The following is a 53406-nucleotide window of genomic DNA, read 5'->3' as shown; positions in this document are numbered from 1 at the left end:
CTTGCAAACTTCGTTTTAGGCCGTCCTTTGTGGAAAGTGTTCTGTCCACGACCATCTTCTAACGAAACTCCTTTTTGAGACTTCTTAACCCAAACGAGCACCTGACATTTACTACGTATATTCAATTGCTTCGCTACTTCTCGAGAACTTACCCCTGACTCATAAAGTCGAATGGCTTCGTTTTTTAATTGTTCCGTGTATTGGATGAATACTTGTCCCTTTTTTGCCATGAAAAATCCCCTCCGGTTGCAGCTTTCAAGTCCATTGTATACCAGTGGACTTTTCTTCACTGTCAACCATAAGGGGATAATATCAAAATCGCGGGCTTTTTGAATATCGGATCAAGTTCTTGTCATTTGGCAATGTCAAGAACATTGACCGATTACCGAACGGACTAGGATAGAAAGGATGGTATTAAGCTAAATCAGCTACATCCGGGAATGTTCCTTCAAAATGGTCTATGATGACTTTCCCATCGAGATATTTCTCAGTCTTGAAGCAATTCTTGGGCAGGGGCATAGATTAATCTAAAGTCGTTTTTTCATGAAAGGATGATTATGATGCACTTTGGTCCATACAAGGCAATTACCCATACATCAATCATTCGAGAGGATATCACAACAGGTCTAAGCTATGAAGCCCTTGTAGTAGCATTTGAGCGGGAATTGGGACGATGGGATCCTGTAATCCAAAATACACTTGTCAAAGAAAAAGCGTCTTGGGAGAAGGTGGAGAAAGCTTTTCAACAAATGGCAGGTCCACATGGGTTTGCGATTTTTTTTCATGTGGATCAAGGTCAATTAATGTCACTTAAAAATGGTATCAAAAAATGTCGTATGTATTTAATTGGCAACGGAGTCTTTGCTGAACCCATACTTGCCATTGATATTCGAGCCAGCTTATACGTTCCTTTCCGAGTATGTCTTTATGATAACGGTAACCCGAATGGCGCAATTATTGGATATGATCGTCCGTCATCTTTTCTGGCAGCGCTGAATCCTGCCCTATACCCATATGGTCTTTTTCTTGATTCCAAATTGGATTCTATTGTCCAGAGCATTCTAAACAATCGAAAATAATCCGGAAACAAAGGGAAGTCGCATTGGCGCCGACGGATTTTAAATGGGCTGAATGTTGTCAGCGCTACTTGAAAGCCGGGACTCTTTCCTTGAACGCTGCTGTCATCTTTTATGGATTGCCGATTCAGAAGGAAGAGCTGTCCTATTAATCGAATGTCCGGTTCTGGGCCACTATGGCGAGTTAGATCCGGTGATTACCGACAAAGTTCCGCAGTTTGAAGCGGCAATGAAAGAGCTCGGCAAAAAGAGCCAATCGCATTCGAATGTCGGAAAACCGGATCACTCCGAGGCTTTTTATTCTGTAGTACAAATAAAAAAGCACAGTGCCACAGAAGTTGGCAACCATGCTTTAAAAAGGTGACTGTATGAGCTAGAAATATTGTGCAAAGAATGCGTTAAGTGTGCCCCTACTCCAAGGCTCTTTTCATTTCAAATATCATATTATAGACAATAGGCACTTACTGTACTATATAGGCATTGTTAGATACCAAAACCACCAAAACCACAGCAAGCGCAAGCGACAATAACTAACAAGATGAACAATACAAGAATAGTACTAGTGTTTGTAAACAAACCTCCACGTAAATCGCTCATGTCAACACCTCCCTATTTTTGAGTACACGTTATGTTATGGAGGATGATCTCACTTTGTTTGGATGATTGTTACTGGTGATTCCACTATATTGGAATCAAGATAATCATCTCTGATCCTCGCTATAGAAATTAAGAATACAACGGATCGCAACGCGAGTATGACGATAACGGCCTTCCTTCTTGGACGCCATCAATTCTTATATTACATAAATTGATTGTATAGATAATAAGCCGTAAACCTTTGATAATTAAGGGTTTACGGCTTTTTGTTTGAATACAATAGAAGCTCATATCACTATACACATTTTTTACACATGATTTCTGCATTAAATAACCCGCATAACCAGTGATCTATTTATTAGTCAACTATCGTATCCGTTAATGTAACAAAAAATTATTACAGCAGTGATAGTTCAAAATTTGATTTACATGCCGATGAACATATTTCTGCTGAAGGGACCCCAGTTCTCACCCCTATAACCTGTCATTCCCTCTAAATTAACAAAACAAGGGAGTACCGTATACATGACACCTGACATAGCATTAACCCTAAATGTTATGTTGAATCTCATATTCGAATTGTCGGCAGGTGTAATCATTCCCATATCAGGACGTATTGCGTTTGATGCCATAAGTGCGTCGCTCATTCCCACGGTTGCAATACCAGTGGGACGCTCCATGTTACTCCTAATCCAGTAATTAGAAACATTCGTTGCTGATGCTAAATCAGTCGGCTGGTCATAATTAATTGAAATTTGATTTGGAGCAATTTGTTTAGCCTCCAGAAGAATGGGATGAGGTATCATCTGGCGGTCGGTTTGATAAGTAATCATTATTTACCTCCACAATACAATGAAATAGTCAAATGACTATATATAGTATAGTATTTGACTTGTTTATGTTCCCAGTAAACAGTTCAGCGTTTGGTTGACTAATCTACCCGTTACTTCAATGAAAACAGGGAGCAGCTACCGCAGTAATCTGCTCCCTGGCTATTCAACAAACGTGTCCCGTTAGTTGAATAAACAAAGGTATTGATTCATGCCAGAACGTAGAAAGACCCACAAACGATGGTTTGCAGGGTCACTCCTCTTTCGTCGACTATTTCTCTTCGATTGGCGTATAAATCTCTAGCTCACTTTCAGGTGAAGTCGGATTAAATCTTTCGTCCATCAACTCCACTACCCAACCTTTACTATGTTTGTAGCCATTTTCATCAATCCAACGGTTAAGAGAACCATAAGCATCACCTATTTTCCAAATCTCACCTTTGTGCGTATAGACAGCATAAGTGCACACAGGAGTGGTCTGGCTTACCATTCCTTGTGGAATAGAACCAATCTCTGTGACTTGAGCGGTTGTATAGTAGGCTCCAAGGTTATCGGGTGCATATTACCTGGTTCGTATAGAGCCAATTTTTCACCAGTTCGATTTTGGATTTCCTCCATACGACTTATTAAAGAGTCAAATGATTGCGGAATTACGGTTGGGTATTCTGAATACTTCGCTTCATGCCTTGTTCCAACTGCTAAGAATCCTCTTTTGACCACTCTACACGTGTTATCTTTAACACCTAGTTCGCTCATTTCGTTTCTCCTTTCGGTTTCTGAATCGTATAAAAATAACATTTCGATTAATATCCACATTTTCCCTGCTAAAGCACATTTGATTCTCCAAAAAACTTGCGTTACTTGTGGTACGGTTCACCACGCTGTCTGTAACGGCAATTTTTAGGGCCATCCTTGTGCAGGATGACCATTTCTTTGATCTCGCTTGTTCAACTATCGTTCTAGAGGAAATTATACAAATATAACGAATAGGTACAATGGTAATAAATTCAAGCTAAAGGAGCTGTGAATTTTGGATTTTAAAGATGCGGCCAGAAAAGGGAAATTTGAATTAACGTTCCCAGTACGTCTAGTATCTGATGTTAAAAAGTCTCAGGAATGGTTTCGCGATGTGTTGAAATGTAACGACATTAGCGGATATGGCCATGCAACAAGGGAAGGCATGGGAATGATTTTATTACAGGCTGCTTCACCGGAGGATATTCGTCCAAACTCTGTGCCGAAGAAGCACACCGATTACCCTACAGAATGGGATGGCCCGGATTATGGTTGGGATTCGTTGATTTACGTGGAGTGGGAAAATCTAGATTACATTGTCGAGGAAGTTCGCAGCAACGGTGGTAACATTGCGATTGAACCTTTTGAGCACTCGCATGGAGGTCATACTTACAAGAAAGCTCATTTGTCTGACCTGGACGGATACAACTTGGTTTTAAGCGCGAGGCGTCCTCAGACAGAAGAACAAATTAATCACGATAAACAATTTATATTTAAAAAGACGTATCAAGTACGCCTTGTCTCCGATTTGAAGAAGTCAATGGAATGGTACAGCAACGTATTAGGATGCGATGAGGTGAACAACTGGGGGTACGCAAGACGCGGCGAAATGGAAGTGATTTTACAGCAGGCAGTATCACCGCATGATGTACGACCCAATGCCCTCTCCGCAAAAATTATAGGTATTCCCGATACGTGGGAAGGTCCGGATGAACCCTGGGATACTTTCGTTCATACGCCATGGGAAGATGTGGCTCTTATCGTTGATGAGGTACGAGGAAAAGGCGGCACGATTGGAATGGAACCAATTGAAAGTTCAGGGGGTGGCTGGGACTTTGTAAATGCTCAAATTTTAGATCCAGATGGGTATAGCATTATTCTTGGAGGAATGAGAAGTAGTAATAACTCATAAGTAATGTTGCATTACATCTTGATTAGTTTGTTGCAAGTAAAACGTTGGAAGATCGCTGCCCGATATGGTGTGGCGATCTTCTTGATTTTTGCAACTAATCTGCATTAAACTTCACGTTAGCTTAAAACCGCTTCAAGCAATTTTTGGTATATATCCACGTGTGGGATTATATCCAGTATGACATACGTGACGACTCCATTAAGCTATACTAGGAGTGCTTATATACCAATATGACACTTGGGGTTTGTTTCACATGTTCTGTGACGAGAAAACCGAAAATTGTATCAGTTGCGTCTGTTCCACCGAGCTGACAGCACTGACAGATTTGACACTTTTCTCTCCACGATAAGCCCAAAGATAACAAAACCCATCTAAACCAAGCAATTCAATTAAAAAAACTTGCCCTTATTTAGGGTACGGTTCACCGAGTATGATCTTCAACTAAACTGCCCGTTAGTTGAGCGAAGAGCTGAGCTAATTAAAACTCCTTCCTTTCGGCAATTTTTTTTAAATCTGGAATCAGAGAAGGAGGAAGTTATACCCAGGGTCGAAGATTACTGGTAAAATAACTGAGAGTAGGCAACGATCAACGAAAAAACTCTACGATTTACAGAAAGCGAGGGAATGGGCATGCTTTACGAGTTGCGCATTTATACCATGCATGAGGGGAGAATGGAAGCGATTCAGCAACGTTTCAGCCAGCATACACTTAGTATTTTCGAGCGGTTGGAAATAAAGGTGTACGATTTCTGGATCGATCAGACGGGGCTTCCGAAGTTGTATTACGTGATGGAATATAAGGATATGGAGGAACGGCAACGGCTGTGGGGTGCGTTTCGACAAGACCCGGAATGGCTCGAGGTGAAACGCAAATCCGAGGAAAGCGGGCCCATAGTGGAGAAGCTTGAGGAAATATTTATGAATCGGGCCGATTTTTTTATACGATAGCGCGTTTGGCACTTGCCCCTCAACGGGATAATACAGGAATGGAGCTTACAGCCTAGCCGACGGGCTCCGTATTTGATTTAGGGAGTCGTCTCAGCCGTTATTGCTACTGCCGCACATGAGGCGATTATTACACTATCGTGTCCCGTTAGCTTAATGATTTTACTCTTACATTCTTGGTCAACTATCAGCAACGCTTGTAAATTAAACGGAGAAATCTTCAAGAATTTCAACTACCTCAATTTCTCCATTAATCAAAAGCTCAGGAAGTTCATTTTTAACATTTCCCTTCCAATATGCCCTAGCCTGTTCGATTTTTAAGAAGAAGGGAACCCCATCTTCTTTCGGTAAAAGGTTTCCATCGCCCTCAAAGAAACTCCCTACAACCCTCAGTTTAACAAGTTGTAAAACTATTCGATTGTATGATTCAAATATATCTTTCCATTTCAATGCGTCTTCATAGCTTTTAGCAGCGTATAAACAGGACAATCTTGAAGGGTATTCAGGATAGTCTTGTAGTCTTACCATTTCAACTATAACTTCTCTAATAGCTCTAATTGTCTGCCCTATATAACTAATCGCTACTTCGGCATTTTCTTTGTTCATCTTCAAACCTTCATCTGTGTAATGATTGTATAGAATCTGAATAAAGTCTTCGCCTTTGGAATTCAAACGTTCCTTCTCAAAAAAGAAGTGATACAGGGTATTTTTTTTGGTTGTCATCAAAGTATATCACCTGTCCCAGAGACATTTTTTTCTTAGTAACAATGTGATATACATACAATTCGTTATCTACCATGGCTTCTCCCACATTTCTATAGATATTAACTTATTTTACCATATCGAAACCAGCCCAACTACTACGCTAAACTACCCGTTAGCGAAACGCGGCTGCCGATCTATTGCCAGCTGCCGCGATTTAGTTATTTATTAAACTATAGTGTCCTTGGCGAGAGCCTTGACTTAATGGACGCTAACCGTAGCGCCTGTAATTGTAGATTAAAAAGGGCAGTGTTAGTAAGAAGGCAATGAAGGGAAAGGCGATGAATGCAATCTTGATGGGGAACAGTTGGGTTTCCAAGGGGACCTCCTTTTTCCTTGAGATACGAAATTATACAAGTAGTATTGCTTCTTATTCATTGTCTTATGAGAAAGCTGTAGATATGGAAAAGTAGACGAAATCAAAATCGTATTTCCATTCATTTTTTTAGTCAAATTCTACGTACTATCCCCTTCCTAAAAGGATACTCTCAACTTCTTAAACGCTAGCTCAGTCATTAGATCATCAACATCCCGGCAACAAAAAAAGCTGCCCCTAAGTCATCAAAATGACTGAGGAACAGCTTGATTAGATAAGCAAATTATTCTTTATTGTACATATCGTACAGCATGACTGCCCCTTCAGCTCTAGTCAAAGTAGCTATTGGATGAACAGAGACGCCGTCTCCTTTAACAATGCCACTATGGACAAGTGCAGCTATACGACCTAGTGCGTATGAAGCAATTTCTCCTTTATCGACAAAACGATTCAGATCAGAAGCAGATCCGTCAACGATCGGTTTGACAGCGACCTTCATCGCCTTATGAAGCAGTACAAGCGCATCTTGCCTGGATATCGGCTGCAACGGGTTGAATTTGCCATCTCCCGTGCCGGTAGCGATTCCTAGCTTCTTGGCAATTGCTACTTCCTTATAATAATAGGCGGAAGCAGGAATATCGGAGAAGTTCGTCTCGATACCATCAGCCTTCAGCTCAAGCGCCCGCACGAGAAGCGCAACAAAATCAGCTCTCGTTATCGTTTCTTTCGGGGCAAATGCGTTTTCTGATGTTCCGTTGATGATTCCTTTGGATGCCATTACTTCAATTTGTTTTTTCGCCCATGATAAGCCACCGATGTCATTGAATGTTTTGTGGACGAAAACTACCGCATATTTACTGAAGTGGTTCGTCATAAACGTAACCATACCTGTTACCGGATCATATTTGCCACTAGGTACCGACACGGCTTTACCTGTGCTGTCGATGTACCATACAACAATATGCTCTGGATCGGCTAATTCTTCCGCCGTAGGCTTATAAGCGATCGATACTTTCACCGGAGCTTTCGGATTGCTCCAAGCAACCGTTTTCCCATCGATTTTGACGCTAAGCTCGATAACTGGATGATTACCGATTTGCGTCTTCACAGCAGGATCCAATGATGATATATCCCCAGCAGCTATAGACAGCGCAATGCTATTCACACCCGTCAAATCCATGGAATTCAGCATAGTAGCTGGAGCACTAATTGTTCCGAATTCTGTGGAAAGCTCAATCCTCGTCTTGACATCATTCGAGGCAATTGCCTCTTTCGGAAGCTCGATGACATAGGATTTTGCACCATCTGCTTTCCGAACGTCAATTTTGATGACTTTGACGCCAGCTGAATCTGTTGAAGCCGTTTCAACTGCCTTATTCCAGTCCGTAATGACAACGGCTGCTTTCGCTTCACCAGTTGCTGCATCTACCTTCGTCACAACCAAGTTGATTGAGCCTTTTTCTACAATCACTGTAGGTGGCGTTACCGGAGAGTAGTATGGATACGGATTTTCTGGATCTGGCTTTACTGGATCAGGCTTTACCGTAATTGTACTTGACGCGGTAAGATGATTGCCTTCCCCCGCCGTTACCGTGATGATGGCCGTTCCTACACCAATCGCAGTAACATTTCCATTCCCATCGACGGTAGCAACACGCTCGTCACTGCTACTCCATTGAACCGGAGTATTGACCGCATCTGCTGGTGTAAATACCGCTTTCAGCTTCACCGTTGCATGAATAAGAAGTTCTGCTGATGGCGGGTTCACCGTTACACCAGTTGCCACAGTATTGTTTACCGTCAATACTATCGGTTCTGTCGCATCCTTCTCATTGTACAGTTCAAATTCGGAGATGGCGTAGCGGTCTGTATCATCCAAGTTCGCAGCCCAAAGAGATATATAAATACCTTTTAATCCGTTATATTCATGTCCTTCGTGCTCGTAAATTTCCTTGTAATCAGGCAAATCGATCGTTACCCGTTCATAAGTATCCGGGCTGTCCGTTTCCCACGTTAGGTAGACGCTAGATTTGGTCTCTTGCCATTCCTCCCCATCTTCTGTCGTCGAAATATCCAGCACCTTCAATCCTTGATGTTGTGCTTTATTAACGACCAAAGTTAGTTTATTGAAATCTTTGAGATTATCACTATTCCACTGCAACATAAGCCGATGCGGAGGATCAAATTCACCTTTTCCGTTTAATATTGGCATGCTTGCACTTTGGAAATACGTATTATCGTCACCATCGATCATCTTAAGCGGTGAATGCTCGCTCTTGTTGTCGTAATCGGTGGCACTCCAATCACGTCCATGATTGTTGTATGTTGCATTGACCACCGTCGCTTCAAGTGCAATATTCTTATTGCGTTTCACCGTAATGGTGTACGTCTTGATTGTTACTCCGTCTTTAGCAGTAACGACGATATGGATTTTGCTGTTACCCATCGGTACCTTGGCCGTAACCCATTGACTTGCAGTAACTGCAATGTCGTTGATCTTCATCGTACTGTCAGCTTTACTCATCGTAGGTTTCAATGTTAGGGTGTCCGCGCCCTGAGCGATGTTAATCGTATACTCGGTTTTACTGCTATTAAAATCAATATTCGTACTACCGTCGTTCACCAGCAGCGCTGACAACGACGCATCACTGTCTGGACTCGTCACCTTAATCGTACTTGAAGAAGTAAGAATGCCGCCTTCCCCTGCTGTTGCCGTTATGATCGCCGTTCCCACGCTAATGGCGGTAACCATGCCGATTCCGTTAACGGTTGCAACACGCTCGTCACTGCTGCTCCACTGAACGGAATTGTTGGTCGCATTTACCGGTTCAAACACAGCGGTCAGCTTCGTCGTTCCGTGAATAAGGAGTTCGGCAGACGGCGGGTTCACCTTCACCCCAATTGCCGGAATATCAGATACCGACAATTCTACTGGTTCCGTCGCATCCTTATCATTGTAGAGTTCCATCTCGGATATGGCATAACGTTTGTCTTCATTCAAATTGGCTTTCCACAGCAGTATATAAATGCCTCTTATACCTTTGTAATCAGGCCCATAGAACGCTTTATAATCAGCCAAATCAATCGTAATACGTTCGTACTCATCCTCGCTATCGGTCTGCCAAGTTAATTTGCTCGAATTTAACTCATCCCAAGTTTCTCCGTCCTCGGTTGTCGTAATGTCCAGAACCGTTAATCCTTGCCGCTGTGCTTTGTTGACAACGAGTACAAGTTTATTGAAGTCCTGAAGATTATTCTCATCCCATTCCAGCAAAATCTTATGAGCCGGATTAAATTCACCTTTTGGGTTTAACTCTTCTATTCTCGCGCTTTGGAAATACGTTTCGACTTTGCCATCAATCATCGCAGACGGTAAATTCGCACCCTCCGTGTAATCATTCGTATCAATATTCCAATTCGTACCGTGTTCCGTAAAAGTCGCACGAGCGGCTTTCGCTTCAAGCGCAACGTTCTTGTTGCGTTTCACCGTAACGGTATACGTTTTTGACGTGATTCCGTCAACCGCTTTCGTAACGAATACGATCTTGCTGTTGCCCAGTGGAACTTTGGCTGTAATCAATTGGCCGCTGTTCACCTTCGTACCATTTACTTCTATTGTTCCTTTGCTGTTCTTCAACCGAGGCTGCAGCGTCATTGTATCCACGCTTGCATTAAGGGTGAATGTATAATCCAACTTATTGCTGTTAAAAGAAAGATCCGCGCTTCCTCCATTGACGATTAACTCCGACATCGATGCTTCACTAGATGCATCGAGCACCGTAATGGAGCTAGTCCCTGTGAAGCTCCCGTCAACGGTCGTAGCCGTAATCGTAGCCTTACCTGGCGCAACAGCAGTTACATTACCCGTCTGATCCACACTTGCAATTGTCTCGTCGCTGCTTGACCACACATACGCTTTATTCGTTGCATAATCCGGGATAATGGATGCTGTCAGTTTCACTGAATCCTCGCTATAAAGCGTAACATCCGCAGGACTTACCGTGATCCCTGTGACCGGTATCGCCATTGATGACACCGTAACCTCAATCCTAGCCATTTTGTTACCATCGACAGTTGTAGCTGTTATGAAAGCTTTCCCTCCAGCTACAGCCGTAATATTGCCGTTTGCATCAACTCTCGCGATGCTCTCGTTGGAGGAACTCCACTCCACGCCCTTTTCCGTCGCGCTAGCAGGTGACACAACCGGGCTTAGAGCGCTAGTCTCGCCTGGATTGAGCTCTAACTTACTAGGTAGGCTGGCTGACTCCAAAGCTACGTAACTAGAGTTGACCTTCGTTTTGTCTAACTGGAACAAATCCGCCACGCCGCCATTCAGCGTTACGTTCAGCTGATAACGGTTACCTCCGAGAGATTTAAGCGAAACCGCCTCCAGCTTGCCTGTTTCTCTGCTCACTCTTTTAATAGCATCTGGCGTATATTTAGCCAAATTCAGCTCAACCGTTATGGTTTGTTTCGTCTCAGCGCCTGATCCGTGCTGCTGATCCGGCAGGAGTCCGTTTCCTGTCGTCAATCCGTTCATAACCATAAAGTATTCCCTATCCGTTGATCCGAAGAATGATTGCGTATCCGGAAGCGGATCAAAAAATCCGATAAGTGCATCGCCATTTAGTCCGTTATTTTCTGTGCCGTTATTTTTGACAGTCATGTTTCTTAAGTAAGGGTGCGTAAGCCTGTTAAATTTATTAAGTACAGGTGTTTCTTTCGGTGTTTTATTGTTTACAACTGCCCCGCTTGCATCCTTATATTGACCAGGTACCGTAAATACATCCGTACTGTTCAATCTCACCAGATGCGGTCCTAGGTTTTTAATTTGGCGGGCCATTTCTGCATACTGATAATATTGCGGCGTAGGCTTCCTATCTTTATCAAAGAATAAGAAATACCTGCTATCATATTCCCAGCGGAACATACTCAGCCATTTCCCACCCAGCGTTAGTGTTGCAAATGGTATACCGTACACTTGTGACTCTGTAATAATATACGGACCAACATCAGCTGGTTCCTTGCCTGTCTTGAAGCCTAGCAAATATTGACCAAAAGCAATCGGGCTTTGGCCTGTTCTATCGTAGCCTCCCAAGGCGATCGTTCGTTGATCATTAATATTGTTAAGTACGGTTGTGAACAGATTTTTATCCGTACCTCCCATCGAAAACGTATAATCATCAAAAGTGAGCAAATCAGGTTCTGCCGTTTTAATGTACGTTTCGAAGCTATCTCTCTGCCACTGACGTGACTGCTGATTGCTATGGGCAAGTACATTCGGATATAACTGATGACTCAGCTTGAACCAATCCGTGAATGTCTTCAAAACATCCTCGCTATATGTTTCTTCATCCCCAAAGCAGAGCGTAATTAAGTTGTTTAAATTCGCTGCTTGATCCGGGGTGAGAAACCCATTCTTATCGGCATCTTTGGGCCCTCCATCTTTGGGACCTCCGTCCAGACCTTTAACAAGTGCCCATTGCGTATCCGGTAAAGCTTTATGGAAACTTTTGTTGTAAAGAGGCCATTCGTAATAAGTAGCCGTTGTAAAATTACTTCCTTTCCATTCCTCTGGCGTTGCGAATGGTCTGCCCATTTCCTCTGTAGGCATCCATGTCTGCATTTGCAGTCCTCTATCAATCAATATCCGACTTGCGCGAGACAGCGTCTTGGGTGGAACCACCTTGACGGTCCGCACTTTAGTTGCGCTATCTCCCCGACTGCTCGACACCGTATATTTAATGGTATATATACCACCCTTACTCGTGTCGACATTGCCTGTCGTTTGGATGCTAGCTGTAAGGTCGCCGTCTACAGCATCAGTCGCTGTTGCTCCGGCTTCAACATATGCCTCATTGGTAGACAGCGTCATATCTGCGCTGCCACTGAGTGTAATCGCCGGCCAGACCAGTCCTGGCGCTTGCTGCATTTGCTTATCCGTCAATGCCCGGTCATACACTTGAACCTCGTCGATATATCCAGGCCACGCATTAGAAGAATCCGGGAATGTATCCGCACCAAGTCGGATTTCCCCTGTATTCGAGTCCATCTGTGTATTGTCTGTCGTCATGTCCAAGGCGCCATTGACGTACAACTTCACCGTTCCGCTTTCACGCACAAGCGCGACATGGTACCACTTTTTCGGTTCGATTGGAGTTGCTCCAATTGTGGCTACTCCGCCGAGTGATGATTCCATACGACCATCGGGTCTGCGCTTCAGCAAGGTTGTGTTACTTCCCCCTTGCTGCTGTACCAGCACCACGTTCCGATTCGTATACGTAGAGTCGAAATTAACAAGCATGCTCAGAGAGAAATCGCTGCCTGTGTTGATTAAGTTATGATTCGGTATCGTAGCATAGCTGTCATATCCGTTAAGTAGCAGACCTTTACCGAATTTACCGCTTCCCTGTGCAGCCTTTGATACTACAATATCATTGTTCCTGAAGGTGTCAGGCGTTACACCTCCAACCATACTCTCAAACTTCCATTCCCCTACTAATCCTAAATCAGCAGGAGCCGTATTGGCTTCATCCGCTAATACAACGCCATTCGGTACAACAAGGCAGAGCAATAGAGATATAACTGTCATCATGCTTATCCACTTTTTGTTTCTTAAGCACAACATCTCGTTCCTCCTCAGATATGAGTTAAGCGCTTAACCTAACATAATAAAAAAAAGTCCTTATCTTATGCACCAAAATGCATTATAGGACAACCTTTGCTTGAAACTGAACATGCAGCCTCTTTTCCTCACCTCTCCCTGAAGTTTGTTTGAATGCCCCTTCTAACAATGGAAAGGGAGAGTATTCCTGAATCGATCAAATCTTGTTCATTCCCTTCTAATGGTTTAATTTGATTTATACTTTTATATTTTCTAAAGACCAATGATAGTTAATGATTCTGAATGTTTTAGATTAAATTCTTGTAAAATATCGATAACCTCTTGAAAACCCTCTGGGTCCTCTTCCCTTAATTTATTAGTATCAAGGAAATTGACTTTTTTTGATGTTCCGCGAGAATTTGCAGATACTTTCGACAAGAATTCATTTACACTTCCTTCAAAATAACAGTTACCAAAGACAAGTTTATCCAGTTGTCTAGTAACCACGGTTTGCATTTCCCATGCAACATGTTTGTTCCCTTCTGGATCATAAAAATAAAACTCCAATCCGCAATCCTAATGCTAATGTTTTATATTTGACATCGGAAAAATTCACTAATGAATTTATCAATGCGATTATGAATAACCGCGGTGAAGCTTTTAGAAGTATGTATCGAAATATTGATGTTCTATTGATTGATGACATTCAATTCATTGCTGGTAAAGAACAAACACAAGAAGAATTCTTCCACACATTTAATTCTCTTCTAGAGGAAGGCAAAGCTATTATTATCTCAAGTGATAGGAAGCCTAAAGAAATTCAAACACTAGAAGAAAGATTACGATCACGCTTCGAATGGGGTCTCATAACAGATATTCAGCCTCCAGACCTTGAAACGAGAATTGCAATTTTGTTAAAAAAAGCTAAGGCAGAGAATATTCACATTCCTCATGAAGCAATGGTATACATTGCAAGCAATATCAACACAAATGTTCGTGAGTTAGAAGGTGCTCTCATTCGTGTTGTTGCATTTTCTACCCTAGTTAGCCAGGAAATTAGCGTTGAATTAGCAGTAGATGCTTTAAAAGATATTATTCCCTCCTGACCCCACAAGTTGTGACAATCCCTAAGATCCAGCAATATGTAGCAGAATATTATGGGTTGCGACCTGAAGTATTTAAGGAGCGCAAGCGAACAAAAGCTGTGGCCTTTCCGAGGCAGGTTGCAATGTACCTCTCCAGAGAACTCACAGATTCCTCATTACCGAAAATTGGGGAAGCATTTGGAGGACGTGATCATTTAAAATGGAGGAAGCATTAAAAAGCCCCTCCATTTACTGAACAAAATAATTAGTCCTTTTTTTGAGTCAACTCAATGATCTTTAATAGGAGCGTGAGCAATGCAAGGATCTCCAGAAAGCTCATGCTATCTCCTCCGATCCTGATAAGATGACTCTTCATCCGGACCTCCCTCTCCCATGAGGAGTATTCTGTTCTGTATAAGGTTATTCAGGCTTATCAGAAATTAGAATACGAGCTCATCCAGATAAACCTAACTGGCTCATTAGCCCATTAGATTAGAAAACTGCAGTCGGTCATACTGGCGCGGCTACCGTAGTGTCTTTATTGAGATAAAGTGTCCCGTTAGTGTAACATGATATCGTTCTTTAAATCGTGATAACCTTTTTATATGAAAGCCACAGAAAACGGTATTTAATTATTACCTTCTGAATAAGTTCATCATTGTCAATTGTAATAGCATATATCTTATCGTCTTCAGTAGAAGTTCCCTTATTTACTTTATCTAATTGTTTTTGCGGATCTGTATTGGTTTGAAGTCCTATTGATTTCAGATCTCTAAAATTGTACTTACTTTCTTCTTGCCCCTCGAAATTTCTCGAAATGATAAATCCCTTCAACGAATTGCTCACCTGAATCATTACTTTTGTTGGCTCATTATTGTTGTTAACAAGGACTTCATTAATACTAATCTTAGCAAGACTACTTTTATTCCCGACTTCCACTAATAAAACACGTTTTTCAAACGATGATCCGATAACTGCCACTACCAAGGGTGAGTTATTTATTAAATAAATAGAATAAACGATAAAGGAAACGAAAATTACAATTAGAAAAGAAATTATTACTTTAATCGATAATTTGATATCACTCACCTCCATATTAAACTTTACCATATATATGGTTAAATACCGTATTGATGTTTATTGTTCTAACTAAGAGTCCACTGAACTAATCTGCCCGTTAGCGTAACGAAAAAAGCAACCGAATCGATAATCGGCTGCCTTCTTGTTGCGATTGAACTATCGTGTCCCGTTAGCTTAATAAAATGATTTGCTCTAGTAATTCATAGGAAGCATAAAAACCGAGGATTCTGGTTATTACCCAGCAGTTACTCGGTTTTTATATAATGAATATGATCGACAAGAAGTATCCATAGCCGTCCTCATTTACATAAAATAATATGTTCTCGTCACCGATAGTTGCCGATTATATGCGCTTGAGCAGATTAATCTCGACTTGCTTCGTAAATCTTCAGCGCCAAATAAGCTGGCCTTGTGCGCGTATCCGTAAAGTGGTCCCCATCGCCAACGATCAGACGGAACAGACCAAGTCGTGTTGACATGTGGGGATTCCAACCGTAGCCCTCTCCTTGAGGCAATACATTATCTTGATAGAAATATACATAGCTTTTGGGGGTTGGCAGCGCGTAGAACGCTTTAAGATCCAGTTTCTCGAAAAGTGGTTTAGCTGGTTCAGGAGAGACACTTTTATAGAATAGTTTGGCATCCTCCGTGGAGGCTGTATTTACGAACAAAGCCCTAAAAAGCTCAAACGGAAGCATAATCGTATCGTCTTTCGACATGGTTCTGAGCTGTTCAAAACCTTGTCTCGTTTGAGGCGGCAACTCGTCAGCAAGCGATTCTCCATCTTTCAATACGAACGCATCCCAGAAGACCAGACGCTTGATACGGTCAGGCACCTGTTCCGCAACTTTTTGGATAACTGTGCCACCGAAGCTGTGCCCAACGAGAATAATGTCGTGCAAGTTCAACTGTTTTATATAATCAACGACTGATTTCGTAATCATTGCATGCGTGACTTTTTTATTTGGATCTGATCCGTGGCCTGCATATTCTGGAGTATATACTGTGTGCCCTTGACTGCGCAATTCAGCAGCTACGCCGTCCCAGAAGTGTGCATCCGCCCAGGAGCCATGCACAAGTACGAAAGTAAGTAGCTGAGGCGGAGAATACCGGTAGCTTCCTTTCGATTCTATGGGATAATGCCACCAAGGCCATCCAGTGTCAGAATAGGGGTTGTAATACTGCCCCTGGGGCACGAACCGGTAATAAGGATTTGGAATTGGATAATTCCCCGATTGATAAGGAAACACAAACAACATCCTCTCCTAGACGACATATTTGAGTTTATGACTCTAGCATCTAAAAGATTCACGCTCCCGTGGACAGTTTTAGCTCCTAGGCTCTAGAATACTCATTCTCAACGGATAAAGGAAAAAAGTAAACCTCAGCAGCTACTCACCTACGACCCTTTCGTTAACTTCTATGCATGATGTATTCGCGAAGTGATTGATCTATCCTCCCTGCTCAACACAATTTAAGATTTTCCCCCGGCTTCAGACAAGGCTTCATCCGTACAAGCGGCGCAATTTAAAAGCCAAGATATATATGGGTTTTCGTTGGAATAATAAACCCAATTGGTGGTGATTATAAATGCATATTACATGGGGGGTGCAAATTATGACTTTACACAGTGAAGACATACAAATGAACATCTATCAATGCGGAGATGAAGCCGCAAAACTATTACCTGTATCGTTTGATGAATGGGAAGATCGGGCACGAAAACAACTTGCTGCTGCACCTTTTGGATACGTTTATGGCGCCGCAGGATCTGGGGATACACATCAAGGTAATGTTGAGGCCTTTCAAAAATACCGTTTAAGACCAAGGGTTTGCTGTGATACTACTAAGCGTGATCTGTCGATATCGATCTTTGGATGCAAATTTCCTGTTCCCTTCCTCCTTGCGCCAATTGGAGTAAATACGATTCTTCATCCTGACGGCGAACTAGCTCCTGCGAGGGCTGCAGCGAAGTCAGGAGTTCCATATATTCTTAGCAATGTATCAAGCATTTCTTTGGAAGAGGTTGCCAAAGAGATGGGTGAATCCGTAAGATGGTTTCAGCTCTACCCCCCTAAGGATCACGAACTTACGAAAAGTTTTCTTCAACGTGCAGATGTTGCAGGATTTTCTGCAATCGTCGTAACAGTGGATTCACACTGCTTGGATGGCGCGAGACAGATTTACGTAATGCCTATCTGCCGTTCCTTACTGGACAAGGTATGGGTAATTATTTTACGGACCCTGTATTTTGCTCGAAGCTTAAAGAGGCACCGGAAAAGAATGTTAAAGACGCTGCCCTTAAAGCATTGGAAGAAGGCAATAACACTTGTTTCACATGGAAAGAATTAGACTTTATACGTGAACATACTCGATTACCTTTACTTATTAAAGGAATTACTCATTCAGACGATGCAATTATGGCTTTAGAACATGGTGTAGATGGTATTATCGTATCTAACCATGGAGGGCGTCAGCTCGATGGAGCAGTATCTACGCTAGACTCCCTACCTTCGATATGTGAATCCATACAAAATAATCCCCGTTTTAATGGATAGCGGTATTCGTCGTGGGGCTGATATCCTTAAAGCAATTGCTCTTGGCGCCTCTGCCGTTCTTATAGGTCGCCCATATGCATATGCTATGGCCGTTGCAGGGGAAATAGGAGTTCAGGAAGTTATTAATCATCTCATTGCCGAGACCGAGCTGCAATTAGCCATATCTGGAAGAAGTTCCATTCAAGATGTGGATAAAACCCTTATCATAAAAGTAAAATGATCAAAAATATCCTAGAAGCCTAGCCTCTCAAATCATTCCCTATCTTCCTATTATCCTCTTTCTCTCTTTCACTCCCGCTCTTAATCAACATGTCTAATCCATCCGCTGCATCCGCTTGTAAGTTAGGAAGTAAATGCGAATAGGTATCCAATGTGATGACAACAGATGAGTGTCCTAGGCGTTCGGAGACAATCTTAGGATGTACGCCTTGCTGAAGCAATAGACTTGCATGGGTATGCCGGAGGTCGTGGAAGGTGATTCGTGGTAATTCCAATCGTTCTATAAACTTATTCCATACTTTCATAATGGATCGTGTGCTTGCTGGTGTTCCTTTGGATGAGCAGATTACCAGATCATTCTTCTGATAATCTTCTCCTTCCTTTACCATTTCCATGACAATAAGTTTGCGTTGCTCCTTAAGTCGAGCTACGGTTTCCGTTGAGATCGCAACGGACCGAATACTTTTCTTACTCTTCAATGTATGGTTTATTGTTTTGCCATCACGAGCGAGCGACTGCTGAACGTGAATAGTCTTATTGTCAAAATCAATGTCAGCCCAGCGTAATCCAAGTAACTCGCCCTGGCGCATCCCTGTCATGAGTGCAAGGTACATTGCAATGGAATACCGACTCCCGTCGTGAGTCGCTTCAAGAAATCGATTGATTGTCTCCAAATCCCATACCTTAAGCTCTCTTCTTTCACCTTTAGGCTTACTTACCACACTAGCCACATTCCGTCTAACAAGTTCCATCCGGAACGCTTGGTTTAAGGCGGTGTTGATGACGGAGAAGATCCGCTTGACCGTATTCTCCGCTAATCCTTTGCTTCGGAGTAATGAAATGAAGTTCTGTATATCCATCGAACATAATTTATCGATTGGATGATGTCCCAAATCCGGAATAATGTGAATTCTTAAGTACGATTCATACAATTCACGCGTTACTGCATTTAGATCCTGTTTATTATCCAGCCAGCTGTTCATATACTCAGCGACCGTTATTTTTTTCCCTTTAACAAATTCACCACGTTCGAGGTCTGCTTTGGCTTTAACCATTGCAGCATCAGCTTCTTTCTTCGTGCGAAATCCCCGCTTCTTTATTCTTTCCCGTTTCCCGTTAATAATCTCGCCCGTATAAAACTGAAAGAACCAAGGATTTTTCTTTGCTTTCTCATCTTTATGGACAGGCATATTTCATCCTCCCCCTGCCTACACTTTTAATAAAGACAGATTAACACCAAATTAGTGCCAAATCAATAAAAATTATCTTCAAAAATGACAAAGAACCCTTATAAATAAAGGGTTCTTCGCTTTTGTCAAACACCCTTCAATAGTGTCACCCCTCCTTGCTCGGGATTTTATGGTGTAACAAGGTTAAGGGATACAGTCAAATCATACTATGAAGGGGGCAAACTAATGGTGCGGTCATCGTAGAAAAATGGGCAGTACAGCGTCTAGACCATCGTATTCCCTTAACGACGTACAGATGGAGTCGTTGGCACATTCATATCTTGATTATAATAAGTCCCTGTGTTGTTCGTCATATTGCCACGATACATTTTTGGAGTGACCGTGCCCGTGCCTGGTCCAGCAGCGCGTTCTGGGAAGAGGCGATTAACCATGGTCGTAAATTCATTCGCAAGCCCTGAAATCGGATGTCCTGCACGAACTTGATCCGCATAACCGTTCACACGGGATACGAAGTCAGCGTTGGCAGAGACGTATACATTTTTGGTTTGAGGCACAGCCTGCTTCACCGCATGCGCAATGTGCTTCTTCATGTCATCCGTTACACGATCTCCAGATGTTGCACCAGATGTTGCACCAGGTGTTGCACCAGGTGTTGCATACGGTCTGACATGCGTCGATTGACGATGCGTCGTGGGATTCATCCCCATATCTGAACTCATATGGTGTACGATGCCACTTGTGTTACCTGTACTTCTGGTTCCATAGGTACCAGTACCATAGCCATCATTTGTAGCGATATGGGTACCCTTGCCAACACCTTTTGCCGACGTCGATTTCAAGACAACAGCTACATAAGCGTCATTACCCATCATGACGACATTCGCAGAACGAACCCCTGGAATTTTGGTGACGTGATCAGCAGCGATCTTACTTAACTCCATCTTGTTGGCTTTGTTCGTGCCATAAGGATGGACTCCTTTCGTGCCATATCGACCATCCACCCCAGTTCCATAAGTCCCATAGCGACCATCCATCCCGGTGCTATAAGTCCCATAGCGGCCATCTAGACCATACGTGTTCCCCGTATTTAATGGGTTCAAATTGTTCCGGGTTGTCGAGTTCGGCACAATTTGATTACTCGTATAACCTAAGCTGTTCGTCTTCACCTTTGACGGATTGGTACATCCTGTCAATCCCATAGAACTAACCATGATTACAGCCGCGCTTAGACAGATCAGAGTCGTTTTTGAGCTTCGCATAACCATCCTCCATCCAATTTGTAATGGCCTTGACATGTCATATCATGCATCGGTGGAGGATAAGCTATACCCTCAGGAATTTGGCAGTGAAGGAACGAAATAACCCTACAAAGTTATACCATTCAAAATGAAAAAGCCGTTCGGCCAAATGACCAAACGGCTAATCAACTATCTTATAGGATGGATCCAAAAAATCCTGAAGACACAATACCAAGCACAATCACATAACTTCCTATGGCATAGACCAGCAATTCTGCTCTCTTCTGCATGGATTCAATTGCATAAATTTCTAGTGCGGCGATAACAATAAAAATAAGATTTAGAATCAACGTAACACTGGCAAGCAGGAACCCAATCTGACCTAACAAAAGACCAATGATGGCGGCAACGATGTAACCTGCTCCGAATAACCATTGTATACCACCTAAGTATGTAATTAAATCACGCCAAGCATACTTACGACTTCCTAGCCAATTACCAAATACCCAGATCGATCCGGTTAGGAGCCCTTGCGAAATAATGGCTAAAACAATCATGCGGAAGAACATACTCGTATAGACGCTAAATCCGATTCCTCCCCCGCCTGTGAGGCTCGCTAATGGATTCAAGAACGCGCCGAATATCGAGGATACCGACACCGTCGTCCATAGCGCAAATCCAACGATAGAAGCAACGATTCCGAGGACTCCATACAACCATTGCGACCCCGTTGATAAAGCTAGCCCTTGGAATGGGCTACGAATCAATTGCACCACAATCTGCATGTCGAACGACGACCCCGACGGCCTTGGCGACCCCGAGTTCGGATTTAAATGCGGTTCAGACATAAAATGCCCTCCTTAGATAATGTATTGGAAATTTACCATTATATTAACTGATTACGGAACATATTGGAACCATTTCCCACAATAATTCTGCCTTTGGTCATGACATCCTGACATCCTTCTATAATTAATGTAAAAAAACCCTTATCAACGAAATGATAAGAGCTCCTCTTATAGTTGCCTTATGATTACATGGATTCCAGCATTAATATATCTTCCCACTTCAAATACAGTCGAGTAATATCTTGCTCCGTAACATCATGCCCCAGTTGAACCTCGATGAATTCAAGTTCTGTAATAGCCTTCATTGCATGTCCTATACCCGCGTCAATCTGAATGGTGTCGCACGCTTTGATGCTTTTTAACTGATCGCCGATCATCACGAGAGCTTCACCGCGAATGATCGTCCATAGCTCTTTGCGATGGTCATGGACATGATAACTCAAATTTTTTCCCGCTGCGATTTGTATCCTTCGCGTAATGACTTCCAATCCGTTCTCGGCTTGAATAAAATCAATAATCCGATACCATCCCCATCTGCGTTCGACATACATTGGCTGACTCTCGAACTCGTGTACGATTCCTTTAACTTGAGAGCTTGCTTCCTTCGAGCTGACAAGGATGCCGTCGGGACTCGCCGCTACGATGACATCTGACAGGCCAATCAATGCCACGGGGATATCCAATTCATTCACGATATGATTATTGGAGAATAGATGTGGATCTTTAATAACTCCTTTCCCAACCACCGAATTCTCAATTTCATCCGTCAGCGTGTCCCATGTGCCAAGATCTTTCCAGAATCCATCAAAAGGCAGGACGATGATCTTACGTGTATGTTCAACAACTTCATAATCGAAGCTGTTCGTAGTCAGCTGCTTATACAAGGCAAGAAAAGCGTGATAGTCGGTTGGAAGCCCCTTCTTCTCGAGTATAGACAGAATAAAACTCAATCGAAATGAGAATACGCCGCAGTTCCACAGGGCATTCTCTTGCAAGAGCTTTTTCGCCAAGGTTTCATTCGGTTTTTCTTTGAAATGATTGACCCGCATATACCGCTGGCCTTCATTAAGATGCGGAACAATATATCCATAAGTCTCTGCCGGATATGTTGGCCTTACACCGATCAGCGCCAGATCAGCAGAGGTGTCATTCAGAACCTGCTCCATATCTTTGATTCTATCGAAAAAAGAAGCATCGACAAAAGGATCGACAGGCATCACCGTCATGACTTCGTTCATATCCATATGGAGCTCAGAACGCATATATAAGGCTGATAGAACGATTGCCGCGAAAGTATCTCGCCGTTCCGGTTCCACCACGATGTTAACATGGTCTTGGATTTGATTGACTACAATTTCTCTCTGCGCGCTGCTCGTTGCTATCATGGCATGTTCAGCTAATCCTGCGTCTTGAATTTGCCTCCAGACCCGCTGGATCATCGACTCATATTGTCCTTTGTTGTTCACAAGCACTTTAAGAAATTGTTTGGACCTCGCATCATTGCTTAACGGCCACAACCGTTTTCCAGACCCCCCAGACAACAAGACTAATCGCATTCCTTCCCCTCCAGTACGCATGCTGCCACTCAAAATACTCCATGTGACACCATATTCGATAGAACGCCAAAGAGTAAGGGTGATTCAACCAAAAGTTTCACCCAACAATGACTTGAAGAATACGAGCAAAAAAGAAGGTTTGGTGTACTTCACGGCGTTTGCCAGAGGGCATAGGCACTTGTCCGTTATGTTATTCACTCTCTCTTACTATGCTTCACTCGCCACCAATCTAGGGTCTGCAACAATCCTTCATGAAACGGAATGGAAGGCGTCCAATCCGTCGCTGCATGGATCTTATCAGCACATCCCACAAAGAATGGTACGTTGGATGTCCGCAGCTTGTTGGCATCCCTCTTGACTTCAAATGTGACCTTGGATTGCAAAATTAAATACGACAATATATCTTCGATCTTCCTAGAAACACCTGAGCATACATTATAAAAACCATTGGGTACTTCATGCTCAAGCAGCTGAATATAGGCATGAATGACATCGTCAATGTATAAAAAATCTCTCTGTACCGTTATATCACCGACCTTAACAAAGGGAGCACATCGATTCTGCTCAATCGCGACAATTTGCGATATAAAATCACTTATAACAAAACCTGGCCCCTGTCCTGGACCAAAGTGATTAAATGGACGCACATGAACAAGCTCTAATTGATTTTTCTGAGCCATCTGTAATGCAAGTTGTCCTGCTGTAAATTTGCTCACAGCATATGGATTTTGCGGCGAACAGGGTGAATCCTCCGTCAAAGGTACGCCCATGAGTGCGCTGATTCCATATTCTTCGCTTGAACCGATCGATATGATTCTTGCTTGCTGCGCCGCATGGCATACAGCATCGATCACATTCATCGTACCTATCACATTCGTCTGAATGGTGTGCACGGGATTGCTCCATGATAGTTCGACAAGGGTCTGTCCTGCCAGATGCACGATGCATGCAGGCTTAAACTGACGCAACACCTCGACCAGAGTGTCCGGCTCCAACACATTCATATAGCGGCAAATAACGGGAGCATCGAACGTAACCTCTGCTCGATGAACACCCGCCACAACCTCATGGTCACGTTCTACTAGAGCCCGAACTAATCGCCTACCAACAAATCCGCTAGCTCCTGTTACAAGGATTCTCATAATTTCGATTTGACCCGAGCAAGGTCTGCCTCCACCATCATCTCAATTAATTGCTGGAGACTTGTTTCTGCTTCCCAACCCAATTTCCCCTTCGCCTTCGCCGGATTGCCAAGCAGAAGATCAACTTCCGCTGGACGATACAATTTCGGATCAATAACGATATAATCTTCGTAGTTTAATCCTACTGCGTTAAATGCAATGCTGCACATATCCCGCACGGTTGTCGTCTTCCCGGTTGCAACAACATAATCATCAGCTTCAGATTGCTGCAGCATCTTCCACATGGCTTTCACATAATCCCCAGCGAATCCCCAATCGCGTTTCGAATCAATATTGCCAAGCCGAAGCTCCTTTTGCTGTCCAAGTTTAATTCGTGCCGCACCATCCGTTACTTTACGTGTTACAAATTCAATACCGCGAAGTGGTGACTCATGATTGAACAGAATACCGCTGCATGCAAAAATGTGAAAACTCTCACGGTAATTAACCGTAATCCAATGACCATATAATTTTGCGACACCGTAAGGACTGCGAGGATAAAAAGGAGTTTGTTCGGATTGATGTGCCTCTTGGACTAAGCCGAACATTTCACTAGAGGAGGCTTGATAGAATTTTATGGAAGGATCTGTTAATCGGATCGCCTCCAATATATGAAGTGCTCCTAAAGCTGTCACTTGCGTCGTTATAATCGGCTGTTCCCAAGACGTGCCGACAAAACTTTGAGCTCCTAAATTATATATTTCACATGGTTTTACATACTGAACAGCTCGGATGAGCGAAGACGCATCTATTAAGTCTCCCTCGATCAATTCAATCTCCTTATGAATGTCCAAGTACTCAAGCCGCCATAGCGTGTTCGTGCTTCTTCGTGCGATAAGACCACAGACACGATAGCCTTGCTTAAGTAAAAACTGTGCTAGATATGCACCATCCTGCCCTGTAATCCCTGTAATAAGCGCAGTTTTCATCGTTCACCTCTCAACACTATGAATTTCTTTTCTCCAATACCATCCGCATGCATCGATTTGAATAAGGGGCTCCGTTATTTGATATTGTTCTCTGAAATCACTCACAGCTGCTTCACACATATGCAGACAATAATCATCAATAATAATGAATCCGCCTGGAGAAACTTTATGATATAAACTCGTTAAGCTATCCATTGTCGATTCATACAAGTCACCATCAAGCCGTAAAACTGCAAGTTTTTTTATTGGGGCCGTAGGCAAAGTATCTTTAAACCACCCTTTTAAAAAGCTCACTTGTTCATCCAGTAAATCATACTTTCGAAAATTCTCTTGTACTTGCTCAAGCGTTATCTTCAAAAAATTTATTGTGCTTAGATCCATTCCTTTATCTTGCGGATACTTCTCATCGTTTGGAGCGGGCAAACCTTCAAAAGAATCAGCTACCCATACCTGACGATCCGTAATCTCATGCGCCTTCAACAGACCCCGCATAAAAATGCAAGAACCGCCTCGCCACACACCGGTTTCAATAAAATCTCCCTCCACACCGTCTCTCAATACCGTTTCTACACACATTTGTAAGTTCTCCATCCGCAGGCGACCGATCATACTATGACCGATTTGCGGCCAATCCAATCCTTGGAATCGCAGTTCTTTATTAGGCGTTATCTTTTGCACAATTTCCAAACCCTGTTGATGCACGGCTTCAATAATCGATTGATGAATATCCCCATAAACAGGCAAATATTGCTCGTGTTCAAGCCAGATCTCGAATAGAATCGTTTTTTTGAGCAACTCTACGTAAAGTTCTTTTTGAGCGTTATTGATCATATTCACTTTACCCCTCGCTATAATGAACTCCTTCAAAAATGGTATTCCAAATCTCATCGCTTTTCTCGTCCCATTGGTCAGGAGCCTGAATGACGCAAACCTTCGCAAGCGGCCAATCGCACTCGATTAATGCAGCATCGGGGATTGGATTAACCAGAAGGACGCAAAAATCATGCTTAACGATCATAGACAGCACCGACTCCAATTCAACAGCCTCCTCATAGGTCCCTCCGAGACGAAAAAAGAATATGAAATTGCTTGTATTCATTTTTGCTAGAAACCTCTGTATGCGACGGTTCAGCGTATCCTTAAATTCCGGATACTTACGTAAGATGCCTTCCGTTTGCTCCGAGACTAGAAAATCATGCGCAGACTCAATCCCATATGACCGATCTTGGACTAAATAGTTAAATCCATTAAATAGCTCGCCTTCGATCGACATGTTCGGAAGTTCCATAAAATTCGCAAAGTGGTTCCGAAGCAATGAGCTCACTCCTGACAGCGAATGAGAGTACATCCAATCGATGACTCCCGAATAAGGCCTTAATTGATAACGTTCAAGTCTTTGGGCCGGATAACAGTTGTACCCTAGACTATATACTGCATCATACGTACGTTTAATCTCTGCCAGCTTCACCGCAACGCCACCTTTCGATTTTATTGATTAAAAGGCGTACCATAGGTTTCTTCCGCCATTTTGCCTCCCCACTTCATTTCATAATATCGCTCATACAACGGCCAAGTCGTATTCACAATAAATCCGAGATTCGAATCGGATTTCACGGTAGAACTAACGTGATGCATGACGGGAAGCCCTGTAAAAATTTCATCGTAACCGGCAAGGCGAAGTCTGCGGTGGTAATCGATATCGGAAAAATAGCTGCTGAAAGTAGTATCCCAGGAACCAGCAGCTCTTACGGCTTCCATATTATAAGCGGCCAACGCATCGAAATTGGTCAACGCAAGCCCCCATTTGTGCCCGCTTACTTGCAGGCCATGAAGGATCTCCAAAAATCTCTCTGGCGTCCCAGCATTCGCTTCCGCATCATTATGCATGTACAGAACCGCGTCGCAGTTCCGCTCGCTCGCTAATCGCTGGAAATAATTCATCGACTGCGTGAAGCTAAGCGGAACCGGAGGTTCATGAACAGACACTAGATTCGATACACTTGCTTGTCGCAGTTCCCGTTCGGAAGAATTGTCAATGACTACGGTATGGTCCCAATATGGCTGAATGCTGTGGACTGCTCGGATCAGCAAATCCGGACGATTGACATACGGTATTCCAACGAGGTAACGCATCGTCCTATACTCCTTTCTTTAGACCATTTTCAATTGATGATTGATCTTCATCGCGGTTTCGTCCCAACTCCATTTTCTTACGATACCGTTAGCAATCTCTTCACTTCGTTGCCTTGCATGTTCACGATTTTCGTATACATGGCGCATTAAATAAGCCATATGATCGAAATCCGGTTCCGCCCAATTGAAGTTCGTATAGTAAGGGCATTTGCTGATGGCAGGTACTAACGATTTGACTCGAATGGGATAACCGGTATTGTCATTTAAGAATTCCTTCTGTGCGCTCCAGTCGGTGGCAATCACGGGTATTCCGCATGCCATCGCCTCCAAGATCGGCATTCCCCAACCTTCCCCTCTGGTTGGCAGAACAAAACAATCTGCCGAGCGGTAAAGGCTTCCTAACATATAAGACGGTAACGTTTGATTGTGCAGTATAAGTATTTTAGAATCTATGTCTTTAATGTTCAGCTTACGGATTTCAGCGGCAACGTTAATGGAGGCGTCTATATTGATGATTTTGCACACGAGTAATACATCCTCATGCGCAAACTCCCGTACAAACGACAGTAACAAATCAATTGGAGATTTGCGCTCACCCCATTCAAAAATAGATAAAAATGTGAATTTGTCCGAGAATCGGGATCCGCGAATCGTTGGATTAAAGTAGTTCGGATCAATTCCCAGTGGAATGACATGAATAGGCACGCGAACGCCGCTATTTCGGAAGGTTTCTGCATTAAATTGCGAAGGTACCCAGACTTCGTTCATCATGTTGCACTGCTGCACCCACTCCTGAGGGATACCGTCTACTTCCAGCATCGTAAATCCAACTTTGTATGACCCGCTATTCTTGTAGAATACATCGCCTTGCCCATACACAACTTCCGTTGCGTGAGGGTGGCGATGCCGCATACGAAACAGATTGATGCGATAGTCATCGCTCATCTCGGGCTCATTCAATTTAAACGGCGTACCCGCCCCATATACATACCGATAGTGCATTTTTACCTGCTGACGATCCAGCGCAATCATTAAATTGCGGGAAGAAACAGCATATCCGGTAGGCAAATTCGCGATAGAATGCCAATTTAATGGTTGGTGGTATTGTGCCTGCAATGGCTGCTCCCACTTTTGGCGGAATATACTACGGGAACGTTCAAACATAATTGAAAAATTGACTTTATTCACAGCCGTCGTCGTATTCTGCAAGTGCGTTAACGTTACTCTCCCGTCATAGACCACCCTATATCCAGCACCTAATGCTTTTAAACAATAATCCGTATCTTCGAAATAGGCGAAATAATCCATATCTAGACCGCCGATAACATCGAACAGCTCCCTCTTAATGTACACGCATGCGAACACAACACCCTGTACGTCACGAACCGAAGAATACTGATTGATATCGACTTCCTGCCCGCCAATTTGTTGTCCCCAATTGGTCTCGGGGTAAATATAAGTGCCTGCATGCTGCAATTCTCCATTCTGTCCACGCAATCTGCAGCCGACAATACCGATTAACGGATCTTCAAATGCCGTTTCTTGCAGCATCGCAACCCATTGATCCTGTCCGACCACAACGTCATTATTCAGCAGGATAACGTCGCTATTCGGATCGCAATATGCAAGGGCACTGTTATTTCCCCTTGTGAATCCAATATTTGACCCGTTAGCCACCGTCTTAACCCAAGGCAGAGTACTTAAATATTCAACCGTTCCATCCGTGCTGCCGTTGTCGAATACGATGACATCAATCTGGTCTTGTTCCATGGTGTCTTGCAGCGATTCAAGGCATTGCTTCGTAATCTCCAGACCATTCCAAGTCAGGATAATGATCGATACTTTCTTGTGAAGATGTTTCTTCGCCCATATAAGTTGTTGATGAGGTGCTTCGCCTAGCCTTAGGTTAAAATGCCCGTACTTCACCGTTGCATTATCATCCCAGTCAGGTCCGGGTGAAGCAAGAATCGAGTTACACTCATTCGACAACAAAATGCCATTAAGAAGAGATATCCGAGATCTTCCTCTACGAAGCAAATATAAATGGTGATACAATCCCGCTTCATCGGCTTCCCGGCATAGTAGTTCACCATAGAGTTCCATGACAAAAGAACGATCATCGAGCGAAAGCAGAAATCGAATTTGATTTGCTATGACTGGATGATTCACATATACGGGGGTCGCAGTCAGTTGCTTGTAATATTGCCCGGCTTCCTCGCTCCGCAAAAAAGCAGAAACCAGCGAAGCTCTTGAAAAGCCTGAAAGAAGCAGATTCATATAGTGACGCATTCCCTCATCTTCCGGCTCACGACCAAGTAAGTCTCGATAAAGTTCTGTGAGAAATGCTTGATTCTCCATACGGAAGATTTGGTGCAGTTTTTGGATTATTTTCAGAATAACCCCTCCATCCCTACGGGTCATATGAAGCATTTAAATACAATATATTAACAGCCATACTGTTTTGATTGAGCGTTTGACCTTCATTTGAAATAGGTCAACAATCCCACACATCCATTATGGTTATGAATACTTTAATGTAACAAAGTAATACTCTTACAAAACGATTTAAGAAAGCCTTCAGTTTGAAGCTTACGAATGGAGGAAAACGATGATTTATTTTTGGAATGAAATCATATGCCCGATTCTTAGAATCACTAGACCGAATACGATTGTGGAGATCGGTTCAGCTCAGGGGTTTAATACGACGAATCTACTCTTATATGGTCAATCGGCAGGTAGTAAGTTAATTGCGATCGATCCCCATCCACTTTTTGACGTTGAGCAGATGAAGCAGGTATGGGGAAGCCAATTCGAAATGATACAAGATTATAGTCTTCAAGCCTTGCCTAAACTCGGCGCATACGATGCGATACTCATTGACGGAGATCATAATTGGTACACGGTATTTCATGAACTTAAGGAGATTGAAAAAACAGAGAACTTTCCTATTATATTTCTCCACGATACAGAATGGCCTTATGGTAGAAGAGACATGTATTATTTCCCTGAATCGATTCCTGAGTCATACCGCAAACCGAATGCGGCAAAGGGGATCATGCCGGGAATTAGCGAACTTGTCGATGGAGGACATAATGCAACGGTAAATAATGCTCTTTACGAATATGGCGACAAGAACGGAGTATTAACCGCAATAGAAGATTTCCTCTCGGAAACTAGCCTGAATCTTCGTTTTCATCGCGTACATTCGCAACACGGTCTTGGCATCATCGTTCCAAGCGGTTCCTCTATTCACACCTACTATAATCAAATGATTGAGGAAATTATTAGACAATCCAATCTATAGAAAACAATCCGCAGACATGGAAGCATCTGCGGATTGTTTCATTACCTCGAATCTTTGTGGAACATGATAGGAAAGGAGAGATCATCATAGATCCATATAAAATAGCGTTTATATCATGCGTTAACGACGAACCGTTGTATTCTCAATGCGTGCATTTTATAAAACAATTAGTCATTCCTGCCGGCTTCTCCATTGAGATTATTCCAATATTCAATGCCAAGAGCATGACTTCCGGGTATAATCGCGGCATGCGCAGCAGCAACGCCAAATACAAAGTTTACTTACATCAAGATACATTTCTGCACTACCCTCTGTTCCTGGAAGAATGTATCCATATATTTCGCCAAGATACATCGATTGGCATGATCGGCATCACGGGCACAAGGAAACTCCCTGCCACTGGTACTTGGTGGGAAGGGGAAGATCTGCTCGGTAAATTCTATGCCATAGTCAATGGGAATAGTGTATTGTTTACCCTACATGATTCTCAGTTGCATTATGAAAAGGCTCAGACGATTGATGGCGCACTCATCGTTACGCAAGTTGATATGGATTGGGATGAACAGATTGCAGACTTCCATTTTTATGATGCTTCCCAAGCCATTAATTTTGGATTGCATGGATATCAAGTCGTGGTTCCATCTCAACCGTTGGCATGGATTACCCATTACCGTGAACACGACACAGATGTAGACCGTTACGAGCATTTCAGGCACAAGTTTCTACAATTATACGGAAGGTTTTTTTTACCTCTCGGTTCGGACTAAGGTTAGAAAGGACTTCATCATCTAGAAGAAAATGTCTCTCATACTGGAACGGGGAGTAGTGTTCATGGTGAACGTTACTCCCTTCTTAGTATTGGGCACGCTCACCTGAAACCATATTATGACTTCATGGAAATGGCCCCGTGTATATCGGCATAATTAAATGAATCGTCGACAACGACGTAAGATTTATGCCCCCACTTTTCACGGAATATGGATTGGTTGGATTGATATAATGCCGCATCAGATGTACCCTTTTGTTGCAACCAAGTTGCATAGTCTGCTTTAGATGAAGTTTGGGTGCCCACATGCTGGTGGTATATTCCGATTGTAATCACTTTATACCCTCGATAAATTGCCTCCAGGCACACATCCATATCATAGTAGTGATGATAAGAGTATTCTTGCGCGATCCCCCCCATTTCAAGAATGAGTTCTCTGCGAATAATTAAACACATCCCATCCAGCACAACGGACGGCACATAATCTTCTACCATACGTGTCCCATGGATTTCTGCATCCAGCAAATTGCTCGTAAATGAAGTTCGGACTCCGCTACAGTGGACGGAATGTCCCCCACCAAACCCTGCGACACCTATATTTCCTATTTCATTTAACACGCGATGAATTCGTAAGTTGAATTGCGATTCCATCAAAAAAATATCATTGTGCATATACATAATGTAAGGGGTATGCAATACATGCCACGCCTGATTCATAGCCGGAATCACCCCCAGGTTATGATCATTGTGAATGTAGTAATCGCTTAGCGATTGCAGCTCCCGTTGATGAATCAAGTCGGAACCGTTATCGATAATAAGGATCGGGATATGTTGACTCGCTAAGGCTCGAATACGCGAGACGCATTCTCTAGTGGATTCCATTTGATTCATAACACTAATGACTATAGTAAAAAGCGATGAATTCATCCTACCAAAGCCTCCATTCTATCTATATGACGATATATGCATGAATTAAATTAAACGCTTATACATGTGTCATCTTCAATGAACCAAATTAATGAGACGGAATAATATAAATGGATCTAAACAAAATCTCTTTTCTAGCATCATCATTTGTTTCGATTTGGTAACCAGGAAGAGTTAGAATCCAGAAAATGTAAAGGAGAATTTGTCATGACAAATACCATTGATGAGTTCCATAAGCAGTATTATTATAGCTTGGCCTGGGGACAAACCTATTGGCTCGGTCAACCCGTCCTTAAATGCCCCTTAGATTTGTTCATATATCAGGAAATACTATATGAAATACAACCAGACATTATATTAGAATGCGGCACAAACCAAGGGGGGAGCGCATTATATTTGGCTTCCATCTGTGATTTGATGAATAAAGGCAAGATCATAACCATCGACATTATGAAATACGAACAAACTCCGGACCATCCAAGAATTACCTACTTCATAGGCAACACCGCTTCAGAAGATATGTTAAACCAGGTGAAGGAGCTAATATCTCCTACTGATGTCGTACTCGTTATTCTAGATTCTGATCATAGCAAGCAACATGTATTGAATGAAATGAACCTTTACCATCCTCTCGTTTCAATAGGTAGTTATTTGATCGTTGAAGATACAAATATAAACGGCCACCCCGTTCTACCTGACTTTGGTCCAGGTCCTATGGAAGCCGTTCAAGAATTTTTACTACAGAGCGAGGACTTTATTATTGATTCCAGCAGACAGAAACATCTTTTAACAATGCATCCTAATGGTTATTTAAAGAAAATAAAATAATCGACACCATTGTAAAGAAACAGTATGACATCAGCCAGATGTTAAGCACCCCACCGCTGTACGAGATTCATAAGCTGAGGATAGTTCAGCGGAACCGGGGTACAGTCCTGATTAATAGATGAGTATCCATAAATAAGATATTAGATCAACGTGCCGTGTCCTTTTATCCCATCGTTACATATGTAAATAACATCAAGTTTAGAAAGCATTTCCTACAGCAGGGAGTATGTCAGGTGGAAAATGAACTGTTCATTAATAATATTGGGACAATGTTTGAGCCTACAGGGTATGCCAAGGCGAATCGGCACATCATATCGGAATGGATTGAGCACGGCGTTCAGATTCGTTATACACCAGTGCATCATGAAGCTGTTAGAGTCCCGCTTGACAGTCAGCAGGAATCGCTTCTTAACTCACTAATACACACCCCGCTTCCTGGACGTCATCTCTCGTTCTTCCATTATCCTGCATCATATTTTACACGAAGAGATCATTCGTATTACATCGGCATGACCATGTTTGAAAGCAGCCGGATCCTATATACTTGGGCCAAAAGATGCAATATGATGAATGAACTATGGGTCCCCTCCGAATTTAACCGTGTATCCTTTATTAAGAGCGGAGTACTACCGCACAAAATTCGAGTCATGCCATACGGTGTGGATACGTCCATGTTCGCCCCTGGCAAAGCCCCCTTAACGATTCCAAGGCAGCGCAATTATACTTTTCTAAGCGTCTGTTCTTTTGACGAACGCAAATGCGTTGATACGCTTATCTCCGCGTTTCTCGCAGAATTCGCAGCTTCCGAAGACATCTGCCTTGTCATCAAAACACGCGCATCAACGGAAGATGAAATCACGGTTCAACAAGATTATATTAACCAAATTGCTTCAAAAAACGGAATTAAAGACATTTCACACGTCATATTGCTTTCCTCCATCCGAAGTTGGACAGAAGAAGAGCTCGCGGCACTCTATAATAGCGCCAACTGTTATGTCCTTCCAACACGCGGAGAAGGTTGGAATCTAACCGTTATGGAAGCCATGGCGACGGGACTTCCTGTTATTACGACAAATTGGTCAGCCCATCTTGATTACCTGAATGACACGAACGGATACTTAATAAACGTCCAAGGGTTCGTACATTTAAATCCAATCAATCCCCGCTTACTATGGGCCATTCCAAGTAAAAATCATCTTAAGCATTTACTACGATATGTCTATACCCATCCAAGCGAAGCAGCGATGAAGGCACAAGCCGGCAGACAAACCGTTACGCAGCGTTATACATGGAAACAGAGCGCAGCGAACATGCTTCACCGGTTGCGTGAAATTTCAAGGTAACCCATGAAGGAGTTCTGAAGATGATCAGTGTCATTATCCCAACCGTCAATCAAGTGGACTTGGTGAAACAATGTTATCAAAGCTTCATCCAGACTGTCTCGGAAACGCCTTATGAAACAATCGTTGTAGATGACGGGAGTCCAAAGCACATTCAGCAGGCTTTACTAGAATGGGCTAATAACGTATCGATCAAGTGTATTCTTAAATCGTCTAATAGCGGATTTAGTGCTGCGGTTAATGCCGGGATCCGAGAAGCACAGGGGCAGTACGTGCTTCTCGTAAATAATGATATCGTATTTCATGAACCGGGCTGGCTCGGCCATATGATCCAGACGATCCAATTGATGCCGCAGATCGGGATCGTAGGTGCCAGACTGCTCTATTCGAATCATACGATACAGCATGGCGGCGTCTACCCTACGACGAGGGGGAATTTCGATCATCGTTACCGCTTCCTTCCGAGCAATCATCCTCCTGCACTCGCCGTTGAAGATGTGAATGCTGTCACGGGAGCGCTTATGCTGATCCGGAAGGAATTGATTCAGAACATCGGCATGTTGTCCGAAGAATATTACATCGCCTATGAAGACATTGATTTGTGTTACCGTGCGAAGCAGTACGGCTGGCGAGTCATGTACTGCGGTACTGCCAGTGCCGTACACTTGGAAGGTCAGACGCGAGGCACGACATCCGCCAATAAAAATCCATACTGGCGAAGAAAGGAAATGGAGTCGAAAAAAACGTTCTGGTCTAAATGGATGGGGGCTCGATTCTAACCGATGAGTAAACTTGACATTGTCTACGTGCTAGAGCTAGTCGGTCTTGCAGGCGGCATTAAGAATGTCCTCGAGCAAGCAAACCGTCTGCATGATGCCGGCATGAAAGTTCATGTGTTCGCGCTTGACGAGCATCCGAACTGGTTTCCGTTGAAATTTTCAGTTCGAAGTTTCCCGAACTACCCTTCGATGCTGCAGGAATTAAAGCAGATGAATGCGATTAAAATCGCTACCTGGTGGAATACCCTCCCCGTTGTCTGGCATAGTTGCGATCCGAACCATGGCGGCATCGGTGTCCCTTTCTATCTCGTGCAAGATATCGAAGAAAGCTATTATCCCCTATCACCGGAAATGCAGGCTAAAGTGAGACATACCTATCAACTGCCAGTGAATTTATTGACGATTGCGGACTGGACGACAAATCAGCTATTGGAACGGTTCCAAAAACAAGCGACCAACATTTCCATTGCCGTAGATCAAGATATTTATAAACCGAATCAAACCCACGATTATGACCCGTTCCGCGTGTTAGCCTGCAGCCGTAAAAGTCAACATCTAAAAGGATTCCATATAACAGTCCAAGCAATGAAAATCGTATTGCGACATGTTCAGCAAGCATCCATGGTGACATTTGGCGCTGAGAGGCCTCGCCTATCTGGAATACCTGCGCTGCATTTCTCGCGCCCAGATGACCCTGGCGTTGCATATCTCTATGCCAATTGTGGCGTATTCGTTCAGACTTCTATGCATGAAGGATTCGGGCTCCCTATTCTGGAAGCGATGGCCTGCGGCGCGCCGGTCGTGACCACCAAGGCGGAAGGCAATGAGGAATTCTGCCAAGATGGGTGGAATTGCGTACTGGTTGAAAAAGGCGATATCGAAGGCGTGGCACGAGGCATCATCCGAGTACTAACGGACCGGGCATTTGCCGAGCATATCGCGAAGAACGGACGGGAAACGGCTCAATCTTACAACTGGGCCAAGGTCATGAATCGATTGCAACATACGCTTCGCCAATTTGGCGCCTAACTTCAGAAAGGAAATGTTCGAGAACTCGCTCCACGCTAACCTAGCGGACAGCGAGTTTTTAGCGTTGTTCTTCTAATTCTCCCTATCGGCAAATACACTCTGAGGAAGGGAGGGATACACCTTGACGCAAATCATTTGGGTTGGGAATGTATTTGATTTTACCGGATATGCCAAGGCATCCAGGCAATATGTGTTATCACTGCATGCTATGGGAATCGATGTGAAAGTCGATGCGTTTGATCCCCAACTCCCAGCGGTTGATCTACCTCACACCCAGCAAGCTGTGCTCCAGCACTTGATCGCAAAACGGAAATCACCAGGTCGCAAAGTATACATTTATCACCAAATTCCCGAAATATGGCGCAGAAAACTGCATCCGTCCGTTGGGTTTACATATTGGGAAACTTCGAAAATTTCAGCAGCGTGGGTGCAGCGGGCAAACCACATGAATTCGGTCTTTTTGCCCAGCCGTCATAATATTGAAGCATTTCGTTCATCCGGCGTCAGGGTTCCGCTGCACTATGTTCGCCCATGCTTAATCAAGACGGAATCGGGCGATCGTCCGGAGCAAGTTCCGAACGATCTGAAGCATCTCCCTCCATTTCGCTTTCTGTCTGTGTTCTCCTGGATTGAACGAAAGGGCTTCGACCTTCTTCTTCAAGCGTTCTTGGAGACATTCTCTGCTCATGATCAGGTAGCACTTGTCATCAAGACCGTAGGTTCACCCCATATACTTCAAGAAATTGAAGCGATGAAACAAAACTTGCGAATCATCGAACCACAGGCCCCCGTCTATGTCGACTTGGACATTCGCAGCGAGGCGGAGATGGAAGCTTTATATACGAATTGTCATGCCTTTGTGCTGCCGAGCCGTGGAGAAGGCGCTGGTTATCCGATGTTGGAGGCGGCTATGCGAGGATTACCGGTGATTGCAACTGGATGGGGTGGACACACGGATTTCCTTCATGCAGATAACAGTTATCCGATTCCATACCAACTCATTCCCGTAAAACCTCAAGCTTATTATGATGGTTATCAGAGCGATCAACTCTGGGCAGAAGCCTCCGTCTCCGACTTAAAGGAACTCATGCGTTATGTCTATGAACATTACCCAGCCGCCAAAGCCAAAGGTTTAGCAGCTGAGCAGTACATTCGACAGCATTTTACGCCGGAACAGGCTGCACAGGATATCGTATCCGCTCTTCAGACCTTGTAGTTCTCCCCCTTCTGGCTGGTGAATAAGATGATAGTGAGCAGATTTGAGCGCGCCTTGATTGGAGGAATACACATGAAAATCCACCATATCGCAGCGAATCGTTATCATTTGTCTGTTATCAAACCTACAGAACGTGGCTTTATCATTGCCCCTCAGGAACATTGCTTGCTTGAGCATCCGCACGAGCTGTTTCTGGAAGGGCATTCAGATAAGCTCGGCATTTGCCAAGATGAGCAACAGTTTATTCACATGGTCTATATCAATCACTTCAATGAGTTGATTTACGCGGTTCTGCATCCGCACCAATATACGCTTCAATTGCGCTCGATTGAACGGAATACAGATGACGTCACCGATATTAAATTAGGGTACCGCTCGAATCGGCTGCATTTGTATCTCATTTACCGTAATCGAATCGAACATCGTCAGCTCTCAGGAATCCACTGGTCTGAACCAACCCTATTGATCGAATCGGACGCTATTGAACAGGTGCAATTTCAAATGAACAGTAAAACCACAACGCTGGGATACACACTCCGTCATCAGAACAGCAGACAGTTTTGTCTGCTGCAATACGAACATAACAAAGAGGAATGGTTAGAGCCGAAGGTGATCTTCGAAGCAAACGACAATTGCAGCCTGTTCCCACTCCTAGCGACAGATTCCGATGCAACATTGCATGTCGTGCTGCTGCAATTCTACCTCGGACAGCTGCATCTCACTTATCACCAGCTTGATCATTCCCAGCGCATGCTTGCAAGCACCGAAAGTGCTGTCATTATACCGTATTTAAAGGTCGAAAATGCAACGTTCTCCATGGAAGGACAGCAACTTCGATGCATATGGTTATCCGATCATCTCTTGTATCAGCTTCATTATCATCGATCCACAAGCTCTTGGGGGCCCTTAAGAGCGATAAACGCAGAATCCCTCGTACAATGGATTGCCGTCACGGAAAATCTATCATTCGGCACGATAACCCCTTATTGGTTCGCAGACAGCCGCAGTCTTCATGGCTTAAATGAACGAACGGGATACGGTATCGATCAATATAAGTCTGATCGCGATTTCCGCCAGTCTCTGCTGTTTACAGAGCGCTCAATGTCATCTGCTGTGTCCATGATCAAGCAGAAAGAAGAACTTCTATCCGAACAACAGCAACTTGAACAATCGATAAAAAAATGGAAGGAACATGTGTCAGCCCTTAAGGCTCGTCTATTGATCCTTAACGAAGAGTTAACCATTCGTAAAGAGGCCATTCATCACTCATCCATTGCGGATCAAAACGCACTCGTCCTTGCGTCGAACAACGCCATTTCACCGACGGTACTAGCAAGTAATGCAATCTTGACAGAGCCGCAATCGAATGTGATACCCCTTGATTATCGTGATGACGCAAGAAAGAAGAGCGTGAAGGATAAAGTCGTTCATTTCTTATTTAAAATAACCCGGAATTAATGAAAGGAAATCTACGATGAATGGAAATAACATAATTGCAGGCGTTGAATCGTACTTTCAGCATTTTACCGATTTTGATTTCGAATTGCGGCGCATTTCCGTTTATACAAACTTACTTTTTCGAAATGTAGGCAGCGAAACGCTTGAAAATCCGGAAATCATGATTCAAATTTCCCCGAAAAATACGGGAAAACTCAGCGGAAAAGTACTATCCCCCAGTTTAACTCAGGTATTCGGGGTGTACACGAAGACCAAGAACGGCGCACAGCGGGGCTGGTCGTTTGTTCGAGAAGACTGGTTCTCCCATGGCAAAAAGACCGGTGAATATCGAATTCAATCGATCGAACCTATTCAGCTTACACCGGGCTCTTCTTACGAGCTGAGAGAACTTCAGATTGACTTTGAATTCCCTAAGCTTGCCGGAACCATCCAAATTGATGCTTACATCCTCTCCGGTGAAGATATGCATAGTGTATTGAATCCGATATGCATCCATCTCTACGGTACCCTGCAACAATGATCAAAAACCGCAGTCCGAACTCTCGGCTGCGGTTTTTGCGTTGCTCCTTAAGTCAATATCTTCAGATTGTGAGATAAAGAGATTTATTTGAAAGATCTGTAGGATATGCACAAGCTATCAATCCCAAAATCACATATACATAGAGTAGGTGAAACCAAAGGGGGGATTGCCATTCCGATATTTTTCGATGGAAAATATAAAAAATCCATAAGGAGTTGATTTGTACATGCCGGCTTTTCAGAGAATTCCTAGCAACACGACAAATGTAGTTACAGCCACTGATAGAGCAACAGCCGTCACTTCATTGCTTATGGGAGCTGCGCCCAATGCGGTCAACGTTGGTAATGCCCCGCTCATTTGGCCTCAAATCAGTAAATTTGATACGGACAATAACACTTCATTTAATGTAATAGCAGATCCACAGTTTTTATGGACCCAGCTTGTCCCTCTTCCTGGTGAGACGAAAGGTTTTGCAACGAGATCGAATGAAATCTCATCTTCAGACTTGGCTGCAGAATACGTCATCGCATTGGCTGTGTTTGCCGATAATGCCGTCAAGATGCGCATAGAAGCATTCAAAAGAGTCGCTTCAACCATCTCGCCATTAGCAGGAACTGGATTGGATTTCGATTTGACCGCCGGATCCTTGGATCCAAATACAGGGATTACGACAGATAACAAATTCCCGTACAATTGGCAAAATGTACGCTTTTATTCGATTCCAGTAACTTTTGGCGCGATACAAGTTGGCTCCTTTACGAGCTTCGTCTTCTCGTTCGAAGTCGCGAACTATGTTAACAACGGCGCTACGAACACAGCTGGTTTGGCTTTCGTTGTGGATATCTACCAATCTGTATAGTTGGTTCTAAAAATATACGATTGGATTAAGTAGATTAACTATACGCTTGTTAAAGTGCTTGAATATATTAATATCGTACGGGGATAAGAAAATATATTCACAAATCACTAGATTATAAATCACATAAGGAGATGATTATGCATGCCAAGTATTTCAGTATCACCCATTCAACGCATTGTAAGCTCCACAGGTAATGTCGTAACAGGCGCGAACAGAGCAGCAGCCGTTACCTCTTTGTTATCCGGAAGCCCTGCAAATGCGGTCAACGTCGGTAATGCCCCGCTCATCTGGCCGCAAATCAGTAAATTTGATAATGACAACAACACAGCGTTTAACTCACAACCAAATCCTCAATTCTTATGGACTCAGCCCGTCCCTCTTCCAGGCGAGACGAAAGGTTTTGCTGCAAGATCTTCTAACATTCCATTATCCGTAGGTGTATTTGGCGAATTCGTTATCGCGATGGCTGTGTTTGCCGATAACGCAGTAACTGCACATATTCAGGCCGTTGATGATCTCGGAATCACTATTCTACCGGTCCCTACAGGCCTGGATGTCGACTTGAACGCCGGGTCCTTAAATCCGAACTCCGGCATCTCACCAGATAACCATTTCCCTTATAACTGGCAGAATGTCCGTTTCTACACGATCCCTGTAAGCTTCGGATTGCTTAACGCAGCTCTCAACCTTAGCTTCGTCTTCTCGTTCGAAGTCGCCAACTATGTCAACAACGGCGCAACGAACACAGCTGGCCTCGCTTTCGTAGCGGATATCTATCAATCCGTCCTTACGCTACCTTAATCCCTTTTCGTTCGTAATTATTAAAGATTAAATTTCTTATCCCCTTACAATTGATCATCCAGTAAGCATGCCAAAACAGCGGTTTTGGGCCCTGACCTTCGGTTCAGAGCTTGAATACCGCTATGTTGGCAGTAGAATAATTCGCTCGGGATATGCCTTTCCTCCTGTAATCGTATAACTGCGTATACGTGGATGATTCCCGACAAGCGATACGATAATAGAGGAGATCGGATATACCATATGCTCAATATCAAACGGTGAAGGATAGGGGAGACCCGTAGGATGCGAGTGAAACATCGCGTAGCACTCCTCACCGAATGCTTCAATGTAAGTGAACGCTTCATCAAGCTCACCCGGGTTCATTGTAAATGAATCAGGGCTTTGATCATCATTCCGAATGGGCCAATATCGCCTGATCACCTGATCTGAACCGGACAGGAATCCGCATGCCTCGATCGGTTGTTGCAAGATGCAGTAATGAGCCATTTGTCGGTATACATCCGCGGTCATGACTAAACCGACCATATCCGAACCAGCTCCTGTCATTTTTGCCGATTAATCGTTAATATGTTAATGGACTTTGGTTCATTTTGTTGATTCTGCAGCTGATTCGCCAGCGCCAATCGATTCATCTGCCCCATGAATGAATTTGTCGTCATTCCGCTCTCTGGTTTCTTTTCTGTTTCTCTTCGTACCATTTGGGATTGCATCCAAGAAAAAGTGGAGTGGTTTAAGTTCGGAGAAGTTATGGATTCGTGTTCTTCGGATTGCTCGTTCAGGTTCAGGGGTTGTTGTACGGTTTCTTCCTCCTGTAACTTATGTTGTACTTCCTCCTGCCGTTCTTCTTGGTAGAAGGCAACTTGCTCGACTACGCTTTGATCCATCTCTTTTGGTTGTTCTTCTGGCTGAACTTCCTCTTTTTGCACCAGCACTTGTTCTTGTACTTCATAGATTTGTTTCTCTTGTACTTCCGAGACTTGAATAATCTCTTCGCTTGCTGAAGTCATAACTTGCTCCGGTTCTAACGGAACCGGCACCTTCTGGAAGTACAGGAAATATTGGATGACATCGATCAGAAAGGATTGTTGATAAAATGCAGTAAGTGTTCGTGTGATACAGAAAGTAAAATCTTCAATCTGACGCTCGCTCATTTTAGCAAAGTCATTGTAAACCAATTGAACGGTTGGCATTGACGGCTCGGATCCGGCTAACGGGATCAAGCTGTTCATCGAGTTCTTCCATTCAAAGGATGAGCCATTCACCTGTAAATCTGTCATTTTAGCAATGTTTTGGTTCAGAAGTAAGGCGAGTTGTTTGCTGGATTTCTTTTTATTCAGCGAATAATTGACGTTCATGCCGTTTGCTAACTGTCTGTTACTTAAGACGGACAACCATAAACTTGGTTTAGATTGATCCCATAATTTCTGCTGCCGTCTTTTCTCTTCTCCATCCGCTATGACTCGAACATCAAATCCTAGCTGCGTAAGACTTGCGCTGACTTTCTCAGTCATGGATTGGGGGATGAACCCGTTGTCAATTTCCCAATAGACACGGTTGCCTTGCACTGGACTAACAATGTACAGCCTTTGATGATCATGATCGACATGAAATTGCATGGCATACCGGGTCAATTCATCATAGACATCTCTGAGCAATGAGTCGGATACATGACCAAGCGAAACGGAATTGATTCGAATTTCCATACCTTTCACCTCCGCCCATAGGCATTTATGTACTATCTTATGAAGCGTAGGGAAAAAGGTTCTTCCGCTTTCATTTCGTTCACAGCCTTAAGCTGTTCAAGTACATTCTTTTCCTCTTCCTTCAATTGATCAACTTCTCCCATGAGATGCCTGACCTGATCTTCCATTGCTTCATTAAGAAGAGCGATTTCGCTCGCTTCCTGTCTCAACTGACTTGTATGTTGCAGGTAGTCACGATAGAGATATTCCATCTGCAATTTGATCCAGTGCAATCGTTCCACCATGGATCCCGAGAATCCCAGTCCGACGAGGGGGTTAAACAGGTCGATGAATTCAAGGGACCGAAAAAAAGGCATATGAAAGCCAAGCACCTTCTCCGGTGATACAACACAAGTCTGTTTCCTAATGGATTGAACCATCCGCAAGGAAGAATGCTTACCAAAATGAATATGACCGCTGGCAGACCATGTCCGCCCCTGGTTTAAGGAATACACGTATTCAATCTGTCCGTCGCCGTCCCAGAACATGACGAGGATTAAGTCATTCGCAAATAAGAAATGCGGTATGGCAGCATCTTGATCCCTGTTGATTAATAGCGGCATCGAGGAACGCGCTTCACGTTCCGCATTCACATAATAATAAGCAGCTGTTCCCCCGCTTAGGATCGTCCATACATAGTGAGGCATGCCGAGACTGTCCACATCCAGCCCCAAATGCCAGCGTTGGTTCTTCTGCTTCAATATAAATAAGTGGCGTTCGATCCTGATGTCCTGCTCTAGATCATACTCCAAGCAAGACAGAACGCATTCATCTAAGGGGTTGAGGTAGCGAAATAAACCATGCAACTTGCCCTGATTCGATATCGTGAACACCGCATCATCCAATCGGACCGAGGTACATTCATCTCCAAATAAAGGAATACACTTCTCGCTCCATAATCCATTATCCATAGACTTCAAGATGAGATTTGTTACTTCAAGTTCCGTGACAATACAACATACATAAAGAATCGATTTATAAAAGAACAAATAGGGAAAACGCGCTTCCTTGCTCGCTACGATTCGCAGTTCCTGCTGATCTCGGCTATTCTCTACAGCTTTGATGTAATACATCCCGCGGGCGGTATCAGCCATGATATGAAGAATACCGTCATTCTGGAGCATGCTGAAGGATGTAATCGGCGCGTTCGCCTTGATACGTTCATAAGCAGGCAACCCGTCCAGACGATATTTTGAATACGCGATGGACCCGTCTTTATTCAGACCATACCACTGAATATCCGCTGGATTACGAATGACGACTTGCTGTTCCACACGCATCCCCCCTGAGCAAAATAAATCAAACTTACCCGTCACCTTTTTAACATGATACCCATAGACTGTAATTGAGTTTAACAACTACAAAGGAGGCTCGAAATATAAATGGAACGTAAATTAGTTCAAGGGCAAAATACACCTCCAGAATATTTACCAGTACCTACTCTGGAGTGTATACAAGTTCCAAAGATATTCGACTGGATTGTCAAAGTGGTCCAAATCGTTGACGAATCAATCATTGACCCAGTTGCATGCTTACCGTTGCCTTCGTCGTTTTCCGTTGAAGTCGAGTTGGTTAGTGTTGAAGCAGTAGAGAAACCGGGTTCCGTGAGAGAAAATGTAGTCGTGGAAATCGGTGGAAGACCTGTAACGTTGCAGCGGGTGGTTATTAGAAAAACAGGAACCTATCGCGTTACAATCATTGATAACACCACAGGCTTGCCTCACTGCTCTTACACGAAAAGTTTTGTCCGCTTTGAAAAAGTACTGCTGTGTGCGCCTCCAGGAACAGATGTTGAAGTGACCGTCATCTTATCTGGAACGACAATCGAAGTTCTGGATGTTGTCGATAACACTTCCGTGAATGTCGATATCAACATCTGCCAAAGCATTCAAGTCACAGCGATTGTCAAACTGATGGTCGAAGCAGAATTGTGTCAACCCCGCCATGACATTCCGATTCCGGAACGGCCATGTGTTGTTACATTCCCGAATCAGTGTCCTACGCTCTTTCCTGGTGACCCATATCCTTTCGCACGTTAATCAAAAACCTGCTGTCGTTGGGGTGGTCCACACCATCCCTTTTTTTTTTACAAATTTGCGTCACAGCGACAGCATACAGGAGAGAAATATGAAAATTTACTACATTGTTTCAGGATATCGCAGGCCCATCGATATGCTTGATAATGCGCTCATGAAGGCCCTGGTCAGCAGATATCCCGAGACCCGATTTTTTCTATTGAACCGATCTCCGATTCAACATTTATTGCCGGAGATCGAGCAATATGCGCCTGATCTGGTGTTGACCCTTTGCGGTCCGAAGTCACATTTACCAGTCGATATCGTTCGCCGCATTCGTAATATGGGCATCGAGACAGCCGTCTGGTTCACCGATGACCCCTATGCCATCGACAATGCCTTCGAAGTTGCGGCAGCCTATGATGTTGTGTTTACGATTGATTCCGGCTGCATTCCTTTCTATGAACGCATTGGTTGCAACCGCGTATTTCACTTGCCGCTTGGAACCGATCCAGATATATTCCGTCCTTTCACAACGCACCCTACTTATCATAGCGATGTGTGCTTTGTCGGGACCGGATATCAGAACCGAATCACTTTCATGGAGGAAATGCTAGGGTATTTAGACCGTGAACTGAAGGTTCAAATCGTCGGCCATTTTTGGGATACGCTCAAACTGTCCAATGGTTGTATACCGAACATTCGCAAAAAATGGGTCAACACCCCGGAAACCGTTCGATACTATAACGGAGCCAAAGTGGTACTTAATATTCACCGAAGCCATGATGATGCCTTTCTGGATAAGAATAAAACGGGAGTACCTGGCTACTCCATTAACAATCGGACATTCGATATCGCAGCCTGCAATGCCTATCAACTCATTGACTATCGGCCTGATTTAGAACAATGTTATACGCTTGGCGAGGAAATTACCTGTTTCTCGTCACCGAAAGAATGTGCCGAGCAAATTCATGCCTTGGTTAACGATGACGGCTCGAGAACATTGATAGCCAAAAAGGCTTACGACCGCACGCTGCAGAGCCATACCTTCGTAAGTCGCCTTGAGACGATGCTGGGAATCTTAAATTTAACCCCGAACAAATGATTCTAGAATCCCCGCTGCTCCAGCAATCGCTAAGATGAGAATAACGGGAAAAGCGATAGACGGAATCAGTAAATAAGCGAGCGTTATCGCAACCGATGACCATACGCCTACACACCAATAACAGGTAAGCAGATCCCGCATAAATGCGTGAAACCGCCCACCTTTCTCGTCAATTGTGGCAACGACAAATCCTGATGCGTCTTGTTCAAATTTTTCTTCCAGAAATGGACGACGAATGAATGATGTAATTTGATCAAATACAATTAAACGAGTTAATCGATAACTCGCCAGAATAAGCAGGATAAACGTTATCCAAGGTATTTGCCACAAGTCGCAAGTTCCCCCTTTACTTCTGTCGTACCGATATTACTTCATCATATGACACGGTAAGCTACACAAGAACCGGTCAGAATTTGAAGATATCCTTATATAAAGGAGCCAGCCTCATGTCAGGATTAATCATGCTACAAACCGAGGAACAACTTAAAGATTGGTTGCAAAAATCATTCGAAACCCCGGTATTCCTATATAAGCACAGTACGAACTGCGGTCCAAGCCGCAATGCACATGTCGCCATACATCGGTTTATGGATCACTTTCCAACTCAATCTTCTAAGTTTCTATTCGCTGTCGTAAGGGTTATCGAGGAACAGCACATTTCCAAGCAAGTTACACAATTGCTTGGGATTCCACATCAATCGCCTCAAGTGCTGTTGATTCATGACAATAAAGTCTTGTGGCATGCTTCGCATCAAAGGATTCACACGAACAGCCTGGTCGCTGCTGCAGATCAATTTTTCCCTAACTAATTAAACAACAAGCTTATGATGTTCATCGAATAAAGGATGGACATTTTTGTGCTAAATGAATGAGAAGCTCTTTAATTTTAGATTTGTCCATTAAATTCTGGGACGAGCTGAAGCTGCTGAATTCTACAAGCAGCTTCAATTCTTCAGACGCGGTTGTCAAATGCACTGCGGGTTCGTACAAATTCCGGGTTGTCCCATGCATTTGTGCAAAGAACCCCGGTATAACAGGCGTATACCGGGGTTGATCGATACCACATTAGGTGTTAAATATCGTCGATAGCATACTATCAAGCCGTTTGGCGTAGGTATGCTCACGTGAGGAACGTTCGAGCGCACGCAAGGCAATCTCTCTTCGTTCTTTCTCATGCGTGAGGTAGAAATCGACCTTATCCCTCAGTTCCTGCGGTGAGGAATACGTCTCGATCTCTACGCCTGGCGTAAAGAACCGGGCGAGATCATCCCGCACATCGGTTAATTGCAGCGTTCCAGATGCCGCAATTTCGAAGGTGCGAATGTTCGGGGAAATGGCTGTTAGTCGGGTTGCATTGCTGTTGACACTATCATCATCATACGCACGATGCATATTAATGACGATCTTCGAGCCGCTGTAGGCATCTGAGGTTTCTTGCGGTCCCATCCATTTATCCAGCTCGATTTTGTGCTGAATCGCTTGATATTCACGAAGGCGATCCCACCAGATCCCGGATATAATTATATTTTTGTCATGTAGGTAACTTGTTAGTTGATCGAAATATGCAACACGGTTCCAATAGCCTGAGCCAATAAAGCTTATATCACGGCGTACACCCGACACATGCGTGAGCGGCCGATATTGTTCAGGATGGAAGCCAAAAGGTAAATAATGGACTCGGCTGCATCCTTTGGATTGATAATGCGCGACGCAATTCAGCTCCAACGTGAATACATCATCATAGTGAGGTACGATCGTAGATGTGATGTCGGTGTAGTATGGATCATCCGTGAGCCAGATTGCCGTACGGACGCCTAAGGCGCGAACGGCTTGAATTTGTTCAACAGGAAGCACCATCCCATCAAGAACGAGTACGAGGTCGGGATGCAGTTCCGCTACTTGCGCAGAAATAGGCTGTCTCGGATCGGTCGGTGTAACACGGGCTACCATGCTCTGCAGCGTTGTAATGATCGCTTCATCCAGCGGAGAATAAGGGAACCCTTTGCCTGAGGAGACATACAGCACATGAAGCGGACGAAATACGGGCTGCTCCTGAGGACGATTCACAATCACATTTGCTCTGCCGCGCAAGTAGCCTTCATCAAAGCCCTTCTCATATCCATGCTCTCTCCCTTGTCTTCTCATTTCTTCAATCGCATGGGTATTCTTGATCACTCTGATCACAGGAGATACGACCAGCTTACGTCTGATCTTCGTTCTAACCTTCGATCTAACCTTCGATTTATAACTTGATATCACTCGAGCCACCAGCTTCGATTTCACTCTGGGCTTCGGACTCAACCTATAGTTATTACTCGTACTCGGACTTGAAATCGTGCGTGCTAAAAAGCGGTTCATGATGCTATTTGGTACAACGACACCAGTCTTAAAACGAAATGTCATGACGCCACTCCTTCACAAAAATTCAATTTTCTCCTGCAATTCGAAAGGGCTCTCAAAGGTCTCAATGTCATAGCCCGGTCTATACAAGCTGCTCAAATCTTCTCGTATATCGATGATTTGCAATGTAGCCCATCCTGCGATTTCGTAGGTTCGCGGGTTGGTCGATGTGCCGACAATGTTTCTTTCGTTCTTGTTATCGCTCCTAGCATCGGACTGGCGATGCAAATTAAGAACAATCCGAGCACTATTGTAATAATTGGCCGTCTCTTCAATCGGGATCCAACCACCAATGATCTTATCGCGAAGCAATTCATAGCTCCTCAATCGATCCCAGTGACCACCGGCAATTAACGTGCGCTTGGTCGCGAAGGGTCTCCGAAATCCCTAGATGGATAGCATCAAACCCTTGAGGTACGTAGATCACGCTCATTTTTCAAGTCGAATGATGATCACTCGGGAGTCTCTTGATAATGGATGCACTGTGTCCTAACCGATAGCCATGTGAATAACCCAACGCATATTGATCATCCCGTCTATAGCTGGATTAATAGGTCTGTATACTATATATGCACCGTAGTTATTTGCATCATGGACGTTAATCCAGATGAGGGAAAATTGGCGAATGACCAGTTGTTGAGAGGGGGCTGTAGGGCGGCTCCGGGAGCTTTTGGATGAGGGTGCATGAGGTTGGGGAGAGAATCTTGTAAACTTAAAAGTTTCCAAAGGAAACTCACATTGAAAGAATATGCTCCGCGAGTTTCCCTCCCTCCTTGGCTCAGGCGGTGAGTAAATGGAAAAAGAAAGCTCTTTTGGGACTATATCAGAGTCTGAGTTCTAGATGCATTACAAAGTATGAAGTTAGAAATAATTGATTTATTTAAAAATAAATAGTTTTATTGCGGTTTTAATTCAGCAAATGATATTCTATTTTTTTTCATTTTTGGTTGTGAAATCTCGGTGGAATTTGCCTTTATTAGTGAAGGATGATTAATGCCATGTTTATACAGAGTAGAGATGACTCTTTATAAACATACATCTCTGTCACTCAACTTTCTAACTTTTCTGAGAGGATGATTTACATGTCAAATATCGTAGGTAACTAAATAACAATCTTAATTAAAAAAACAAGCAGTCCTTCTTTAAGGCTGCTTGTTTTATTTTGGCTATTTTCTTAAAGATTGTTGTTATTTAACAGAAATTGTTATAGTAATAGTAACAAACATATGGAAAGGGCTACCACAGTGGAATGGACTCAACTTTACGAAAACTTTTCTGATATGCCTCAATCAGAGCAAATGATGCTTTTCCAAGCTATTAAAGATACTTTGTTTCCCGAACCAAAAGATGATATTTCGAAAATGGTTGAGAATATTCGTGAAGTCCGTTTCAGCAATGGATTAGCGTGTATCCACTGTGGAAGTCTCAGTTTAAAAAGAAATGGGAAATATCGCTCTCGTCAACGTTATCTTTGTAAAGACTGCGGAAAAACGTTTAACGATATAACCGCAAGCCCAATTTCGGGTACAGGTCTGATGGTTCTGTGGCATCATTTGATTTCCAACTCTCTAGATTGTCCATATTACAGTAGGACGAACTAACATTAATAGACCAAAAAGTATTAGTAAAATTGCGAGAATAATCATATGTTTCTCCTTCGAAGATGGAGCGTTTCAAAAATCCACTTGTATTAACTTTTGAAACAATTAAAAGTGCATAATAAAAGACCTCAAATAAGAGATCAATTTGGGCTGTTTTAAACTAAGACGTAACTATTTATTTTCTAACTCTAACTATCTTTTTTTCTTTCTTACTTTTATGGCAACCATTATACACACAAATGCTCCCATAAAAGTTGAAAAAATTGCAATAAAAGCACCATTATCCATTTGTACCCCTCCATATCAAATTATAGATTATCTTTTAGAAAATAGCCTTTATTTTAATAAAATTATTGCGGATATGGAAATTAACACGGATAAAATTATATAGTAAGTTTTAATACTTTTAATATTATTTGCCCAACATCCTATAGAGAATACAATAGCAGTTCCAGCAAAAAATGCATAGAACGGGATCATAATCGTTGTTTTAAAAAAGCTACTCGTATACATCATAAAACCCATCAAGAAAAAAGCAATAAACGTAGGAATAATACCAACAATAATAAAAATTAGAGTTCGAAGCCAGAAATAGGAACGGTTAAAGTGTAAGAGAAGATAATGAATAAATATATATAACGGAATGACGATAAATAAGAACGAAGCTGCTGTCAAATAAATAAGATTTTCCGCATATTCAAAGCTCTGGCCATAGATAAAATCAAGTAGAAGCTGCATTCCCATATAGGAAATAACTCCAGTAAAATAACTTGCAACCGACACTGTTATAAAATATAGAAATTGTTTCATAAACGTTTCCCTTCTTATTTAGACAGCTAAACCACCGATCGAGTAGTAATCCGAAGAAAAACAATGAAACACGAAAAAACACCTGGTCGCTATGAATGCGAACACAGAAGGAATCCGGTTTTCGTAATCGGTTAGCTAGAACTCGTTGAACTAACGTGTCCCGTTAGCTTAACGAAGAATGTGTTGCCAGTTTGGAAGCAACTCATAGTCCTTAATGTGTTTGTATTCTAGAACCATTACAGCTCCCGTATTATTTACACGAAACTTCATCGAGTCCATCCCTACATCTAAATGAGGTCCCACATACGGAATCACTGTAACATTAACATCAATATGCGAAGGATGATATTCAACGTTTAATTCAGTCCCTCCTAGAAAAGGCGAAAACGTTGGTGAGACAGTTAGTTTATCTTCATAATATCGATTAATCTGTTCCTGTATATTTGGAGCTAACAAAGTAAGTACAATCCGTTCCAATGGTTCTTCGTGTGGTTTAGCGTAAACTGGCTGTATAAGCATGGAGAAAATGATGACTACTAGTAGTAACCCGATATAGTTTTTAACATTCACTACAAATCACCCCATTGAGGTAATTTCCGTTAAGTGACTTGGGTTTATGCATGCAACTAATTAAAATGAAGATCCATTAACGTAAACTGCCCGTTACTTCAATAAACCAAAACTACGCTATCGTGTCCCTTTAGGTTAGTGGTTTTACAACTCCGGAATCATATTTTAAAAGGGCTTCAGTTAGTTTTTGTTCAGTAAGGTGAACTAAGATTACTCCCAAACGCTTCGTTTACATTATGAGTTATTTAGTGGAAAGATCGTCAATCGCTTGAACAGCAAGTTCCAACGCTTTAATTCTTCTTTCTAAAAGCGTTCTTTGGGGACTACCTGCCTTTGACTTAGTATAACTGTTTTCAATTGATGGAAATAAACCAGTAATCACATTGCGAGCTTCTGCTAAATCTTCCTGGGTGTAATGATGGGGTCTTTGATTCCAAACGTGTTCTAGCATGGCTAAGCCGATGTAAACAGCTTTGAGTCGTTTCTTTACTAGGGTAGTATTTGCACCATTTTGAGTCATCTGGGACAAGGCATTCTCTAGTTTACTGATTGTCGATTGTAATGATTTTGTTGATTCCAATTTATCTAACTCTGTAATTTGATTAATTACAATATCGTCTTTGTTCACCGCTACGAATCCTCCTCTAACCCCACTTTTTTAGATCGCAAAAATTATACCATATATTGGATCTGTCCTGCCCTTTAGTTGAGTAACAGTTTTCTTAGGTGCATTTCATCTATACTCAATATTACAGAAATGCTAAAAAAACCGACGGTAGAGTTCTCGTCGGCGTTCCCCGCGCAGCTGGGCATAAATTTGAGTGGTTGATGTTTTTTCATGCCCCAACATGCCTTGAATGAAATCTAATGGTGCTCCGTTATCAAGGAGCTGACACGCATAGGTATGACGAAAGCGATGCGGATATACATTTGCTTCGAGTTCTCCCCGATCAGCAAGCCGCTTTAATGCCCACCTGATTGTCGGAATAGCCATTCGTCTTGTTGGATGTGTATCGGTTACAAATAAGGCCTTGCAGGAATCCTCTCGGCTCGCGAGATACTTCTTCAACCACACTTTACACTCGGTTGTAAAGTAAACCTCTCTCTGTTTTGAACCTTTGCCGTTTACAATAGCGGAGCAGTTCTCCCAGTTCAGGTCATCAATCTTTAACTTCTCCATCTCTCCAACCCGGCAGCCGGAACTGTAGAGAAACTCCAGAAGTGCCCTTTCCCTCAGGGACTGGCAAGAGATTTTCAAGTGAATGACATCTTCTTCGATCAAAAATTTAGGAATACGCTTGTCCATTTTGGGTTCGCGTAGCTTTAAAGCAGGATTTGATGTTAAGTATGTTTCTTCAAAGGCAAAGCGGAATAGGGAACGAACAAAACGGATGCGATGTCCTAAACTGCTAGGTTTCAACCGATCAGACTGCTTGGCTAAGTATTCCTTCAACAAGTTAAGTGTAACCTCAGAAATATCCAGGTCTCCTAGTTCTCTTAGTAACATTTTGAGCTGCAGGGTGTAGGCTTTCAATGTACTCGGACTAAAGCCTTGGATACGTTTATCAGCTTCGTACAGTCGCCATAACTCACTTAAAATCATAAAAAACCTCCCATAAGAGCTATTAAATCTAGTTTTGCATCTCATGGAAGGTTTTAATCTATTTAACTAGCGTGTCCCGTTAGCTTAATGAATTGTGATACGGTTCTCTGTGTAGTCAGTAAAGTCAGAATTAAGGGCACCCGATCGGGTGCCCTTTGTGTAACGTCATATCCTACCTGGAAACTTTTTGTACACGTTTTCTACTAGTGGCCGCGATGCTTTTCTTTCGCCTTTTGTAGCTTCATTTCCCATTTAAGTGCTTTATCTGCTTCCCGTTGCTGCTTGGAGATGTCCCGTCTTTCCTTCTTCCGTTTCTCATACTCCAACTGTAGAGCCTCTTGTGCGTAGGTTGAGACACCTTTCCTTTTTACTTCACTTGCAGCCTTCCTTGCTATCCGTTTCGGGCTAACCTTCTTCGCTGCAGAAAATTTGACAGCCACCTCTTGTGAAAGTCCGCTTACAAGTCCCCACATCTCTTTATTGATGAAATTTAGGATCTCCTCGTCCTTCGGCTCTGTACCAAAGATATACCTAGCTGCTTTCAACTTTCCTTGCTCCTGTTGTTCCATAACTCCAACCCAATACTGACCATCGTAAAAAACAGTAAGCTTCATATAAATCCCCCTATATCATGAATCGAAACGATGGACATCCCAAGG

At 43.2% G+C, this 53406-nt stretch carries 46 protein-coding genes and 5 pseudogenes; 21 read left to right on the top strand and 30 right to left on the bottom strand.

Annotated features, from left to right (window positions below; translation table 11 throughout):
* On the bottom strand, window positions 1-230 hold a 230-nt coding region (locus C558_RS0129210), incomplete at its 3' end, for an IS3 family transposase (protein ID WP_018759840.1).
* Window positions 231-557: 327 nt separating this feature from the next.
* Here C558_RS0129210 and C558_RS0129205 point away from each other — a divergent pair.
* Both C558_RS0129205 and C558_RS0129200 read left to right on the top strand, forming a co-directional pair.
* Window positions 558-1079 (top strand): DUF302 domain-containing protein, encoded by a 522-nt coding sequence (locus C558_RS0129205; protein ID WP_245583902.1) that lies wholly within the window; start codon window positions 558-560, stop codon window positions 1077-1079.
* A gap of 52 nt (window positions 1080-1131) precedes the next feature.
* Entirely contained in the window at window positions 1132-1440 is a 309-nt protein-coding gene (locus C558_RS0129200; protein ID WP_018759838.1) for a dienelactone hydrolase family protein, read from the top strand.
* Between the two features lie 119 nt (window positions 1441-1559).
* Here the strand turns inward: C558_RS0129200 and yjcZ are convergent, their stop codons facing one another.
* The 3 genes and pseudogenes from yjcZ to C558_RS32180 all read right to left on the bottom strand — a co-directional run.
* Window positions 1560-1673, bottom strand: coding sequence for a sporulation protein YjcZ (gene yjcZ, locus C558_RS33515; protein WP_083927311.1), 114 nt, complete (start codon window positions 1671-1673; stop codon window positions 1560-1562).
* Between the two features lie 425 nt (window positions 1674-2098).
* Window positions 2099-2506: a hypothetical protein gene (locus C558_RS0129195; RefSeq protein WP_018759837.1), complete on the bottom strand. Its 408-nt coding sequence runs from the start codon at window positions 2504-2506 to the stop codon at window positions 2099-2101.
* A gap of 268 nt (window positions 2507-2774) precedes the next feature.
* A pseudogene (locus tag C558_RS32180) lies at window positions 2775-3044 on the bottom strand (GyrI-like domain-containing protein); the annotation flags it as partial.
* A 489-nt stretch (window positions 3045-3533) separates the two neighbouring features.
* Between C558_RS32180 and C558_RS0129185 the strand changes: the two are divergent.
* Window positions 3534-4430 (top strand): VOC family protein, encoded by an 897-nt coding sequence (locus C558_RS0129185; protein WP_018759834.1) that lies wholly within the window; start codon window positions 3534-3536, stop codon window positions 4428-4430.
* Between the two features lie 624 nt (window positions 4431-5054).
* Window positions 5055-5378 (top strand): NIPSNAP family protein, encoded by a 324-nt coding sequence (locus tag C558_RS0129180; RefSeq protein WP_018759833.1) that lies wholly within the window; start codon window positions 5055-5057, stop codon window positions 5376-5378.
* A gap of 201 nt (window positions 5379-5579) precedes the next feature.
* On the opposite strand, the pseudogene C558_RS32175 reads toward C558_RS0129180, so the two are convergent.
* The 3 genes and pseudogenes from C558_RS32175 to C558_RS0129160 form a co-directional block, all read right to left on the bottom strand.
* A pseudogene (locus C558_RS32175) lies at window positions 5580-6174 on the bottom strand (DUF2441 domain-containing protein).
* A gap of 562 nt (window positions 6175-6736) precedes the next feature.
* Window positions 6737-13048: an Ig-like domain-containing protein gene (locus tag C558_RS34505; RefSeq protein WP_211220815.1), complete on the bottom strand. Its 6312-nt coding sequence runs from the start codon at window positions 13046-13048 to the stop codon at window positions 6737-6739.
* Between the two features lie 282 nt (window positions 13049-13330).
* Window positions 13331-13573 carry a hypothetical protein gene (locus C558_RS0129160; RefSeq protein ID WP_040676126.1) on the bottom strand — a complete coding sequence of 81 codons (243 nt, stop codon included), beginning with the start codon at window positions 13571-13573 and terminating at the stop codon, window positions 13331-13333.
* A 56-nt stretch (window positions 13574-13629) separates the two neighbouring features.
* Here C558_RS0129160 and dnaA point away from each other — a divergent pair.
* A pseudogene (dnaA, locus tag C558_RS32155) lies at window positions 13630-14357 on the top strand (chromosomal replication initiator protein DnaA); the annotation flags it as partial.
* A gap of 367 nt (window positions 14358-14724) precedes the next feature.
* Here the strand turns inward: dnaA and C558_RS0129145 are convergent.
* Window positions 14725-15231: a hypothetical protein gene (locus C558_RS0129145; RefSeq protein ID WP_156826309.1), complete on the bottom strand. Its 507-nt coding sequence runs from the start codon at window positions 15229-15231 to the stop codon at window positions 14725-14727.
* Window positions 15232-15584: 353 nt separating this feature from the next.
* Window positions 15585-16481 carry an alpha/beta fold hydrolase gene (locus tag C558_RS0129140; protein ID WP_156826308.1) on the bottom strand — a complete coding sequence of 299 codons (897 nt, stop codon included), beginning with the start codon at window positions 16479-16481 and terminating at the stop codon, window positions 15585-15587.
* A 358-nt stretch (window positions 16482-16839) separates the two neighbouring features.
* Between C558_RS0129140 and C558_RS35265 the strand changes: the two are divergent.
* Window positions 16840-18000 (top strand): annotated as a pseudogene (locus C558_RS35265) (alpha-hydroxy-acid oxidizing protein).
* Window positions 18001-18019: 19 nt separating this feature from the next.
* Here the strand turns inward: C558_RS35265 and C558_RS0129130 are convergent.
* The 10 genes from C558_RS0129130 to C558_RS0129085 form a co-directional block, all read right to left on the bottom strand.
* Entirely contained in the window at window positions 18020-19189 is a 1170-nt protein-coding gene (locus C558_RS0129130; protein WP_018759825.1) for a site-specific integrase, read from the bottom strand.
* Between the two features lie 281 nt (window positions 19190-19470).
* Window positions 19471-20448, bottom strand: a complete 978-nt coding sequence (locus C558_RS32935; RefSeq protein ID WP_018759824.1) for a YhcN/YlaJ family sporulation lipoprotein — start codon at window positions 20446-20448, stop codon at window positions 19471-19473.
* 173 nt (window positions 20449-20621) lie between these two features.
* Window positions 20622-21275, bottom strand: coding sequence for a hypothetical protein (locus C558_RS0129120; protein WP_018759823.1), 654 nt, complete (start codon window positions 21273-21275; stop codon window positions 20622-20624).
* 185 nt (window positions 21276-21460) lie between these two features.
* On the bottom strand, window positions 21461-22831 hold the full coding sequence (locus C558_RS0129115; RefSeq protein WP_018759822.1) for a sugar phosphate nucleotidyltransferase: 1371 nt from the start codon (window positions 22829-22831) through the stop codon (window positions 21461-21463).
* 194 nt (window positions 22832-23025) lie between these two features.
* Complete coding sequence (locus C558_RS0129110) at window positions 23026-23973, bottom strand: NAD-dependent epimerase/dehydratase family protein (protein WP_018759821.1); 948 nt, start codon at window positions 23971-23973, stop codon at window positions 23026-23028.
* On the bottom strand, window positions 23970-24941 hold the full coding sequence (gmd, locus tag C558_RS0129105) for a GDP-mannose 4,6-dehydratase (protein ID WP_018759820.1): 972 nt from the start codon (window positions 24939-24941) through the stop codon (window positions 23970-23972). The genes C558_RS0129110 and gmd overlap by 4 nt, the downstream gene beginning before the upstream one ends.
* Window positions 24942-24944: 3 nt before the next feature.
* Window positions 24945-25772 carry a TylF/MycF family methyltransferase gene (locus C558_RS0129100; protein WP_018759819.1) on the bottom strand — a complete coding sequence of 276 codons (828 nt, stop codon included), beginning with the start codon at window positions 25770-25772 and terminating at the stop codon, window positions 24945-24947.
* 7 nt (window positions 25773-25779) lie between these two features.
* Complete coding sequence (locus C558_RS0129095; protein ID WP_018759818.1) at window positions 25780-26409, bottom strand: DUF1796 family putative cysteine peptidase; 630 nt, start codon at window positions 26407-26409, stop codon at window positions 25780-25782.
* A gap of 20 nt (window positions 26410-26429) precedes the next feature.
* A complete protein-coding gene (locus C558_RS0129090; protein ID WP_018759817.1) occupies window positions 26430-27074 on the bottom strand; it encodes a glycosyltransferase family 2 protein in 645 nt (214 codons plus the stop codon).
* Window positions 27075-27092: 18 nt separating this feature from the next.
* Window positions 27093-29432, bottom strand: a complete 2340-nt coding sequence (locus C558_RS0129085; RefSeq protein WP_156826307.1) for a DUF4214 domain-containing protein — start codon at window positions 29430-29432, stop codon at window positions 27093-27095.
* Window positions 29433-29682: 250 nt separating this feature from the next.
* On the opposite strand from C558_RS0129085, the gene C558_RS0129080 reads away from it, so the two are divergent.
* Window positions 29683-30378 carry a class I SAM-dependent methyltransferase gene (locus C558_RS0129080; RefSeq protein WP_018759815.1) on the top strand — a complete coding sequence of 232 codons (696 nt, stop codon included), beginning with the start codon at window positions 29683-29685 and terminating at the stop codon, window positions 30376-30378.
* 56 nt (window positions 30379-30434) lie between these two features.
* On the top strand, window positions 30435-31145 hold the full coding sequence (locus tag C558_RS0129075; protein WP_018759814.1) for a glycosyltransferase family protein: 711 nt from the start codon (window positions 30435-30437) through the stop codon (window positions 31143-31145).
* A gap of 116 nt (window positions 31146-31261) precedes the next feature.
* Here C558_RS0129075 and C558_RS0129070 read toward each other — a convergent pair whose 3' ends face one another.
* Window positions 31262-32071 carry a glycosyltransferase family 2 protein gene (locus C558_RS0129070; protein ID WP_018759813.1) on the bottom strand — a complete coding sequence of 270 codons (810 nt, stop codon included), beginning with the start codon at window positions 32069-32071 and terminating at the stop codon, window positions 31262-31264.
* A 207-nt stretch (window positions 32072-32278) separates the two neighbouring features.
* On the opposite strand from C558_RS0129070, the gene C558_RS0129065 reads away from it, so the two are divergent.
* The 9 genes from C558_RS0129065 (at window position 32279) to C558_RS0129025 (ending at window position 40901) form a co-directional block, all read left to right on the top strand.
* Window positions 32279-32899, top strand: a complete 621-nt coding sequence (locus tag C558_RS0129065) for a CmcI family methyltransferase (protein ID WP_018759812.1) — start codon at window positions 32279-32281, stop codon at window positions 32897-32899.
* A 233-nt stretch (window positions 32900-33132) separates the two neighbouring features.
* The gene (locus C558_RS0129060; protein ID WP_018759811.1) at window positions 33133-34242 is read left to right on the top strand and encodes a glycosyltransferase family 4 protein; all 1110 of its coding nucleotides are present in this window, start codon (window positions 33133-33135) and stop codon (window positions 34240-34242) included.
* 20 nt (window positions 34243-34262) lie between these two features.
* Window positions 34263-35018 carry a glycosyltransferase family 2 protein gene (locus tag C558_RS0129055; protein ID WP_018759810.1) on the top strand — a complete coding sequence of 252 codons (756 nt, stop codon included), beginning with the start codon at window positions 34263-34265 and terminating at the stop codon, window positions 35016-35018.
* Window positions 35019-35021: 3 nt separating this feature from the next.
* The gene (locus C558_RS0129050) at window positions 35022-36047 is read left to right on the top strand and encodes a glycosyltransferase family 4 protein (RefSeq protein WP_018759809.1); all 1026 of its coding nucleotides are present in this window, start codon (window positions 35022-35024) and stop codon (window positions 36045-36047) included.
* A gap of 121 nt (window positions 36048-36168) precedes the next feature.
* Window positions 36169-37263, top strand: coding sequence for a glycosyltransferase family 4 protein (locus tag C558_RS0129045; RefSeq protein ID WP_018759808.1), 1095 nt, complete (start codon window positions 36169-36171; stop codon window positions 37261-37263).
* Between the two features lie 72 nt (window positions 37264-37335).
* Window positions 37336-38721, top strand: coding sequence for a hypothetical protein (locus C558_RS0129040; RefSeq protein WP_018759807.1), 1386 nt, complete (start codon window positions 37336-37338; stop codon window positions 38719-38721).
* 160 nt (window positions 38722-38881) lie between these two features.
* Window positions 38882-39241, top strand: a complete 360-nt coding sequence (locus C558_RS0129035) for a hypothetical protein (protein WP_156826306.1) — start codon at window positions 38882-38884, stop codon at window positions 39239-39241.
* Window positions 39242-39467: 226 nt separating this feature from the next.
* Window positions 39468-40100: a hypothetical protein gene (locus C558_RS0129030; RefSeq protein ID WP_018759805.1), complete on the top strand. Its 633-nt coding sequence runs from the start codon at window positions 39468-39470 to the stop codon at window positions 40098-40100.
* A gap of 141 nt (window positions 40101-40241) precedes the next feature.
* Window positions 40242-40901, top strand: a complete 660-nt coding sequence (locus tag C558_RS0129025; RefSeq protein ID WP_018759804.1) for a hypothetical protein — start codon at window positions 40242-40244, stop codon at window positions 40899-40901.
* 120 nt (window positions 40902-41021) lie between these two features.
* On the opposite strand, the gene C558_RS0129020 is transcribed toward C558_RS0129025, so the two are convergent.
* The 3 genes from C558_RS0129020 to C558_RS0129010 are packed head-to-tail and all read right to left on the bottom strand — an operon-like array spanning window position 41022 to window position 43917.
* Entirely contained in the window at window positions 41022-41426 is a 405-nt protein-coding gene (locus tag C558_RS0129020) for a M67 family metallopeptidase (protein ID WP_018759803.1), read from the bottom strand.
* 17 nt (window positions 41427-41443) lie between these two features.
* Window positions 41444-42604 (bottom strand): hypothetical protein, encoded by a 1161-nt coding sequence (locus C558_RS0129015; protein ID WP_018759802.1) that lies wholly within the window; start codon window positions 42602-42604, stop codon window positions 41444-41446.
* 32 nt (window positions 42605-42636) lie between these two features.
* On the bottom strand, window positions 42637-43917 hold the full coding sequence (locus C558_RS0129010; protein WP_018759801.1) for a hypothetical protein: 1281 nt from the start codon (window positions 43915-43917) through the stop codon (window positions 42637-42639).
* A 108-nt stretch (window positions 43918-44025) separates the two neighbouring features.
* Between C558_RS0129010 and C558_RS0129005 the strand changes: the two genes are divergently transcribed.
* Window positions 44026-44682: a BMQ_0737 family morphogenetic spore coat protein gene (locus tag C558_RS0129005; RefSeq protein ID WP_018759800.1), complete on the top strand. Its 657-nt coding sequence runs from the start codon at window positions 44026-44028 to the stop codon at window positions 44680-44682.
* An 88-nt stretch (window positions 44683-44770) separates the two neighbouring features.
* Window positions 44771-45763 (top strand): CgeB family protein, encoded by a 993-nt coding sequence (locus C558_RS0129000; protein ID WP_018759799.1) that lies wholly within the window; start codon window positions 44771-44773, stop codon window positions 45761-45763.
* Here the strand turns inward: C558_RS0129000 and C558_RS0128995 are convergent.
* The gene (locus C558_RS0128995; RefSeq protein WP_018759798.1) at window positions 45746-46093 is read right to left on the bottom strand and encodes a DUF1360 domain-containing protein; all 348 of its coding nucleotides are present in this window, start codon (window positions 46091-46093) and stop codon (window positions 45746-45748) included. The two genes, C558_RS0129000 and C558_RS0128995, sit on opposite strands and share 18 nt — an antisense overlap.
* A 116-nt stretch (window positions 46094-46209) precedes the next feature.
* On the opposite strand from C558_RS0128995, the gene ytxJ reads away from it, so the two are divergent.
* Window positions 46210-46572, top strand: a complete 363-nt coding sequence (gene ytxJ, locus C558_RS0128990) for a bacillithiol system redox-active protein YtxJ (protein WP_018759797.1) — start codon at window positions 46210-46212, stop codon at window positions 46570-46572.
* A 256-nt stretch (window positions 46573-46828) separates the two neighbouring features.
* On the opposite strand, the gene C558_RS0128985 is transcribed toward ytxJ, so the two are convergent.
* On the bottom strand, window positions 46829-48166 hold the full coding sequence (locus tag C558_RS0128985) for a CgeB family protein (RefSeq protein ID WP_018759796.1): 1338 nt from the start codon (window positions 48164-48166) through the stop codon (window positions 46829-46831).
* A 12-nt stretch (window positions 48167-48178) separates the two neighbouring features.
* Window positions 48179-48514, bottom strand: coding sequence for a glycosyltransferase family protein (locus C558_RS0128980; RefSeq protein WP_083927307.1), 336 nt, complete (start codon window positions 48512-48514; stop codon window positions 48179-48181).
* A 929-nt stretch (window positions 48515-49443) separates the two neighbouring features.
* On the opposite strand from C558_RS0128980, the pseudogene C558_RS34110 reads away from it, so the two are divergent.
* Window positions 49444-49710 (top strand): annotated as a pseudogene (locus tag C558_RS34110) (transposase); the annotation flags it as partial.
* 1032 nt (window positions 49711-50742) lie between these two features.
* Here the strand turns inward: C558_RS34110 and C558_RS0128965 are convergent.
* From C558_RS0128965 to C558_RS0128950, 4 genes are all read right to left on the bottom strand, one after another.
* Window positions 50743-51144, bottom strand: coding sequence for a DUF3888 domain-containing protein (locus C558_RS0128965; protein ID WP_018759792.1), 402 nt, complete (start codon window positions 51142-51144; stop codon window positions 50743-50745).
* Between the two features lie 241 nt (window positions 51145-51385).
* Entirely contained in the window at window positions 51386-51772 is a 387-nt protein-coding gene (locus tag C558_RS0128960; protein ID WP_018759791.1) for a hypothetical protein, read from the bottom strand.
* 132 nt (window positions 51773-51904) lie between these two features.
* Entirely contained in the window at window positions 51905-52747 is an 843-nt protein-coding gene (locus C558_RS0128955) for a tyrosine-type recombinase/integrase (protein WP_018759790.1), read from the bottom strand.
* Window positions 52748-52950: 203 nt separating this feature from the next.
* The gene (locus C558_RS0128950; RefSeq protein WP_018759789.1) at window positions 52951-53361 is read right to left on the bottom strand and encodes a YjdF family protein; all 411 of its coding nucleotides are present in this window, start codon (window positions 53359-53361) and stop codon (window positions 52951-52953) included.
* Between the last annotated feature and the right edge of the window lie 45 nt (window positions 53362-53406).

The organism is Paenibacillus terrigena DSM 21567, assembly GCF_000374845.1.
GTDB classification, from domain to species: Bacteria; Bacillota; Bacilli; order Paenibacillales; family Paenibacillaceae; genus Paenibacillus_K; species Paenibacillus_K terrigena.
The sequence above is the reverse complement of the archived record's forward strand: the minus strand, read 5'-3'. Positions and strand labels throughout refer to the sequence as shown.

Bases quoted from the DNA above. Each gene is read 5' to 3' on its own strand.
- C558_RS0129205 (WP_245583902.1), top strand. From the start codon at position 558: ATGATGCACTTTGGTCCATACAAGGCAATTACCCATACATCAATCATT.
- C558_RS0129200 (WP_018759838.1), top strand. From the start codon at position 1,132: ATGTTGTCAGCGCTACTTGAAAGCCGGGACTCTTTCCTTGAACGCTGC.
- yjcZ (WP_083927311.1), bottom strand. From the start codon at position 1,673: ATGAGCGATTTACGTGGAGGTTTGTTTACAAACACTAGTACTATTCTT.
- C558_RS0129195 (WP_018759837.1), bottom strand. From the start codon at position 2,506: ATGATTACTTATCAAACCGACCGCCAGATGATACCTCATCCCATTCTT.
- C558_RS0129180 (WP_018759833.1), top strand. From the start codon at position 5,055: ATGGGCATGCTTTACGAGTTGCGCATTTATACCATGCATGAGGGGAGA.
- C558_RS34505 (WP_211220815.1), bottom strand. From the start codon at position 13,048: ATGATGACAGTTATATCTCTATTGCTCTGCCTTGTTGTACCGAATGGC.
- C558_RS0129160 (WP_040676126.1), bottom strand. From the start codon at position 13,573: ATGCAAACCGTGGTTACTAGACAACTGGATAAACTTGTCTTTGGTAAC.
- C558_RS0129140 (WP_156826308.1), bottom strand. From the start codon at position 16,481: ATGTTGTTTGTGTTTCCTTATCAATCGGGGAATTATCCAATTCCAAAT.
- C558_RS0129130 (WP_018759825.1), bottom strand. From the start codon at position 19,189: ATGCCTGTCCATAAAGATGAGAAAGCAAAGAAAAATCCTTGGTTCTTT.
- C558_RS32935 (WP_018759824.1), bottom strand. From the start codon at position 20,448: ATGCGAAGCTCAAAAACGACTCTGATCTGTCTAAGCGCGGCTGTAATC.
- C558_RS0129120 (WP_018759823.1), bottom strand. From the start codon at position 21,275: ATGTCTGAACCGCATTTAAATCCGAACTCGGGGTCGCCAAGGCCGTCG.
- C558_RS0129115 (WP_018759822.1), bottom strand. From the start codon at position 22,831: ATGCGATTAGTCTTGTTGTCTGGGGGGTCTGGAAAACGGTTGTGGCCG.
- C558_RS0129110 (WP_018759821.1), bottom strand. From the start codon at position 23,973: ATGAGAATCCTTGTAACAGGAGCTAGCGGATTTGTTGGTAGGCGATTA.
- gmd (WP_018759820.1), bottom strand. From the start codon at position 24,941: ATGAAAACTGCGCTTATTACAGGGATTACAGGGCAGGATGGTGCATAT.
- C558_RS0129100 (WP_018759819.1), bottom strand. From the start codon at position 25,772: ATGATCAATAACGCTCAAAAAGAACTTTACGTAGAGTTGCTCAAAAAA.
- C558_RS0129090 (WP_018759817.1), bottom strand. From the start codon at position 27,074: ATGCGTTACCTCGTTGGAATACCGTATGTCAATCGTCCGGATTTGCTG.
- C558_RS0129085 (WP_156826307.1), bottom strand. From the start codon at position 29,432: ATGGAGAATCAAGCATTTCTCACAGAACTTTATCGAGACTTACTTGGT.
- C558_RS0129080 (WP_018759815.1), top strand. From the start codon at position 29,683: ATGATTTATTTTTGGAATGAAATCATATGCCCGATTCTTAGAATCACT.
- C558_RS0129070 (WP_018759813.1), bottom strand. From the start codon at position 32,071: ATGAATTCATCGCTTTTTACTATAGTCATTAGTGTTATGAATCAAATG.
- C558_RS0129065 (WP_018759812.1), top strand. From the start codon at position 32,279: ATGACAAATACCATTGATGAGTTCCATAAGCAGTATTATTATAGCTTG.
- C558_RS0129055 (WP_018759810.1), top strand. From the start codon at position 34,263: ATGATCAGTGTCATTATCCCAACCGTCAATCAAGTGGACTTGGTGAAA.
- C558_RS0129050 (WP_018759809.1), top strand. From the start codon at position 35,022: ATGAGTAAACTTGACATTGTCTACGTGCTAGAGCTAGTCGGTCTTGCA.
- C558_RS0129040 (WP_018759807.1), top strand. From the start codon at position 37,336: ATGAAAATCCACCATATCGCAGCGAATCGTTATCATTTGTCTGTTATC.
- C558_RS0129035 (WP_156826306.1), top strand. From the start codon at position 38,882: ATGATTCAAATTTCCCCGAAAAATACGGGAAAACTCAGCGGAAAAGTA.
- C558_RS0129030 (WP_018759805.1), top strand. From the start codon at position 39,468: ATGCCGGCTTTTCAGAGAATTCCTAGCAACACGACAAATGTAGTTACA.
- C558_RS0129025 (WP_018759804.1), top strand. From the start codon at position 40,242: ATGCCAAGTATTTCAGTATCACCCATTCAACGCATTGTAAGCTCCACA.
- C558_RS0129020 (WP_018759803.1), bottom strand. From the start codon at position 41,426: ATGGTCGGTTTAGTCATGACCGCGGATGTATACCGACAAATGGCTCAT.
- C558_RS0129015 (WP_018759802.1), bottom strand. From the start codon at position 42,604: ATGGAAATTCGAATCAATTCCGTTTCGCTTGGTCATGTATCCGACTCA.
- C558_RS0129005 (WP_018759800.1), top strand. From the start codon at position 44,026: ATGGAACGTAAATTAGTTCAAGGGCAAAATACACCTCCAGAATATTTA.
- C558_RS0129000 (WP_018759799.1), top strand. From the start codon at position 44,771: ATGAAAATTTACTACATTGTTTCAGGATATCGCAGGCCCATCGATATG.
- ytxJ (WP_018759797.1), top strand. From the start codon at position 46,210: ATGTCAGGATTAATCATGCTACAAACCGAGGAACAACTTAAAGATTGG.
- C558_RS0128985 (WP_018759796.1), bottom strand. From the start codon at position 48,166: ATGACATTTCGTTTTAAGACTGGTGTCGTTGTACCAAATAGCATCATG.
- C558_RS0128955 (WP_018759790.1), bottom strand. From the start codon at position 52,747: ATGATTTTAAGTGAGTTATGGCGACTGTACGAAGCTGATAAACGTATC.
- C558_RS0128950 (WP_018759789.1), bottom strand. From the start codon at position 53,361: ATGAAGCTTACTGTTTTTTACGATGGTCAGTATTGGGTTGGAGTTATG.